The 54,965-nt window shown below is 56.2% G+C and carries 54 protein-coding genes, 3 tRNA genes and 2 pseudogenes; 29 read left to right on the top strand and 30 right to left on the bottom strand.

Features of this window, described 5'->3' with window-relative positions; genetic code table 11:
• Window positions 1–145 precede the first annotated feature (145 nt).
• From WC370_06830 to WC370_06820, 3 genes are read right to left on the bottom strand one after another with little or no spacing between them, the layout of a single operon-like run.
• Window positions 146–826, bottom strand: coding sequence for a CoA-transferase (locus WC370_06830; GenBank protein ID MFA5309182.1), 681 nt, complete (start codon window positions 824–826; stop codon window positions 146–148).
• A gap of 22 nt (window positions 827–848) precedes the next feature.
• The gene (locus tag WC370_06825; protein ID MFA5309181.1) at window positions 849–1,586 is read right to left on the bottom strand and encodes a CoA transferase subunit A; all 738 of its coding nucleotides are present in this window, start codon (window positions 1,584–1,586) and stop codon (window positions 849–851) included.
• Complete coding sequence (locus WC370_06820) at window positions 1,550–2,071, bottom strand: PAS domain-containing protein (GenBank protein MFA5309180.1); 522 nt, start codon at window positions 2,069–2,071, stop codon at window positions 1,550–1,552. Before WC370_06820 ends, WC370_06825 begins: the two co-directional genes overlap by 37 nt.
• 200 nt (window positions 2,072–2,271) lie before the next feature.
• Here WC370_06820 and WC370_06815 point away from each other — a divergent pair, with 200 nt between their 5' ends.
• Both WC370_06815 and WC370_06810 read left to right on the top strand, forming a co-directional pair.
• Window positions 2,272–3,090: an MBL fold metallo-hydrolase gene (locus WC370_06815; protein ID MFA5309179.1), complete on the top strand. Its 819-nt coding sequence runs from the start codon at window positions 2,272–2,274 to the stop codon at window positions 3,088–3,090.
• A complete protein-coding gene (locus WC370_06810) occupies window positions 3,071–3,439 on the top strand; it encodes a metallopeptidase family protein (protein MFA5309178.1) in 369 nt (122 codons plus the stop codon). Before WC370_06815 ends, WC370_06810 begins: the two co-directional genes overlap by 20 nt.
• Here WC370_06810 and WC370_06805 read toward each other — a convergent pair.
• Window positions 3,436–4,800 carry a tRNA uridine(34) 5-carboxymethylaminomethyl modification radical SAM/GNAT enzyme Elp3 gene (locus WC370_06805; GenBank protein MFA5309177.1) on the bottom strand — a complete coding sequence of 455 codons (1,365 nt, stop codon included), beginning with the start codon at window positions 4,798–4,800 and terminating at the stop codon, window positions 3,436–3,438. The two genes, WC370_06810 and WC370_06805, sit on opposite strands and share 4 nt — an antisense overlap.
• A 199-nt stretch (window positions 4,801–4,999) precedes the next feature.
• Here WC370_06805 and WC370_06800 point away from each other — a divergent pair, with 199 nt between their 5' ends.
• A complete protein-coding gene (locus tag WC370_06800) occupies window positions 5,000–5,644 on the top strand; it encodes a class I SAM-dependent methyltransferase (GenBank protein ID MFA5309176.1) in 645 nt (214 codons plus the stop codon).
• 98 nt (window positions 5,645–5,742) lie between these two features.
• On the opposite strand, the gene WC370_06795 is transcribed toward WC370_06800, so the two are convergent.
• The 6 genes from WC370_06795 to WC370_06770 all read right to left on the bottom strand — a co-directional run bounded on the left by WC370_06795 (window position 5,743) and on the right by WC370_06770 (window position 11,891).
• Window positions 5,743–8,160 carry a DNA internalization-related competence protein ComEC/Rec2 gene (locus tag WC370_06795; protein ID MFA5309175.1) on the bottom strand — a complete coding sequence of 806 codons (2,418 nt, stop codon included), beginning with the start codon at window positions 8,158–8,160 and terminating at the stop codon, window positions 5,743–5,745.
• A 24-nt stretch (window positions 8,161–8,184) separates the two neighbouring features.
• Window positions 8,185–8,691, bottom strand: a complete 507-nt coding sequence (locus tag WC370_06790; GenBank protein ID MFA5309174.1) for a ComEA family DNA-binding protein — start codon at window positions 8,689–8,691, stop codon at window positions 8,185–8,187.
• Between the two features lie 164 nt (window positions 8,692–8,855).
• Entirely contained in the window at window positions 8,856–9,518 is a 663-nt protein-coding gene (locus WC370_06785; GenBank protein MFA5309173.1) for a TrkA family potassium uptake protein, read from the bottom strand.
• 4 nt (window positions 9,519–9,522) lie between these two features.
• Window positions 9,523–9,921, bottom strand: coding sequence for a TrkA family potassium uptake protein (locus WC370_06780; GenBank protein ID MFA5309172.1), 399 nt, complete (start codon window positions 9,919–9,921; stop codon window positions 9,523–9,525).
• Window positions 9,922–9,950: 29 nt separating this feature from the next.
• Window positions 9,951–10,364, bottom strand: a complete 414-nt coding sequence (locus WC370_06775) for a universal stress protein (protein MFA5309171.1) — start codon at window positions 10,362–10,364, stop codon at window positions 9,951–9,953.
• Window positions 10,365–10,436: 72 nt separating this feature from the next.
• Window positions 10,437–11,891 carry an APC family permease gene (locus WC370_06770; protein ID MFA5309170.1) on the bottom strand — a complete coding sequence of 485 codons (1,455 nt, stop codon included), beginning with the start codon at window positions 11,889–11,891 and terminating at the stop codon, window positions 10,437–10,439.
• A 208-nt stretch (window positions 11,892–12,099) separates the two neighbouring features.
• On the opposite strand from WC370_06770, the gene WC370_06765 reads away from it, so the two are divergent.
• Window positions 12,100–12,360 carry a hypothetical protein gene (locus WC370_06765; protein MFA5309169.1) on the top strand — a complete coding sequence of 87 codons (261 nt, stop codon included), beginning with the start codon at window positions 12,100–12,102 and terminating at the stop codon, window positions 12,358–12,360.
• Here WC370_06765 and def read toward each other — a convergent pair.
• The 5 genes and pseudogenes from def to mog form a co-directional block, all read right to left on the bottom strand.
• Window positions 12,341–12,868: a peptide deformylase gene (gene def / locus WC370_06760; protein ID MFA5309168.1), complete on the bottom strand. Its 528-nt coding sequence runs from the start codon at window positions 12,866–12,868 to the stop codon at window positions 12,341–12,343. The two genes, WC370_06765 and def, sit on opposite strands and share 20 nt — an antisense overlap.
• A gap of 36 nt (window positions 12,869–12,904) precedes the next feature.
• On the bottom strand, window positions 12,905–15,304 hold the full coding sequence (gene priA / locus WC370_06755; GenBank protein MFA5309167.1) for a primosomal protein N': 2,400 nt from the start codon (window positions 15,302–15,304) through the stop codon (window positions 12,905–12,907).
• A 307-nt stretch (window positions 15,305–15,611) separates the two neighbouring features.
• Window positions 15,612–15,956, bottom strand: a pseudogene (gene rplS / locus WC370_06750) (50S ribosomal protein L19).
• 1 nt (window position 15,957) lies between these two features.
• Window positions 15,958–16,728: a tRNA (guanosine(37)-N1)-methyltransferase TrmD gene (gene trmD, locus WC370_06745; protein ID MFA5309166.1), complete on the bottom strand. Its 771-nt coding sequence runs from the start codon at window positions 16,726–16,728 to the stop codon at window positions 15,958–15,960.
• Between the two features lie 4 nt (window positions 16,729–16,732).
• Complete coding sequence (gene mog, locus WC370_06740; GenBank protein MFA5309165.1) at window positions 16,733–17,239, bottom strand: molybdopterin adenylyltransferase; 507 nt, start codon at window positions 17,237–17,239, stop codon at window positions 16,733–16,735.
• A gap of 129 nt (window positions 17,240–17,368) precedes the next feature.
• On the opposite strand from mog, the gene WC370_06735 reads away from it, so the two are divergent.
• The 8 genes and pseudogenes from WC370_06735 to WC370_06700 all read left to right on the top strand — a co-directional run bounded on the left by WC370_06735 (window position 17,369) and on the right by WC370_06700 (window position 24,454).
• On the top strand, window positions 17,369–18,079 hold the full coding sequence (locus WC370_06735; GenBank protein MFA5309164.1) for a DNA alkylation repair protein: 711 nt from the start codon (window positions 17,369–17,371) through the stop codon (window positions 18,077–18,079).
• A 255-nt stretch (window positions 18,080–18,334) separates the two neighbouring features.
• Window positions 18,335–18,760, top strand: coding sequence for a division/cell wall cluster transcriptional repressor MraZ (mraZ, locus tag WC370_06730; GenBank protein ID MFA5309163.1), 426 nt, complete (start codon window positions 18,335–18,337; stop codon window positions 18,758–18,760).
• Window positions 18,760–19,812 carry a 16S rRNA (cytosine(1402)-N(4))-methyltransferase RsmH gene (gene rsmH, locus WC370_06725; GenBank protein ID MFA5309162.1) on the top strand — a complete coding sequence of 351 codons (1,053 nt, stop codon included), beginning with the start codon at window positions 18,760–18,762 and terminating at the stop codon, window positions 19,810–19,812. Before mraZ ends, rsmH begins: the two co-directional genes overlap by 1 nt.
• Before the next feature lie 82 nt (window positions 19,813–19,894).
• Window positions 19,895–21,109 (top strand): cell division protein FtsA, encoded by a 1,215-nt coding sequence (gene ftsA, locus WC370_06720; GenBank protein MFA5309161.1) that lies wholly within the window; start codon window positions 19,895–19,897, stop codon window positions 21,107–21,109.
• 44 nt (window positions 21,110–21,153) lie between these two features.
• On the top strand, window positions 21,154–22,293 hold the full coding sequence (gene ftsZ / locus WC370_06715) for a cell division protein FtsZ (GenBank protein MFA5309160.1): 1,140 nt from the start codon (window positions 21,154–21,156) through the stop codon (window positions 22,291–22,293).
• An 851-nt stretch (window positions 22,294–23,144) separates the two neighbouring features.
• A pseudogene (gene rsmD, locus WC370_06710) lies at window positions 23,145–23,702 on the top strand (16S rRNA (guanine(966)-N(2))-methyltransferase RsmD).
• Window positions 23,699–24,184, top strand: a complete 486-nt coding sequence (gene coaD / locus WC370_06705; protein ID MFA5309159.1) for a pantetheine-phosphate adenylyltransferase — start codon at window positions 23,699–23,701, stop codon at window positions 24,182–24,184. The pseudogene rsmD and the gene coaD overlap by 4 nt, the downstream one beginning before the upstream one ends.
• A 63-nt stretch (window positions 24,185–24,247) precedes the next feature.
• A complete protein-coding gene (locus tag WC370_06700; protein ID MFA5309158.1) occupies window positions 24,248–24,454 on the top strand; it encodes a YfhL family 4Fe-4S dicluster ferredoxin in 207 nt (68 codons plus the stop codon).
• A gap of 171 nt (window positions 24,455–24,625) precedes the next feature.
• Here WC370_06700 and WC370_06695 read toward each other — a convergent pair whose 3' ends face one another.
• From WC370_06695 to leuS, 4 genes are all read right to left on the bottom strand, one after another.
• Window positions 24,626–25,105 (bottom strand): CvpA family protein, encoded by a 480-nt coding sequence (locus tag WC370_06695; protein MFA5309157.1) that lies wholly within the window; start codon window positions 25,103–25,105, stop codon window positions 24,626–24,628.
• A gap of 70 nt (window positions 25,106–25,175) precedes the next feature.
• On the bottom strand, window positions 25,176–25,850 hold the full coding sequence (locus tag WC370_06690; GenBank protein MFA5309156.1) for an HAD-IA family hydrolase: 675 nt from the start codon (window positions 25,848–25,850) through the stop codon (window positions 25,176–25,178).
• A gap of 36 nt (window positions 25,851–25,886) precedes the next feature.
• Complete coding sequence (proC, locus tag WC370_06685) at window positions 25,887–26,690, bottom strand: pyrroline-5-carboxylate reductase (protein ID MFA5309155.1); 804 nt, start codon at window positions 26,688–26,690, stop codon at window positions 25,887–25,889.
• Window positions 26,691–26,996: 306 nt separating this feature from the next.
• The gene (gene leuS, locus WC370_06680) at window positions 26,997–29,438 is read right to left on the bottom strand and encodes a leucine--tRNA ligase (protein MFA5309154.1); all 2,442 of its coding nucleotides are present in this window, start codon (window positions 29,436–29,438) and stop codon (window positions 26,997–26,999) included.
• A gap of 192 nt (window positions 29,439–29,630) precedes the next feature.
• Between leuS and WC370_06675 the strand changes: the two genes are divergently transcribed.
• The 5 genes from WC370_06675 to WC370_06655 all read left to right on the top strand — a co-directional run bounded on the left by WC370_06675 (window position 29,631) and on the right by WC370_06655 (window position 32,131).
• A tRNA-Leu gene (locus WC370_06675) sits at window positions 29,631–29,718 on the top strand.
• 430 nt (window positions 29,719–30,148) lie between these two features.
• Complete coding sequence (locus tag WC370_06670) at window positions 30,149–31,099, top strand: AEC family transporter (GenBank protein MFA5309153.1); 951 nt, start codon at window positions 30,149–30,151, stop codon at window positions 31,097–31,099.
• A 120-nt stretch (window positions 31,100–31,219) separates the two neighbouring features.
• Entirely contained in the window at window positions 31,220–31,435 is a 216-nt protein-coding gene (locus WC370_06665) for a hypothetical protein (protein ID MFA5309152.1), read from the top strand.
• 372 nt (window positions 31,436–31,807) lie between these two features.
• A tRNA-Gln gene (locus tag WC370_06660) sits at window positions 31,808–31,881 on the top strand.
• Window positions 31,882–32,054: 173 nt separating this feature from the next.
• A tRNA-Glu gene (locus tag WC370_06655) sits at window positions 32,055–32,131 on the top strand.
• A gap of 211 nt (window positions 32,132–32,342) precedes the next feature.
• Here WC370_06655 and WC370_06650 read toward each other — a convergent pair.
• Complete coding sequence (locus WC370_06650; GenBank protein ID MFA5309151.1) at window positions 32,343–33,563, bottom strand: helix-hairpin-helix domain-containing protein; 1,221 nt, start codon at window positions 33,561–33,563, stop codon at window positions 32,343–32,345.
• Between the two features lie 321 nt (window positions 33,564–33,884).
• Window positions 33,885–34,055 carry a hypothetical protein gene (locus WC370_06645; GenBank protein MFA5309150.1) on the bottom strand — a complete coding sequence of 57 codons (171 nt, stop codon included), beginning with the start codon at window positions 34,053–34,055 and terminating at the stop codon, window positions 33,885–33,887.
• A 292-nt stretch (window positions 34,056–34,347) separates the two neighbouring features.
• Here WC370_06645 and larB point away from each other — a divergent pair, with 292 nt between their 5' ends.
• From larB to larC, 3 genes are read left to right on the top strand one after another with little or no spacing between them, the layout of a single operon-like run.
• A complete protein-coding gene (gene larB, locus WC370_06640; GenBank protein ID MFA5309149.1) occupies window positions 34,348–35,145 on the top strand; it encodes a nickel pincer cofactor biosynthesis protein LarB in 798 nt (265 codons plus the stop codon).
• On the top strand, window positions 35,132–35,977 hold the full coding sequence (larE, locus tag WC370_06635; protein MFA5309148.1) for an ATP-dependent sacrificial sulfur transferase LarE: 846 nt from the start codon (window positions 35,132–35,134) through the stop codon (window positions 35,975–35,977). The genes larB and larE overlap by 14 nt, the downstream gene beginning before the upstream one ends.
• Complete coding sequence (gene larC / locus WC370_06630; GenBank protein MFA5309147.1) at window positions 35,974–37,251, top strand: nickel pincer cofactor biosynthesis protein LarC; 1,278 nt, start codon at window positions 35,974–35,976, stop codon at window positions 37,249–37,251. Before larE ends, larC begins: the two co-directional genes overlap by 4 nt.
• Window position 37,252: 1 nt before the next feature.
• On the opposite strand, the gene glp is transcribed toward larC, so the two are convergent.
• Window positions 37,253–38,515: a gephyrin-like molybdotransferase Glp gene (gene glp / locus WC370_06625; protein ID MFA5309146.1), complete on the bottom strand. Its 1,263-nt coding sequence runs from the start codon at window positions 38,513–38,515 to the stop codon at window positions 37,253–37,255.
• A 355-nt stretch (window positions 38,516–38,870) separates the two neighbouring features.
• Here glp and WC370_06620 point away from each other — a divergent pair, with 355 nt between their 5' ends.
• A complete protein-coding gene (locus WC370_06620) occupies window positions 38,871–39,173 on the top strand; it encodes a hypothetical protein (GenBank protein MFA5309145.1) in 303 nt (100 codons plus the stop codon).
• Window positions 39,174–39,200: 27 nt separating this feature from the next.
• Here WC370_06620 and WC370_06615 read toward each other — a convergent pair whose 3' ends face one another.
• Genes WC370_06615 through WC370_06585 form a run of 7 tightly spaced genes read right to left on the bottom strand, consistent with a single transcriptional unit; the run spans window position 39,201 to window position 46,715 of the window.
• Window positions 39,201–40,439 carry an SLC13 family permease gene (locus WC370_06615; protein MFA5309144.1) on the bottom strand — a complete coding sequence of 413 codons (1,239 nt, stop codon included), beginning with the start codon at window positions 40,437–40,439 and terminating at the stop codon, window positions 39,201–39,203.
• A gap of 44 nt (window positions 40,440–40,483) precedes the next feature.
• Complete coding sequence (locus WC370_06610) at window positions 40,484–42,223, bottom strand: histone deacetylase family protein (GenBank protein MFA5309143.1); 1,740 nt, start codon at window positions 42,221–42,223, stop codon at window positions 40,484–40,486.
• Window positions 42,224–42,244: 21 nt separating this feature from the next.
• Window positions 42,245–42,835: a MarC family protein gene (locus WC370_06605; GenBank protein ID MFA5309142.1), complete on the bottom strand. Its 591-nt coding sequence runs from the start codon at window positions 42,833–42,835 to the stop codon at window positions 42,245–42,247.
• A gap of 48 nt (window positions 42,836–42,883) precedes the next feature.
• The gene (locus tag WC370_06600; GenBank protein MFA5309141.1) at window positions 42,884–43,360 is read right to left on the bottom strand and encodes a GNAT family N-acetyltransferase; all 477 of its coding nucleotides are present in this window, start codon (window positions 43,358–43,360) and stop codon (window positions 42,884–42,886) included.
• A complete protein-coding gene (locus tag WC370_06595; protein ID MFA5309140.1) occupies window positions 43,281–44,360 on the bottom strand; it encodes an ATP-grasp domain-containing protein in 1,080 nt (359 codons plus the stop codon). The genes WC370_06600 and WC370_06595 overlap by 80 nt, the downstream gene beginning before the upstream one ends.
• Window positions 44,345–45,355, bottom strand: coding sequence for an ATP-grasp domain-containing protein (locus WC370_06590; GenBank protein MFA5309139.1), 1,011 nt, complete (start codon window positions 45,353–45,355; stop codon window positions 44,345–44,347). The genes WC370_06595 and WC370_06590 overlap by 16 nt, the downstream gene beginning before the upstream one ends.
• Window positions 45,327–46,715, bottom strand: a complete 1,389-nt coding sequence (locus WC370_06585) for a KamA family radical SAM protein (protein ID MFA5309138.1) — start codon at window positions 46,713–46,715, stop codon at window positions 45,327–45,329. The genes WC370_06590 and WC370_06585 overlap by 29 nt, the downstream gene beginning before the upstream one ends.
• 228 nt (window positions 46,716–46,943) lie before the next feature.
• On the opposite strand from WC370_06585, the gene WC370_06580 reads away from it, so the two are divergent.
• Complete coding sequence (locus tag WC370_06580; protein MFA5309137.1) at window positions 46,944–47,255, top strand: winged helix-turn-helix domain-containing protein; 312 nt, start codon at window positions 46,944–46,946, stop codon at window positions 47,253–47,255.
• Window positions 47,256–47,684: 429 nt separating this feature from the next.
• Here the strand turns inward: WC370_06580 and WC370_06575 are convergent, their stop codons facing one another.
• The gene (locus WC370_06575) at window positions 47,685–47,870 is read right to left on the bottom strand and encodes a hypothetical protein (protein MFA5309136.1); all 186 of its coding nucleotides are present in this window, start codon (window positions 47,868–47,870) and stop codon (window positions 47,685–47,687) included.
• Here WC370_06575 and WC370_06570 point away from each other — a divergent pair.
• The 7 genes from WC370_06570 to WC370_06540 all read left to right on the top strand — a co-directional run bounded on the left by WC370_06570 (window position 47,863) and on the right by WC370_06540 (window position 54,202).
• Window positions 47,863–49,047, top strand: a complete 1,185-nt coding sequence (locus WC370_06570; GenBank protein MFA5309135.1) for an amino acid ABC transporter substrate-binding protein — start codon at window positions 47,863–47,865, stop codon at window positions 49,045–49,047. The two genes, WC370_06575 and WC370_06570, sit on opposite strands and share 8 nt — an antisense overlap.
• A gap of 167 nt (window positions 49,048–49,214) precedes the next feature.
• Window positions 49,215–50,078: a branched-chain amino acid ABC transporter permease gene (locus tag WC370_06565; protein ID MFA5309134.1), complete on the top strand. Its 864-nt coding sequence runs from the start codon at window positions 49,215–49,217 to the stop codon at window positions 50,076–50,078.
• A 4-nt stretch (window positions 50,079–50,082) separates the two neighbouring features.
• Window positions 50,083–51,045, top strand: coding sequence for a branched-chain amino acid ABC transporter permease (locus WC370_06560; GenBank protein MFA5309133.1), 963 nt, complete (start codon window positions 50,083–50,085; stop codon window positions 51,043–51,045).
• Window positions 51,026–51,766 (top strand): ABC transporter ATP-binding protein, encoded by a 741-nt coding sequence (locus tag WC370_06555; GenBank protein MFA5309132.1) that lies wholly within the window; start codon window positions 51,026–51,028, stop codon window positions 51,764–51,766. Before WC370_06560 ends, WC370_06555 begins: the two co-directional genes overlap by 20 nt.
• On the top strand, window positions 51,750–52,454 hold the full coding sequence (locus tag WC370_06550) for an ABC transporter ATP-binding protein (protein MFA5309131.1): 705 nt from the start codon (window positions 51,750–51,752) through the stop codon (window positions 52,452–52,454). Before WC370_06555 ends, WC370_06550 begins: the two co-directional genes overlap by 17 nt.
• A 148-nt stretch (window positions 52,455–52,602) precedes the next feature.
• Complete coding sequence (locus WC370_06545; GenBank protein MFA5309130.1) at window positions 52,603–53,367, top strand: SDR family oxidoreductase; 765 nt, start codon at window positions 52,603–52,605, stop codon at window positions 53,365–53,367.
• A 37-nt stretch (window positions 53,368–53,404) separates the two neighbouring features.
• Complete coding sequence (locus tag WC370_06540; protein ID MFA5309129.1) at window positions 53,405–54,202, top strand: SDR family oxidoreductase; 798 nt, start codon at window positions 53,405–53,407, stop codon at window positions 54,200–54,202.
• The last annotated feature ends 763 nt before the right edge of the window (window positions 54,203–54,965 follow it).

Raw genomic sequence — 54,965 nt, 5'->3', positions numbered from 1 at the left:
GTTTGTTTAAACTTCCCGGTATACGGTTTCCCTTTTGGCATAAAAATACACCCCTAAAGTTATTTCCAGCATATCATACTGTCCAACTTTAGGGGTGCAGTTCATTTCAGGCTTCCCTTAATTTACGACGCTATGTCTCGAAAGTTTAAAGCTCTATTTCCTTGAGGTCCGGGCTGATAATCAGCTCCGGCTCGGTGACCTGCTGAATGTCTTTAGCGGTCAGGCCGGACAGCACCTCTTTCAGCACCATTCCTTTAGGGGTTATCTCGATAACCGCGAGGTCGGTGAAGAGCATGCTTACGCGGCCCATGGCGGTGGCGGGATAGGAAAGCTCTTTAACGATTTTATAATCGCCTTCCCGGGTCACGTGCTCCATGGCGATAAACAGCTTCCTGGCGCCGGCGCAGAGGTCCATCGAGCCGCCGACATTACCGACGAACAGGCCGCGGGACGGGTTGGACCAGCCGGCATAATCGCCGCGGGCGTTGATCTGTAAAGCGCCCATGACGGCGATATCGATGTGGCCGCCGCGTATCATCCCGAACGATTCGGCGATGTCAAAATAGGAAGTACCCGGCAGGGCGGTAACCGCCTGGCAGCTGGCGTTAATGAGGTCCTGGTCTACCTGGTCACCATCCGCCAGCGCACCGGTCTTAAGCATCCCGACCTCAGCCTGGAGATAAACATCTTTACCTTCAATCCAGTTGCTGATGAGGGTGGGAATACCGATGCCCAGGTTAACATACATGCCATCCTGTACCTCACGGCTGACACGCAGGGCAATCATTTCACGGGGAAGACCTTCAAATTTTACTTTTGGAGACATTCTGAATCAAACTCCCTTGTAATTAATCTATAGTAATGGCGAACTTGGGGCGCGGTACTCTGACAATCCGTTTTACATACACACCGGGGGTATGCACATCATCGCCATCTAATTCACCGGGCTCGAGCAGGTTTTCCACTTCCGCGATGGTCACCTTGGCGGCGGTAGCCATGACATGGTTGAAATTGCGGGCAGTCTTGGCATAGCGCAGATTACCTTCGCGGTCGCCGAACTTGGCGTGAATGAACGCGAAATCCGGCTGGAGGGCATATTCCAAAATGTATTTTTTGCCGTTGATAATCTTGGTCTCTTTGGGGACTCTCTTGGCTTCAATCTCATTGACCACGTTTTCCATTACCGAGCCTACGCCGGTGGGGGTATAGAAAGCCGGGATACCGGCGCCAGCGGCACGGTACTTTTCCGCCATCGTGCCCATAGGATAGATTTCCAGCTCAATTTTGCCGGCCCTGACCGCCTGTTCGAACGGGTCCTGCATTCCCTTGCTGGCGGAGCGGAACAGGCCATAAGAATCGATAACTTTTTTCAACTGACCGTTGAGCGTCAGCTCTTTTAATTCCTGGGCGGCGCCGAGCATGGGGCCGCAGCCGCAGGTAAGAGTGAGGTCTTTAACGCCTTTTTTGATAATGGCCTGAAGCAAAGCCCGGGGCACACCGCAGGCGAAAAAGCCCGGGATGGCGATCACGGCGCCATCTTTAATATCAGCTATCGCTTCTTCAAGGCCGGGTAAGACTTTATCCATGAACTGATTGCCTCCTTGCTGATTTTGCCGAAGTTAACCGCCAGATTTTTCCAGTTTTCCAGCCTGGATTCCAGCTGCTCGATGCGGGCTTTCATCTGGTCGTCCGCCGCGCCCGAGGGCTGGTACCTGGCGAAATAGCCTACCCCACCGATGTACTTACCGCCGCTATCATAAAGGTGTGAGGCGGAAACACGCACCGGGATAACCTGGCCGGACTTAGTCTTGGTCCTGGTGGCCATATCATGTATCGTGCCGCCGGCCTGGTAAATTTTGCGGTTGGCCTCGCGCGCCGCCTCGATGTTCTCGTAAACATCCACGATGCTCACGCCGATGAGCTCGTTCAGGGTCAGCCCGGTCAGCTCGCAGGCTTCTTTGTTAGCGAATTGGATAATTCCCTCGGCGTTGGTGGCCAGAATAGCATCCGCGCTGTGACCGAGCAGCACATCCATGTGGCCGACACTGCGGGGCTGCTTTTCTTTTTCCATTTTCGCTTCCTTTAATTATACCAAATTTCCGTCTTTCACACGTGTATCATACGATATAGCAAATATACCGGCCTAAAGGCCTATATCCATACGCTAACCAGTATAAACGTGAGTGAATACCGTTGTCAAAGCACACTCCCCGTTTTGGCACGATTGTAAAAATACACGGTATCTTTTATCATTAAGACGGAAACCCACCCATGATAAAAGAAAACCCCGCCCCGCCCAATACCATTACCTTCCTGGGGACAGCCGGCGCACGCTTCATGGTGAGCAAGCAGCTGGCGGCCTCCGGCGGGCTGTGGCTTAACCTTAACGGCACGGAGGCCATCATCGACCCCGGGCCGGGCAGCATCGTCCAGTGCGCCAAGAGAAAGCTGAACCCGGAAAAGCTGGACGCCGTGATTTTGTCCCACCGCCACCTGGACCACTCGGCGGACACCAACGTGATAATAGAAGCCATGACCAACGGCGGCTTCCGGCGGCGCGGGCGGCTGTTCGCCCCGGCGGACGCTTTAGGCGAGGAGCCGGTCATTTTTTCCTATCTTAAAAAGTTTATCGACGGCATTACCGTCCTGGAAGAGGGCAAGACCTATACCGTGGGCAATTTTTCCTTCACCACGCCGGTGCGGCACATACATTCGGTGGAGACCTACGGCATGGTATTCCGGACGGACGAATGCAATTTCGCCTACATCGCCGATACAGGCTACTTCCAGGGGCTGACAGAACACTATAAAGCAGATCTGCTGATTATCAACATGGTGTTTACCGAGCCGTACCCGCCAATCGCCCACCTGGCTATACCGGAGGTAGCCCGGCTACTAACCGAAATAAAGCCGAAGGCGGCCATATTGAGCCACTACGGGCTGCAAGTCTGGCAGGCCAACCCCCGGAAGATAGCCGCCGACCTCACGGAAAAGACCGGAGTAAAGGTCACAGCCGCGCGGGACGGCATGATATTCGACCTGAAACGACTGGAAGCGGTGAAGAAGGAAAATGGAAGCCGAAAGATTTGAACAACTGGTGGCGGCGGCCATAGAAAAACTGCCCGAAGAGTTCCAGGACAGGCTGGAGAACATCGACATAGTGGTGGCGGACGAGCCGACGCGCACCCAGCTGAGCAAAACGGACAGACGGAGGGGCAACACGCTGCTGGGCCTGTACGAAGGGGTGCCGCTGACCGGCCGGACTTCCGGCTACAGCTTCACCATGCCGGACAAAATCACCATTTTCCAGAAATCCATCGAGGCGATGTGCCGCAATGACGCCCAGATAGTGAAAGAAATAGAACGGGTGGTCCGGCACGAAATCGCGCATCACTTCGGCATAGACGACGAGCGGCTGGAAGAGCTGGGGCGGTATTAAGGGGTCGGGGACAAGTCCTTGACCATATAGTCGCCCCGCGAGCTATAGCCGGACTCCCGGTAGTACTCTTTAGCGCCGGTGCCGCTCAATACCGCGATTTGCCGGGCGGCAAACTCATCAAGAGCGATACGTTCCGCCTCCCGCAAAAGCGCCCTGCCCAACCCTTTGTGCTGCGCCGCGCCGTCGGATTTTTCATTTAAAGGCACCTCCGGCCCGAAGACGTGCAGCTCCCTTATTATGGCCTGATTGCCATGCTGAATTCTCAACCGCAGCAAACCGAAGAGCGTCTCATTATCGTCCTCAAAAGAGAGGGATATCTCTTTACCGCCGGCGGCGTCATAGTCCAGCCGGGCAAGATGCGGCTCCCCTATCGTCCAGCCCGCCTGCGCCCGGTGGCCGTACTCCCGGCAGCGGATACAGCGGCAGGCAATACCGTCATGCTTCATCCGCTCTTTGACGATGTCCCGCAGCGAGTCCTTGAGACCGGCGACGATGAATTTAGACGGGATATCCCGGAGAACGCGGGAAATGCGGACATACGGCGGCACCACTTTCTTTATGTCAATAATCAGGTTGACCATAGTCTCGCCATCATAAGGCGTATAGCGGCCGTCCCGGTACCACTGCTCCAGCTCCGTGCCCTGCACCACCATGGTGGGGTAAAGTTTGAGGCCGTCCGGGCGGAACCCGGCGTCGGCAAAAAGTCGGCGGGACATCTCTAAATCCTTTTCCGGCGAAGCGCCGGGCAAACCGGGCATCCAGTGATAATAGACTTTAAAGCCGCTCTCGCGGAGTCGCTTGGTGGCGTCGATTACCGCGTCTACGCCGTGTCCCCGCCGCACCAGCTTAAAGATAGCGTCGTCCAGGGTCTGCACGCCCAGCTCCACGCGGGTGGCGCCGAACTCCAGCATACGCTTTATCTCAGCATCGCCGCACCAGTCCGGCCGCGTTTCGATGCACAGGCCGGTACAGCGGTGGCGGGCGGTCTCGTTAAGGCGCTTGGCGTCCTCCAGGGAAACGGCCTCCACACCGTTCATGGCGTCATAGCAGTCTTTAACAAAGCGGTACTGGTAGTCCACCGGCTGCGCCAGGAAAGTGCCACCCATGATAATAAGCTCGATTTTGTCCGTGGGATGCCCCATGTCCGCGAACATGTTAAGGCGCACCCTGACCTGCCGCCCGGCATCAAAGTCCGAGGCTTTGGCCCGCAGCACGGCGGGGGAGGCGGGGGTATAGCTCTGGGGGGCGTCCGGATAGGTGGGACAATAAAGGCAGCGGCCGGGACAGCCCGCCGGGGCGGTCATTACCGCCAGGGGGGTGACGCCGGAGATAGTCCTTGTAAATTTCCTCGTTTTAGCCATACTATTATAATACCTCTCTAAGTTTAGCAGATGGGGTGGGGGGCAACAAACACATTGACGTATCAAGAAAGCACAAGGAAAGAGGAATATGGAGCATGTGCTAAATCCTCCTCTGCTCCCCCTTTTAGAAAGGGGGACGATGTATCAGAAGACGAAAGGCTAACACCCCACGCGAGGAAAGGAAAACGGAAGCTAAACAGTGGCCCAAAATGTGTTCGACGAGATAGCGCCGGGGTGGTATAACTTCCGGCACCGCACCATTTTCCCCGCCGAGCTGAAGGAACTGGCGGGGCGGTGGGGGGGCGGCAGACTGCTTAACGTGGGCTGCGCGCACGGGCCGGACTTCCCGCCCTTTGCCGGGAGCTTCGAGCTTTACGGGGTGGATATTGCCGCTAAAATGCTGGAGCTGGCCCGTAAATACGCGGAAAAGTACAAATTCACCGTGAACCTGACGCAGGCGGACGCCCGCAGCCTGCCTTTTAGCGACGGATTCTTCGACTACGCCATCGCGGTAGCGTCCCTGCACCACATAGAAGATAAAACGGGAAGGATGCAGGCCATGCAGGAACTGCGGCGGGTGCTTAAGCCGGGGGGGGAGGCTTTTATCACCGTCTGGAACAAGGGGCAGCCGCGCTTCCGGCTCAAGGGCAAGGACATTACCGTGCCCTGGAAAAGCGGGGATAAAGTGCTTAACCGCTACTATCACCTGTTCACCTATGGCGAGTTGGAGAGGCTGGCGCGGGGGGCGGAGTTTACATTGGTAAAGTCGTTCCCGGAAAGCAGGTACAAATTCCCGGTAAAGTGGTTTTCCCGGAATATTTGCATGGTGGTGAGGAAAGATTAGTCTTTGCTTTTGTGTTAGAGTCCCGAGTTGGATGCGAAACTAAGAATTCCCCCTCACTCCAGCTCTCTCCCACCAGGGGAGAGAGGACTAACCGATTGTCAGTCCCCCACCTCCACCCAAAGCCTCTTCCCGTCCGTGGTGAAAGTAATGGTGCCGTCTTCATCCGTGCGGTAAACGTTATCCGCCCCCACCTTTTCCCCCAACAGAGCGATTACGGAGTCGTCCGGGAGGCCGTAGGTATTGTCCGCCCCGACCGATATTACCGCCGCCCGCGGGTCCACCACCGCCAGGAATTGCGGGGTGGTCGATGAATCTGAGCCGTGGTGGGCCACCTTCAAGACCGTCCCGGAAAGGCCGGCGCGCTCATAGATTAACTCCAACTCGGTGTCACTCAAAATGTCGGCGGTGAACAGGAAAGTAATATCGCCGTCCCGGAGCAGGAGCACTGCCGCGTTGTTATCGACATCGGAGGCGGTGCCGGTGATAAACTCCCCGCCGGGGCTCAGGACTTCAATAACGACGCCATCGCCCAATTCAATTTGCAGTCCGGCGCGGGCGACGGTGCAGGCCACCTCTTTTTCCCCGGCCAGCGCCAGCATGGCGTCAAGCTGGGGGGAGGGGTAATCGAAATCCGGATAGATAAGCTGCCTGACGCCATAGCGCCGCATCACTTCCACCAGCCCGGCGAGGTGGTCCTGGTGGGCATGCGTCAGCACCACCACGTCAATAGTCCTGTCCCAGAAAGGCAGGCAGCGGCTCAGCTCCAAAGTAATAGCCTGCGGGCTGGGGCCGCCATCGATAAGAATCTGGCGGTTGCCCTGCCGGATAAGAATAGCATCCCCCTGGCCCACGTCCAGAAAGCTGACGCGCAGGTCTTTACCGGGCAGGGTGGCGGCCGTGTAAGATACCAGCGCCGCCAGCAACAGCAGCGCAACCATCAGCCACCTGATGCCCCGCGAAAGCCCTGGGGAGAGACCAACGCTCCCTTGCATAAAGCCGGCCGTCCCGGCTACCAGACTGCGGAGTCGTTTTCTTTTAGCGTGCAGCAGGACCGCCGCCGCCAGAGCGAGGTAATAGCCGGTGATAAAAGCAGGATTTATCCAGTCCACCTGAACCGAGGCCAGCGAAGGCGAGCCCAGTCCTCCGGCCACCAGTATCATCAACGAAAGAAACGGCCAGGCCAGCCAGCCGATGATTTGGGCCACCGGCAGCGATACCAGCCCCGACAGCGCCGCCAGTGAACCTATGGCGATAATAACGGTCAGCAGCGGCGTGGCAAGGAAGGTGGCTAAAGGGCCGGTCAGGGAAAACAGCCCGAAGTAATAGGCGATAAGCGGCCAGACGGCGATGATGGCGGCCAGCGCGGCGCTCATGGTATCAACCATCATGTCAGCTAAAGAGACAAAAAAACCATCGTCGCCAAGTCTGGAGGTCACGATACCCCGCCCGAAGTCCCGGAGCACCGGGTAGATAAAAATAAGACCGGCCATGGCCATGAAGCTAAGCTGGAAAGAAGCATCGCCTAATATATAGGGGTTGATACCAACCATCACGGCCGCCGCCAGCGTTAAAGCCGCCGCCGCGCTGCGCTGCCGTCCCAGGGCCTCGGCGATAAGGAACAGACTGGCCATGACGGCGGCGCGCACGACCGGGGGATTAAAGCCGGTGATGACGGTATAAAACCAGACCGCCACCAACGCCAACCAGATATAGAGATAGCGTTTCCGACCGAAGAGCCATAAACCCACCCCCAGCATTATCCCCGCCATGATACTGACGTTGAAACCGGAGATAGCCAGGAGGTGGGACATGCCGCTGCGGACGAAGTCCTGGTTCAAATCAGCGGGAATGTTGCCGCGCAGGCCCAGCAGAATACCCTGCGCCAGTGCCGCCTGAGGCTCCGGCAGCACCTCCGCCAGCGTGTCCGCCAGACGACCGCGCAAAGCATAAATCCAGGCCAGCGGCGTAAACCCCTGGTCCTCCCCCAATACGTCAACATGGGGGTAATACAGGGTGGTGTAAATGCCCTGGTGTGCCAGATAGCCCCGGTAATCAAAGTCGCCGATGGGGGAAGGAGTTTCCAGTTCTCCGGCCAGATGTAAAACGTCACCGTAGGCATATTCCGGGTAGCGCGGGACCACCACCAAAGCTTTGCCATCCACCTCCCGCCAGGCGCCATCGACAAATATTGCGTCGACGGAAAGCGTCAGCCGCGTGCTGCGGTCACGTACATCGGGGTCGGCGGCCACCGTTCCTTTTATTTCCGCCGGGCCGAGGTCATTATAGAAACGGAGCTTGCTTTCATCCACGCTGTAGAGGCTGCCATAGGCATAGACCGCCGCCATGACAAAAAGAAAAATACCCAGGCTGACGAGGATTAGCTGCTTGCGGTATGGCCGGGCCACAAAAAGCCAGGGGAGGGGCAACAGCGCGAGGAGACAGAACCAAGGCGGCAGGTCAATCTTATAGCCGACGAAGATGCCGACTACCCAAACGCAGCTAAGATATATGAGCAACAAAAGCCCCGCCCCCTGAAATATCTAATTCACGGTAATCAGGTCTTTGATGTCGTTAAAAATACCTTCGCCGAAGCCGGGCACCCGTTTCAGCTCGGCGATATCATGGAAAAGTCCGTTTTGCTCGCGGTAGGCAACGATAGCCTGCGCCTTGACCTCGCCCACGCCCGGCAGAGCCTGCAACAGCCAGGCTTCCGCCCGGTTGATATCGATTTTCTGAGGAGTATTTTCTGCCGCCGCGCCGCCCACCGTCAGCTCCACCCGGCTAATGTCCGCCCCTTCTTTAACGCCGCCGGCCGCTTGGATAACGCCGTTAATGCCATCGCCGCTGAACAGAGGATACCAGCCGGGGTTGTTGACCTCACCGCCCACGTAGATATTACCGACCGTTGCCGGCGCCGGAGCCAGCGTGAGGGCAACGCCGCGGCTGTCATGGGTCTGCGACCAGATGACCGCGCCGCCGGCAATTATCACGATAACCAGCAGCAAAGCCGCCACAGCCCAGCCGTTAAAGAGGCCGACCGACTTCACGGGTGTTTTCCCGCTTCTTGACCGATAACCCATAACATAGCTAATCCTTTGCCAATTGGCGAATCAAGCTATACCTTGACTTACAGGACTATTTTTCCGGGAAACGGGTGAAAAGCAGGCCAGGGAGATACCGGGGACGGTATCCCGGGGGAAGAGCGGGAGGATTACTTGCCGCTTAAAGCGGCCTTTAAAGCTTCCTTGGTTTCCGGCGGGGTCACGGCGATAATCTGGTCGCCGGGATGAAGGACGGTATGGGAGGCGGGGACATGGGCGCTGCCTTCGTTGGGGATAATGAGGGCCAGCTTGCTCTCCCGGGGTAATTTCAAGTCTTTGACGGTCTTGCCTACGGTGGAGGACTCCGGGGTGATTTTCACGTCAACGATAACCAGCCCCTTTTCTTCCAGGGTCAAGAGCTGGGTCACGGGGTGCGTCGGCACTTCCCGCTCGATAGCCTCTATAATAAGGTCGGTGGAGCTTACGGTCACGTCCACCCCCAGTTTCTTAAAAAGAATGGCGTTGCGGGGATTGCGGAGGCGGGCGATGGTGCGGGGAACATTGTGCTTATGCTTGGCCACCTGGCAGGCCACCAGGTTATCCTCGTCATCGCCGGTAACGGCGATAAACATATCCGCCCGGCCGGTGCCAACCTCGGCGAGGGTGGCCGCTTCACAGCCATCGCCGCGGAAGCAGACGCTGCCCAACTCATCGGTAATGGTCTTGCAGACGCGGGAATCCTTTTCCAGGACGAGCACCTCATGCCCTTCCTTGAGCAATTCCTTAAGGAGGTAGTACCCCAAACGTCCGCCGCCGATAACGATTATATACATACCCTTAGCCTTCTATCTTCTCTCTCAAGAGCTGGGCGAAAATCTTGGTGGGGCTGATGGTCTCCAGCCCGAGCGCGCTGTACATCTCCTCGCGGAGGGGGTCGTAAATGCGGCAGACCACGCGGGGCACTTTGAAGATGTGCTTGGCAATCTGGCAGGCCATGACATTGCGGTTATCGCCCTGGGTCAAAGCCACGAAAAGGTCCGCATCCTCAATGCCGGCTTTCTTGAGAGCCTCTTCGTCCGTGCCGTTGCCGAAGAGAGCGGTGCCGCTGAAAGAAGGCGGCAGCCGGCGGAAACTGTAGGTATCATTATCCAGGATAGTCACTTTATGGCCGTCCCCGTCCAGCAAAGACGCCAGCCTGGCCCCTACCCGCCCGCAGCCCATAATCAATATATTCATAAAAATCCTGACTTTACTCTGAAGAAACCTTACTGTTGATAGAGTATAACGGGGCAGGGAGAATTTTTCAATATATAGGGGATGACGCTGCCCAGGCTGAACTGCCCGAAGCGCTGTTTGTAAGCGACCCCCATCAGTATCAGGCTGGCGCCCCACTCCACGGCCTCGTCCACGATAGCCGGGCCCACATCCCTGGCCTGGAGGACGTCCGTTTCCGCCTCGTAGTCCTCTTCCCCGGCTATGTTTTCCACGTTATTGAGTATTACCTCGGCTTTTTTTATCTCGGAATCTATTTCCGCGTCCAGGGGCAAAGCGCGCTTTATCGTCACCACCGATACCACCAGAACCTGGCCCTTGTCCTTTTTAGCCAACCGGCAGGCCAGCCTGATGGCTTCCGCGTCCGCGTTACCGCCGTTCACCGGCACCAGTATCTTCTTAAACACAAATACCTGCTAAAATATTAATGATTTAACCGTCGCTATTATAATCCTACTAGGGAAAATCTACAATACCCCTTACTTTTTTTTAGGCTTAACTTCCCATTCATTTTTTTCTTTATGGCGCGCCAGTTTCAGGAACAGGTAGATAATCAGCCCCAATATCATCCAGATACTGCCGACCCAGCGACTGTACTCCTGGGTTATCATCAGAATGACCCAGATAAATGCCGTAGTGAAGAAACCTATCAGGGCAGTGACGGGAATGTCACGGCCTTTTATGTTAATGTTGCCCCTGAGCCTGAAAGGACGCGTTAAGTCCGGCTTCCTGATGCGGAGCCCGACGATGGAGGCGTGGGCGAGCATGAACGCCAGCAGCGAGCCGATGGCATACAGGGAACCCATATTGGCGAATACGTCCGTCCCGAAAAACCCGGGCAGCAAGAGGACGATGGCTATAAGACTGAAAAAGATGATAGAGATGTAGGGAGTCTTAAACCGGTTGTGAATGCGGCTCAGTATGGGGGGGACGAGGCCGTGGGTGCTCTGGGAAAAGGCCAGCCGGGATATGCCGATAAGGCCGGCGTTGGTGGCGATAAACAATATCGTGCCGGCCAGCACCGCAATCAGGGGCTTAAGGATGACCCGGATGATTTCTATGGGGATATAGTAGGCTATGCCGGCTACCGGGTCCCTGGCCCAATCCGTGGCCAGCTCTTCCACCGGCATGGCGGAGAGCGAAATCAAAGAAATACCGGCGAAAATCACCAGCACCGCTACAATCATCATTACCAGCGCCCGGGGGACGCTTTTTTCCGGTTTCTTGGTCTCTTCCGCCATCTGAGACATAGTTTCAATGCCGGTATAGGCTATGGTAGCCAGCGCAATACCCAGCACCAGATTACTGGAAGTAGGCCAGTTATCAATGATACGGTGCCAGATCACGGTGGGATTGAACAGGGTAATAAAACCGATAACCACCAGGGAGAGCTGGGTCAGGATGTCCAGAAAAGTGGCGCCTATATTGATAATGGATGTTTCTTTAATGCCGACCACATTCAGCAGCATGAGGAAAAATACGATGCCCATGGAGGCGAAGGTGCCGACCACCGGGGATGATTTTAAAGGCTCCCAGAAATACCCCAGGTACGGCGGGATAGTGTAAGCGGAGATGGAAATGGTAACGATATAGCTCAGCATCAGCGCCCAGCCGGCGATAAACCCGGCCATATCCCCGAAGGCATGCCGGGCAAAGCTGGCCGAACCGCCGGCTTCCGGAATGGCCGCGGTGCCCTCAGCGTAGGTCAGGGCGGTGAAGATAAAGAGAATACCGGCGATGCCCAGCGCCACGGGAGTGGCGCCCCCGGCCACCAAAGCCACAATACCCAACGCGTAATAGATGGAAGAGCCGACATTACCGTAACCGGCGCTGAATACCGCGGGAATCCCCAGTACTCTTTTCAGATGGAACTTCTTGATGCGCCGGGGGCGGAAGATTTTATCGCCGGGTTTATGGGTCCAATTTTCAGACATATCTTTTGCGCGGGATATAGTATATCACACAAAAAAACGAATAAATACCGATAGGGCTATTCTAGGCGGTTACCACGCATCCTGTCAAATATGCCGAACCTTTCTTTTCCGGCAAACTTGACATTTGTGCATATATTTCTTATAATATCGCCAATTGGCACATATACCGGATTTATCAGCTATGATAATTAAGACAAGAGTCTTTGAATTGGCAACCGGCAAATACCGGAACCTTTCCCACCTGGCCCGGGCGATGGGGCTATCGGTCAGCCAGGTTTACCGTGTCCGCGAGGGCAAACGGGGCATCAATGAAAAATTCATGGTGGGAGCCAAGAGGGCTTTCCCGGAATGCCGGCTCGACGAGCTGTTCTATTTTCACCCGGGACAACCACCGGGAGACCTGATGGAGGCAACAGCCACCAGCCGCTACAACCACATCGTCCGGAACATCACAGTGCCGCAGTCTTAGAGTCCTCCCCCGCTTCCGGCTCACTCCCCGGCTCTTCCGGCTCCACCTTCTGGATAGCCCCCGGGTCTTCCATGCGGTCGATATATAGCACGCCGTCGAGATGGTCTATTTCATGCTCCAGTGCCTGGGCTAAAAGCCCTTCCCCCTTGATGCGGATTTCCTTGCCCCTGAGGTCAAGCCCCTTGGCGGTCACGGACTCCGCCCGGTACACCTGTCCCATGTAGCCCGGGATACTCAAGCACCCCTCGTATATCAGCCGCCTTCCCTTGCGCCGCACGATATCCCCGTTGATGAGGATGATGTCTTCTTCTTCCGGCAGACCGATGACCGTTATCCGCAGGGAAACGCCCACCTGCGGCGCCGCCAGCCCGGCCCGCCCGGCATCCGCGTGCAGCGTCTCCTGCATATCTTCGATCAGCTTTTTGATGGACTTATCTATGGTAGTGACCCTCTTAGTCTTTCGCCTTAAAATGGGGTCGGGCACCGTCCTGATAGGTAAAACCGCCATGGCATCTCCTCAATAACCGGGTACGCTTCTATAAGTTTACTGAATCAGGCCCACCGGGTCAATATCCACCGTCCAGCCGCGGGGCAAATCCAGGGGCGAGAGGAAAGCGGAAAGGTCCCGGCCGCGCAAAATCAGCTGCCAGCGGAACCGGCCGCGCAGGCGGTGAATGAAAGCCGGCGCCGGCCCGATAATGCCGATGCCCCCTATCCCCCTGGCCCGCCCCTCCTCAATAAGCGTTTGCTGCATTTTTTCCGCCTCGCGGCGGCAGACGGCATCGTTGGTATGGGTAAAGACCAGCCGGGACAGCTGAGTGAACGGGGGATTGTTAAGCTGCCGCCGGTAGGCAATCTCTTTACCGTAAAAAGCGGGGTAATCATGGGCAGAGGCGGCCTGCACGGCGTAGTTTTCCGGGGAAAAGGTCTGGATAATGACCCGACCGGCGGTAAGGCCCCGCCCGGCCCGGCCCGCCACCTGGCTTAAAAGCTGGAAAGTCCTTTCACCGGCGCGGAAGTCCGGCAGGTTGAGGCTGGTATCCGCGCTGATCACGCCCACCAAAGTCACGGACGGTATGTCCAGACCCTTGGCCACCATCTGCGTGCCGATAAGGATATCCACCTCTTTGCCGCGGAACTTCTTTAAAATATCTTCATTGGCGGTGCGGCCGGCGGCGGTATCGCTATCCCAGCGCAGGTGCCGGGCGCGCGGAAAGGTGTATTTGACTTCCTGCTCCAGTTTCTGCGTACCGGCGCCTAAAAACTTGAGCTGTTTATTGCCGCATTCAGGGCAGACCGACGGCACGGGCATACGGTAGTTGCACTGGTGGCAGGTAAGAATATCTTCCTTGATGTGGTGAGAAAGGGGGATATCACAGCGGCGGCAGTGCAGCACGTAGCCGCAGCGCCGGCACTGGATATAGTATTCCCCGCCGCGCCGGTTGAGAAACAGTATGACCTGCTCCCGGGCATTGACCGCCAGGTTGATAGACCGCGCCAGCGCCCGGCTGAACAGGCTGCGATTGCCCGCTTTAAGCTCCTCCCGCATGTCCACCACCTCTACCTGCGGCATGGCCGCCACCGGTACCACGCGCTCTTTAAGCTCCAGCAGGTGATATTGTCCCGTCTGCGCCTTGTAATACGTCTCCACGTCCGGCGTGGCGCTGCCCAGGACCACCACCGCCCCGGTCAGCTCCGCCAGCTTTACCGCCGCGTCCCGGGCGTGGTAATGGGGCGAGGCGTCCTGTTTGTAAGTCCATTCGTGTTCTTCATCGATGACAATGAGACCGAGGTCCGACTGCGGGGCGAAGATGGCGCTGCGCGACCCGATAACGACATCGTACTCGCCGTTTTTAATGCGGCGCCATTCATCATACTGCTCCCCCAGCGTAAGGCGGCTGTGCAGCACCCCCACCCGACCCGGAAAACGCGAGGCAAAGCGCTCGATGGTCTGCGGGGTGAGGGCAATCTCCGGCACCAGCACGATGCCCCTTTTCCCCTGCCCTATGGCTTCCGCCAACAGGCGCAGATAGATTTCCGTCTTGCCGCTGGCGGTCACACCGCGCAACAGAAAGACTTTAGGGGAAGAGGTCTCTTTGCCCAACTCCTGTTTTACCGCGTCAAAGGCCGCTTGCTGGTCCGGGGTAAGGGTGAGGGGGTAGGAAAGATTGATACCATCGTAAGAAATAGGCTCCCGCCGCACTTCCACCGTCTCCAAGGCAACCAGCCCGCGTTTGGCCAGCGCGTCAGCGACAGCTTTATTTACACCGGTCTTTTGCCGGGCTTCTGCCCAGGACACCGGGCGCGATTGTTCTTTTAAATAGGCCAAAAGCACGGATTGTCGGGGGGTTAGCTTGAGTCCTGTAATATCCTGTTGGAGCAGCTTTATGTAAGGTTCGCTTTTAGGTCTGACCCTTACCGGCGCCAGCTCATAGCTCCGCGTTAAAAGTCCCTGCCGGACCAAACGGGTAACGGCCGCCCCGGCTTTTTTCTTGCCCAGGGACTGCTCGATTTTTTTTAAGGCCACCCTGCCCTGCACCGGAACGAGAGCGAAAAGCTTTTTCTGCTCTTCCTCAAGAGTATCGATATCAATATCAGATAGTGCGCGGCTGAGAAAAGCGACGGCGTTACGCTCGAAGCCGGGCGGCAGCATCAGCGCGACGGCATCGAATAGAGGTGAGAGATAATATTCGCTTATCCAGCGGGCCAGGGAAATACGGGCGGGGGATAAAACGGGGGAAGGGTCGATGACACCAAGGATTTCCCGGGTGTCCTCCACCGCCGGCACGGGGGTGATTTCCAGGACGATGCCCTGGAGCACCTTTTCCCCGAAAGGCACCAGCACTGCCTGTCCGGCGCGCACCTCCAGCGCCCCGGGGATAGCGTAGCTGAAAGTCCGGCGCCGGGCCACCGGCGAGTTGACACTAACTTCAGCATATTTCATCCCGGACTCCAGAGGAGGTTCGGTCTACACCCAGCGGTCAGTCTATATAAGATTAAGCCTGATTTCAGGCGTTTTCCTGCGGTTTTTCCTCAGCGGGGGCCGCCGGCGCCGCCTCTTCCGCTTTCTCCGCTACCGGCTGTTCAACCGGGGCTGCCGCCTTTACTTCCACTACCGCTTCCGGGGCTTTGGCTACCGCCTGATCCGCTTCCTTGGCGGCCGCCGCGGCAACCGCGGCCTCATCCATGATAGGCTCGATTTCTTCCTCCGGCGGCTGCTGGAGAAGCTCCTCGCCCACCTGTTTGGCTTTCCGCTCCACCCGTTTAATCTTGCGGCGGGCTTCCTTGCCGCTAAGGCCACGCAGGTAATAAAGACGGGCGCGGCGCACTTTGCCTTCACGGACGATTTCCACTTTTTCCACCATCGGAGAACTCATGGGGAAGGTCCGTTCCACGCCGATGCCGAAGGCGACATGCCTGACCGTATAGCTGGCGCCGTGACCGCCGCGGCATATTTTGATAACGACACCCTGGAAAACCTGGATGCGTTCCTTGTCACCTTCCACGATTTTAGTGCTGACCCGCACCGTATCACCTGGGGTGATGTCCGGTATATTAGCATTCTTCTTGATGTCCACCAATGATGAAACGTCCATGTTAAGACTCCCTACCTTTATTTATCTTGAATCCGGTATGCGTCATACGCTCTACCAATCGTTTATCTTCCTGGCCGAGGTCGGCTTTATCCAGTAATTCCGGGCGGTGTTCCAGCGTCCGCTTGATGATTTGCTCGCGACGCCATTTGGCAATCCGGGCATGGTTGCCGGAAAGCAGCACCTCCGGCACTTCCCAACCCCGGAAATCCGGGGGGCGGGTGTATTGGGGGTATTCCAGCAGGCCGCCGGCATGAGAATCATCCAGGGGCGATTCCTCCGAGCCGAGTACGCCCGGCACCAGCCGCAGCACGGCGTCCGCAATAACCAGAGCGGGTATTTCCCCACCGGTTAAAACATAGTCGCCGATGGAGATGACGTCGGTGGACAGGTGCTCCGCCACGCGCTCGTCCACGCCTTCATAATGGCCGCAGATTAATATCATGTGTGAATGCTGAGACAACTCCTGCGCTATTTTATGGGAAAAAAGCCGTCCCTGCGGCGAAAGCAATATAACCGGCGGACTATTCGATTCATGATCCAGTCCGTTTTTGACGGACGCCACGGCTTCAAAGATGGGCTCCGGCTTCATGACCATGCCGGCTCCCCCGCCGTAAGGGTAATCGTCCGCGGTATGGTGCTTGTCATGGGTAAAGTCACGCACGTTGACCAGGTTGATGTTCACCAGCCCGTTATCAATAGCCCGCTTGAAAATGCCGAAGCCGAAAGGCGCCTCGAACAGCGGGGGGAATAACGTGAGAATATCGATACGCATCCTGCTACTTCAACGCGGCATCCAGTGTGGAATGCTCCGTTACCTCTCCCTTAATGATTTCCACCGCGTGCGGCAGGGCCGGCATGATGGCCTCCAGGCACTCCCGCACCGCATTAACGCTGCCCGGCAGGTTTATGATAAGGCATTGTCCCCGCTGCCCGGCTACCGCCCTGCTCAACATGGCGGTGGGCGTTTTTTCCAGCGACTTAAGCCGCATGGCCTCCGCGATACCGGGCACACTACGGTCGATTATAGAGAGCGTCGCCTCCGGCGTAACGTCCCTTTTACTCAAGCCCGTGCCCCCGGTAGTTAAAATCAGGTCCATCTTCCCGCTGTCCGCCCAGGCCGACAGCCTGGCGGCGATAATGTCCTTTTCATCCGGCACTATCTCATAGCGTACTACCGCGCCATGCATGCGGGACACGGCGTCCCGTATGGTCTCGCCGCTTTTGTCCTCCCGCTGACCCTGCGAGCCTTTATCGCTGATGGTGAGAATACCAGTGCTAATCATATCTTTTTCACAAAACAGACTATATTCTACCATATACCGGGTAAACGGTGAAAGGGGGAGAGCTTTTAACGCTAAATCCTGTACGACGGGATAAGATACCGGCAGGTCGTTATGCTATAATGGAGCAACATGCCCGCAGATATCATCACCGCCATCCGCCGGGAACTTACCCTCCAGGCGGATGAAAAAACCAAAGCCAGCTATCACCATTACTTCAAGGAAGATGTCACTTTCTACGGCGCAGGCAACACGGCGGTGGGCCGTATAGCCGCCCGGTATTTCCAGGATGCCAAGCTGCTGGGGAAAAAAGAGGTCTTCCGGCTGTGCGAAGAGATGCTGAAAGCGGACTTCTGCGAGGAGGCATTTATCGCGTGCGAGTGGGCCTACCGCTTCCGCCAGCAGTACGAGCCGGATGACTTTTACACCTTCGAGAGCTGGGTGAGAAACCACATCAACAACTGGGCCAAGTGCGATACGCTCTGTAACCATACCATCGGCGCAATAGTGGAGCTGTACCCGCAGTACATTAACGACCTCAAACAGTGGGCGAAGTCACCCAACCGCTGGTTCAGAAGGGCCGCCGCCGTGACGCTGATTATCCCGGCCAAGCGCGGAATGTTCCTGAACGATATCCTGGAGATAGCCGACATATTACTGACGGACACCGACGACCTGGTGCAAAAAGGCTACGGCTGGCTGCTCAAGGATGCCTCCATCCAGCACCGCGACGCTATCTTCGACTACGTGATGGAGCACAAAAAAGTCATGCCCCGCACCGCCCTGCGCTACGCCATCGAAAGGATGCCCGCCGACCTCAAGAAGCAGGCGATGGCAAAATAGCGCCGGTTATTCACTTTTACAGCGTCTCCCCTTTTTTACCACCCCCGTCTTGTTGCCCCGTTTTCACCCCCTGATTTCCTAATTAATATATACAGCCGGTTTACACCCGCCGCCGCATCAAGCGCTCTCAGGCGTCACAATCCCGTCACAATATCTAAAAAATTCTTCAAAATAACTTGACAAAGGCATATTGTTGTGTTATAAAATGGGGAATCGTGGTGGAATGTGGTGTAAAAGGGAGCGAAGTAGGGACACGTGTTTTACGGCGAATTCGACTATAAGCTGGACGACAAAGGCAGGGTCCCCATCCCGCCCAAATTCCGCGGCGCCCTGAAAGACAACATCGTCCTTACTCCCGGCATCGAGAAGTGCATCACCGTTTACACCGAGAGCGAATGGAAAAAGCTTTCCGCTTCCCTTACCAGCAATCCCCTGGTGCGCAGCAAGATGAGAAAGCTCAGCCGCGCCCTCTTCGCCACCGCTTTCAGCACCAGGGTTGACGCCCAGGGCCGCATAGCCATACCCGCGCCGCTGCGCGAACACGCGCAGATTACCGATGATGTCATCGTGGCGGGCGCCAATACATATTTTGAAATCTGGGACAAGGCACTCTGGGAGGAAGAAAAAGCATCGAGCCAGGAGCAGGCCTGGCAGATAATAGAAAGCCTAGAGAACAGCTAATGATTAAAAACAGGTCGGCTTCCAGCCATACCCCTGTCCTACTTGAAGAAGTGCTCAGGGGTCTAGCCGTTCAGCCGGGCGGTCGGTATATCGATTGCACCCTCGGCGGGGGCAGTCATGCCGCGGCGATACTGGACCATAGCTCGCCGGGCGGCCAGCTGCTGGGCATAGACGCCGACCCTTTTGCGCTGGAAACGGCTAGAGAGAGGCTTCAGCCGTTCAAAGAGTCCACCCTGCTGGTTAATGACAACTTCGCGAATTTGCAGTCCATCTGCATCAAATATGACTTTTTCCCGGTACACGGCATATTGCTGGACCTGGGGCTTTCCTCAATGCAGTTGAACGGCGGCGACCGCGGTTTCAGTTTTCAGAACGATGCCCCGCTGGACATGCGGTTCAACCCCAACCAGAAGGTCAGCGCCGCGGATATAGTCAACTCCACGCCGGAGACCCGGCTGGCCCAGATTATCCGCACCTACGGGGAGGAAGGGCACAGCAGCCGCATAGCCAGGGAGATTATTAAAGAGCGGCCCATCCGCACCACGCGCCAGCTGGCGGAGCTGATAGAGAAGTCCGTGGGACGCCACGGTCGGATTCACCCGGCCACCAAGACTTTCCAGGCGCTACGCATCGCGGTTAACCACGAACTGGAGAATCTGGAGTCGGTGCTTAGGCAAGCCGTGGACCTGCTCGGCTTCGAGGGCAGGCTGGTGGTAATCAGTTATCACTCGCTGGAGGACAGGATTGTGAAGCAGTTCATGCAGAGGGAAGCCGCGGGCTGTATCTGCCCGCCCGGCACGCCCACCTGCATTTGCGGCCATACCCCGCGCATAAAGCTAATCAACAAGAAGGTAATAATTCCGACGGATACAGAAGTACGCGCCAATCCGCGCAGCCGCAGCGCCAAATTGAGGGCGGCCGAACGGCTGAGCACCAAGGACGACTGCTTTGTAGCCGATGATGAACAGGTCTTATTAGCCGTGGCTAAATCCAGGGGCTGGCGCCGGCCCGCCCTTTTAGAAAAAATCCGGACAGTATTTCTGGCGGCATAATAAACGATTACTAAAGGAGGAATGAGTATGTAATGACCGGTAACACAAGGCCGATTCATAATCCAGTTTCTAAGGAGGGCAGATGAAAAAACGGAATGTTATAGCTTCTATAGATGTTGGGACTACCAAAATATGCACCATCCTGGCGGATGTCACGGATAACTCGCCGCGTGTAGTCGGCGTGGGTATCGCGCCGTCCAAGGGTCTGCATAAAGGACTGGTAGTAAACATTAATGAAGCCAGGGAGTCCATTCGTGACTCGGTGAGAAAAGCAGAACAGACCAGCAACTACAAAGTGGAATCAGCCTATATCGGCGTTACCGGTCGGCATGTCACCTCAAATAATAACCACGGTGTAGTAGCAATCACCCGCAATGACCGCGTGGTGCGCCCGGACGATCTTAAGCGCGTGCTCACGTCAGCCCAGAGCGTTAAGACCGCCGCGGACAGGAAGCTGCTTCACGTTATCCCCCGCAGTTATGCGGTGGACGGACAGGCAGGCGTCATGAATCCCGTGGGGATGCATGGCTTCCGTCTCGATGTCGAAACACACGTTATTACCGCCGCCGTGACTTCAATCCAGAACCTGGTGAAAACCATCCGCAGTCTCGGGATTGATATCGAGGACCTCGTCCTGGAGCCGCTGGCCAGCAGTGAAGCGGTACTATCCGAGGATGAGAGGCAGGTAGGCGTGGTTATGGCCGACATCGGCGGAGGGACCACGGATATTGCCATCTTCAAGGAGGGCAGCATTTATCACACCTCCATCCTGCCGGTAGCCGGTTACCAGCTTACCCGGGATGTAGCCATCGGTCTGGGATTGCCTTTTGAAATCGCCGAGGAAATGAAGAAAAAGTACGGCAGCGTTCTGCCCGTCTATGAGGGTCAGGAGGATACCGCCCCGGCCATCTCCAAAGACGGACACGGCGTCTCTTACCAGGATTTGTGCGATATTATCCGGGCCAGGATTGAAGAAATCCTGAAGCTAATCGTGCTGGAAATGCCCAGCGCCAACTATGAAGAACTGGTGCCGTCCGGACTGGTACTTACCGGCGGCAGCTCCAACCTGGCCGGACTGGCTACGCTGGGTCATGAAACCCTGAATATGCCGGTAAGGATAGGTGTTCCCGGCAACATGTACGGCATCGGGGATATGCTGCAAGACCCGGCTTACGCCACGAGCGTCGGCCTGCTGCTGTGGGGCAATAAATACCAGGGCAAGAAGCAATGGAAATCCGGCGGCTTCGGAAACGCATTGCGCAGTCTCGCGGGTCAGCTGAAAAAGCTATTCGGGTAAAAATAATAAAGAAGATAAATCTCTACCTATAAAAGGAGGAGGAGATGGCAAGAACAAGTTTTGTTGCCAATCCGGCAAGAATAAAGGTTATCGGTCTGGGGGGCGGGGGCAGCAATGCCGTTACCCGCATGGTAAGGGAAAACATCCAGGGCGTTGAATTCATCGCCATGAACACGGATGCTCAGGCGCTGGCCGTCTGCGAAGCACCGGTCTGCGTACAGCTCGGCCCGAAGCTGACCAGGGGTCTGGGCGCGGGCGGCGACCATCATGTGGGCGCCAAAGCCGCCGAGGAAAACCGCGACGAGCTCCGGGAGATAGTGGGCGGGTCGGATATGGTGTTCCTGACCGCCGGTATGGGCGGCGGCACCGGCACCGGCTCCATCCCCGTGATTGCGGAAGTGTCCAAAGCCAGCGGCGCGCTGACCATCGCGGTGGTCACCAAGCCCTTCGCTTTTGAGGGCGCGCACCGGCAGCAGACGGCGGAGGAAGGCATCCAGAACCTTATCGATAAAGTGGATACCCTCATCATCATCCCGAACGACCGGCTACTCACTCTTTGCGACCACAAGACGGGCGTGGACAGCGCCTTTAAACTGGCGGATGATGTTTTGAGACACGGCGTGCAGGCAATCGCCGAGGTGATTACGACCCCCGGCATGATTAACCTGGACTTCGCCGATGTGAAAGCGATAATGAAGGATGCCGGGCCGGCCTGGATGTCCATAGGCAAGGGCACCGGCCAGAACCGCGCCATCGATGCCGCTAAAGAAGCCCTGGCCAGCCCGCTGCTCGAGGTTTCCATCCAGGGCTCCAAGGGCGTGCTTTTCAACGTGGTGGGCGGCAGCACGCTGACCCTGTTCGAGGTCAACCAGGCCGCGGACGTCATCAAGGGCGCCGTCGACCCGGATGCGAACATCATCTTCGGCGTGGCGAACGACCCGTCCATGGAACAGGAAGTACGGATTACGCTTATCGCGACCGGGTTCCAGTCCAAGATGGGGATGGGCAAGTCCAACGCCGAGGACGAAGAACTGACCAAGATTCTCAAGAACATGAAGACGGAAGAAGAGCTGGATATGCCTTCCTTCCTGCGCCGGCCGCTTTTCAGCCACCGGAAACCGCAGGAATCCCCTACCAACCAGTATAACGAGCCGGCAAGGCAACAACAGCGCCACTTCATGTAATCATCCGGATGATTTAGGAGAAAAGGTAACGTAAAATAGTTGCCGGGCGGACTTACGCCCCTAAACATAAAGGCTAAGGGGAGCGATCCTCTTTCCTGAAAGGCTGCGGCTGTTTCTCACCCGCAGCCTTCCTTTTTGTCCGCTAATGGGGGGAGGGGTAATAAAGACCCCCTGTGTCCCCTTCCGATTTCATCGGAATCTTCGACTTTACCAAAGGGGGAGGGACGTTATTTGTTTTTTTAATTTTTTTGTTAAGGTACACGTACGATTTGTAGCTAAGTATTTGTTTTTTGTTTATGGTAAGTCAGCTTCAAAAACCGGGCATTTGTTTTTTTGTTTATGGTAATTGGGGTAAGGGATAGTTTAGAGTTAACAGTAAACAGTTGACAGTTGAAAGTATAGAGGGTTAAAGGGAGAAAAGGAAGGGGATGGTGACGCGGGGGAGGGGATATAAACCGACCTTTCCCCCTTTAGTTCCCCCTCTCCGCTAGCAGAGAGGGGGAGGGAGGAAGGGTAGTTTGTAATTTGTAGTTAGTAATTGGGGGAAAGGGTGTAGTGGATTCCAGCCCCGATTAACATACGGGGTATGCTACCTGCGCTGGCCCCTTCGACTAGCTCAGGGTGAGCGGGAAGAGGAAAACACCAAGGTACAAGGTACAAGATACAAACACCAAATCAAATCTTAAGAATCCAAAATCAAAGATACTGATAAAAGAAGGTGAGTAGTTTGTAGTTGGTAGTTAGGGGAGAGTTGAGGGATGGGGGATGGGGGGAACCAAGTTGACAAATAATTGAGTCCTTGGTTATGCTATACTTGGAATTCCGCGGGCTAAAAGGAAAAACCCTTCCAAAGTATGCGAGTAATCACGGGCACCGCTAAAGGACACCACCTGAAGTTTCCCGCCGGCACGCAGACCCGCCCGGTGACCGACATGATGCGCGGGGCAATCTTTGCCGTGCTGGAAAACCTGACAACAGACTGGGGACAGGTGCTGGACCTGTTCTCCGGCAGCGGGGCGCTGGGCATCGAGGCGCTGAGCCGAGGGGCCGGCTGGGCGGACTTTGTTGAAAGCGAACCCAGGTGCTGTGATATAATTAGGGAAAACCTGGAAAAGACCAAGCTGGCAAATCAGGCCCGGGTTTACTGCCGCAGCGCGTTCAAAGTATTTTCTTTTCTCAATAAGGAGTACAACATCATATTGATGGACCCACCCTACTCCAATACATCTACCGGTGACCTCATCACGGAAATAGCGTCATCCGGGCTCGCCGGCGCCAAGACTACGGTTGTAGTTTCGCATTCCTCGCGCCTGCCGCTAAACCAGACCTATGGCGCGCTTAACCTTATCAAAGAACGCCGTCATGGTGATAGCTGCATCTCATTTTTTCAGAAGGAGGCTAAATCATGATAACCGCACTATATCCCGGCAGCTTCGACCCGATAACCCACGGCCACCTGGACATCGCCACCAGGGCTTCAAGATTGTTCAACAAGACCGTCATGGGGATATTCGCCACCCCGGAGAAAAATCTTACCTTCACCCTGGATGAGAGGGTAGACCTGGCCAAAAAAGCCGTCGCCCACCTGCCGAACGTGGAGGTAAAACCCTACAGCAGCATTACGGTGGACTTCGCCAAGGAGATAAATGCGACCGTGCTGGTACGCGGTCTGAGGATGATAGGCGACTTCGAGTGGGAGTTCGAGATGGCGATGATGAACCAGATGCTCTCCCCCGGCCTGGAGACCGTCTGCTTCATGGCCAGCCAGGAATACCAGTTCCTTTCCGCCAGCCTGATAAAAGAAGTAGCCAACCTGGGGGGCGATATCCACAAGCTCGTGCCCGTCCACGTGGCCGAGGCTTTGAAAAACAAGGGTCTCGGCAAGAAGTAGTATTTACGGGATGCTTTCCCGTTAACCGGTTATTTTCAAGGAAATATTGAGGAGGAATATTTCATGGCTTACATGATTACCGACGAGTGCATCAGTTGCGGAGCCTGCGAACCGGAATGCCCGGTACAGGCCATCAGCGAGGGAGAAACTACTTATGTTATCGACCCCGCTAAATGCGTCGAGTGCAAGGGACATTTCGATTCACCCAAGTGCGCGGAAATCTGCCCGGTGGATGCCCCCAAACCCGACCCCGACCATCCCGCCAAATAGCAGAAAAAAGTCCGGTTTTCAGACACGATAGCGGGTCCCGGCGCCGGCAACCGGAACCGCCGTTCCCGCTATCCACCGGTTTCACACGAGCCTTATCCGGCATCAGATACGGGTGAGGGGGCGGGGCATTTTTCTTTTGAACAGGTCTTACGGAGTCTCCCCGCGGCCTTTTTACTTGAAGAAATCCCGGACGTTATCAAAGCTTGAAGGCAGCAGCCCCAGCACCAGCGGGAATTTGTCCACCAGGAACTGCGAGATAGCGGAGTCCGTGACCGCGCTGCTGCTCCCCCGGAAACTAATCCACATCGTCACGATAGCCCCGCAGAATATAGCGCCGAGGACCAGGCCGAAAACCGCGCCGCCCAGCCGGTCCACCCAGCCGAGCAGGACCACCGAGGCTATTTTCTTAATCACGAAAGCCAGTAAAAGCGCCAGCGCCATCACGATTATCAGAATGACGATAAAGGCTACTATCTTGGCGACGCTGCTATCCGAAAATCTGCTGCCCAGCGATGCCGCAAAGCGCCCGGCCAGCACCACGCCGATAATCCCGCCGGCCAGCGTAAAGAGCACCTTGATAATGCCCGCCCGAAGGCCCATGAAAACGGAAATCACGAATATAACCAGAAGCACATAATCCAGCCAGTTCATACGAGCCTCCCTACCCTATTTTCCGTAATTGTACTATGGGTGACACGGAGCGTCAATATTACTTAAGGGGCTAAAGAATTTCCGCCAGGATACGGACAACATCACCGGGCGCGGCGGCGGTAAAGTCCGGCGGCGGGCAAGCATCATCCTCCGCGTCCGGCGCGATGCCCCAGAGGGCGCGGCAACTCCGGCATCCCGCCGACTTGGCTGCCATTATGTCAACCGGGCTGTCCCCAACAACTAAAGCATCCGGCGGGGCGGCGTGAAGATTACGCAAGGCCAGATTAATGCCCAGGGGGTGGGGTTTCTGGTCGGTGACATCTTCAAAACCTATGATTGTGTCAAACAGGCGGGCGATGCCTACCTCTTCCAGCTCATCCAGACAGCCGACGCACCGCCCTTCAAAGTCGAAATGGCGGCCTTTATTGGTGACGATACCCAGGCGGCAGCCCGCGGACTTAAGGTTATCCAGCATTTCACGGACGCCGGGGTAGAGGCTAACGTGTCCGGGCCCGGCCAGCCAATAGGCGCGCCGGTAGCTGATAAAAAGGTCGGCCTCCAGCCCCCGGGACTGTCTCAATTCTTCCAGGGACCGGTTGAACGGCGCGCCCCGCAACCCGCGCAGGAAGGCGTCCGCGGTCAAACCGGTGACACCCGCCTTTGTGAAAACCGCGGCCAGCGACCGCACGCGGGCACCATAGGAATCCAGGAGGGTATCATCCAGGTCAAATATTACGGTGTTCACGCGATTTATTTAACGGCGGGGGGCGGGGAAAAGCGACTAGCCCCGGCCAAGCTCCTTAGCCCGGGCGCAGGCGGCGCTTACCGCCCGGCCGACGATGGCGGCGAGATGGCTTTCTTCAAAGACCTGGAGAGCGCGCTCCGTGGTGCCGCCTTTAGAGGTAACGTCTTTACGCAGCTCGGCGGGGGCTTTATCCGACTTTACCATCAGGCTGGCAGCGCCAAGTATAGTTTGCAGGACCAGCGACCGCGCGTCTTCACGGCTCAAGCCCAGGTCAACCGCGGCATCAATAAGCGACTCCGCGAAAAGATAGAGATAGGCCGGGCCGCTGCCGCTGACGGCGGTGACCATGTCCAGGTATTTTTCATCATCAAAATAGATTTCCGTACCCATAGCCGAAAGGAGCAGGCGCGCCGCATCTTTTTGCGCCGCGGTGACTTCCGGGGCGGCCGTCCAGCCGCTGATACCCAGCCCTATCTGGGCGGGGGTGTTGGGCATAGCGCGCACCACGCGGCGGTGGGCCAGACCCCGGGTGATAACATCCAGGCTGATGCCGGCGGCGATGGAAACCACCAACTGCTCCGGCGACAAAGCGCCTTTGAGGTGGGTGAAGACATCATTTATCTGCTGAGGCTTGACCGCCAGGACGATAATTTCTTTATCCCGTATCGCCTCTTTATTATCGGCGGTGACGAAGACGCCGTAACGTTCTGATAAAAATTCCCGGCGGGGGGCGCTAACGTCACTAACGGCGACGGCGGCGGGGAGGCAAAGCTTTTTTTCCAGCATGGCGCGGAGGATAGCCTCGCCCATGTTGCCGCCGCCGATGAACGCTATTTTCATGTTAGTTCAGTCCTTATATTAATACTTTAGTTCCACCCTCACTTGGCCTCTCCCATCGAGGGAGAGGAAGGGACGAGGCTGCCGCTTACCCTTCGACAGGTCCCGATTCCTGCGTCATGTCCCGATTCCCTATGGTCATACGGGACACCGGATGAGGTACGAATCGGTGCGGGATGGCGACAAGGTCGCTCACTCAGGGTGAGCGGGTGCGTGGTTCTTACCAGGGTGGTCATTATTACCCATTTTAATAATCAGGTCTTGTTTCACCCTCACCCCGTATCAAGTACGGGGATGCCGAGAGAGTCCTTATTTTACGACGATATTGACCAGTTTGCCCGGGACGTAGATGGCTTTGACCACCTCTTTCCCTTTCAGGAAGGGTTTGACTTTCTCCATGCCTTTAGCCAGCTCTATGGCTTCTGTTTCCGTAACAGAGACCAGCGTCTTGAGCCGCTCGCGGACTTTGCCGTTCACCTGCACCACCAGGGTGAAATCATCAGTGGCGACCAGGGCTTCTTCCCATTTAGGCCAGCTGTAGTTGTGAATGCTGTACTTGCTGCCATTTACCTGCCAGAGCTCCTCGGCCAGGTGGGGGGCTGTCGGCGCCAGGAGCAGCAGCAGGGACCTCAGGGCGAAGCTCCAGGCTTCCCTGGTAACGTTGGCGGCCTCTTTGACCTTGCCCAGGTAATTAGTGAACTCCATCAGTGCCGCCACCATAGTGTTCAGGCGTATCTTCTCGATATCCTCGGTCACTTTTTTAATGGTCTGGTGGGCCATGCGCAGGAGGTCGGCGTCACCCTGGCGGCTGTTGCCGAAAGGCAGATAGGGATCCGCGGCCAGGTTCCAAACCCGGTTCAGCCAGCGGCTGACGCCGCTGATACCGCTATCGTCCCACTCACCGCCCTGCTCCCAGGGAGCGATGAACATCATGTAGGCGCGCACCGTGTCCACCCCCAGCGCCGCCACGTAATCATCCGGGTTGACCACGTTGCCGCGGGACTTGCTCATGCGCTGGTGGTCGTGGATGATAATGCCCTGGTTAAACAGCTTTAAAAACGGCTCGCCGAAATCAATAATACCCATGTCCCGGATGGCCTTGGTGAAGAAGCGAGTGTAAAGCAGGTGCATCACGGCGTGCTCAGCGCCGCCGGTATAGAAGTCCACCGGCAGCCAGTACTTGACCTTATCCCGGTCAAAAGCGGCGCCCTGCTCACCCGGGCTGGTGTAACGCAGCATGTACCAGCAGGAACAGAGAAAGCCGTCGATAGTGTCCGTCTCGCGGGTGGCGGCGGACTTGCAGCGGGGACAGGTGGTATTCACGAAGCTTTCGTTGTACTTCAGCGGCGATTCGCCGGTGGGACGGAATTCAGCGTCCTCCGGCAGCAGCACCGGCAGGTCTTTTTCCGGCACGGGGACGATGCCGCATTTCTTGCAGTGAATCATGGGAATGGGCGCGCCCCAATAGCGCTGCCGCGATATTAGCCAGTCGCGCAGCTTGTAGCTGGTGGTACGCTGGCCCCACTCCTTTTCCTCCAGGAAAGAGGAGACCGCCTCCATGCCCTGCCCGCTGGGCAGACCGTTGAATTTGCCGGAGTTCACCATGATACCCGGCTCAGTATAGGCGGCCTCAAGGGCGGCGCCATCCCAGTCCGGCGGGGCGATAACGACATTGACGGGGATATCATATTTTTTAGCGAAAGCGAAGTCGCGCTCATCATGGGCGGGAACGGCCATCACCGCGCCGGTGCCGTAGCTGGCCAGAACATAGTCCGCAATCCAGATGGGCACCTTGGCGCCGTTAAGGCGGTTGACGCAATAGGCCCCGGTGAAAACGCCGTCCTTCTCTTTTTCCGTGGACTGGCGCTCGATTTCCGTCTGGCGACGGGCTTTTTTAATGTATTCCTCCACCTCCGCTTTTTTGGCCGGGGCAGTCAACTTTTCCACCAGGTGGTGTTCCGGCGCCAGCACCATGAAGGTAACGCCGAAGGCGGTATCCGGGCGGGTGGTGAAGACACGTATCTCCTTTTCCTTAACGCCCGGGTGGTCCAGGCCGAAGGAAATCTCCGTGCCCTGGCTTTTACCAATCCAGTTGCGCTGCATGATTTTAATGCGCTCCGGCCAGTCGATACCATCGAACTCCAACAGCTCATCGGCGTAGGAAGTGATGCGCAAAAGCCACTGCTCAAGGTCGCGCTTGATGACCTCGGCATCGCAGCGCCAGCACTTGCCGTCCACCACCTGCTCGTTGGCGAGCACCACCTGGCACTGGGGGCACCAGTTCACCGGCGCGGCGGCGCGGTAGGCCAGCCCTTTTTCAAACAGCTTGATAAAGAACCACTGGGTCCACTTATAGTATTCCGGCTGGCAGGTAATCACCTCCCGTGACCAGTCATAGATAGCGCCGATGCTCTTGAGCTGGCGGCGCATATTATCGATATTCTGCATCGTCCATTTGTAAGGGTGGATGCCCCGCCGGATAGCGGCGTTTTCCGCCGGCAGGCCGAAGGCGTCAAAGCCCATGGGGTGGAGCACATTGAAGCCCCGCATACGCCGGTAGCGCGCCAGCACATCCGAAGGCGCCATGGCGTACCAGTGGCCGATGTGGAGGTCACCGGAAGTATAAGGAAACATGGTAAGGGCATACCACTTGGGGCGCTGGTCATTGTCCTTGACCTCATAAAGACGGTCATCAGCCCATTTCTGCTGCCACTTCTTTTCAATTTCCTGCGGGTTATACTTCTCTGCCATGCACTTTCTCCGTTCAATGAATCATTACCGGATAATCCGGGAATCCGGGGAAATAAAAATGCCTACACGTCATTTTAGCAATAATGGCTATTTATGTAAATGGGAGGGGGGAAGCGCTAAATCCCAAGCTCTAAATCAAGGGGAGCGGACGCTTGCGCTGGGGGCGGTTTTAACCTAGAATAAAATAGCTGCGCCGAAGTGGCGGAATGGCAGACGCGGCGGTCTCAAAAACCGTTGGGGGGTAACTCTCGTGCCGGTTCGAGTCCGGCCTTCGGCACCAGTCCCCGTATTTTCTAATTTGGTAAGGGCATGCGCCCGGAGACAGTTTTCCATCCGTTTGTTTATGTAAACTGTATATGGATTCCAGCCCCCGATGGTCATACGGGGCACGGCTGCGCCGGACCCTTCGACAGGCTCAGGGTGAGCGGGAGGACAGGCAGGGAGCAGTTTAAGGAGAACTAACCCCTTTCCCTCTTATCCCCACCTGCGCTAAAGCTCCGGCGGACAAGCCTCTCCCCACCGGCAGGGAGAGGGACGATAGATGGCAGTCCACGAGTGGACCGGAACTAAAGCCCGCGCTGAGATGAAATCAAGCAATAACAAAGGTTGAGATTGCCGCGCCTGCGTGCCGCAGCGCACTTCGGCGTGCAGGCACGTCGCTTCGCCTCTTGCAATGACATGCCGCTGAAAATGGATGGTATAATACAGCAGTGCATATATTCGTCGTGGTACTGCAGTCGGTGCTGGTGCTGCTGGGCATCGGGTTAATCGGGTTCTGGATATCGCGCCGGGGCATCGTGCCGGAAAACGTCTTAAGCTTCCTGTCCCGCCTGGCCATAGACATAGCCCTGCCCTGCCTGGTGTTTTCCAGCATCATATCCACCTTCACGCCGGATACGCTGCCGGACTGGTGGCAACTGCCGCTGTGGTGGGCGGGATTCGCGGCGATATCGCTGGCGCTTTCCCTGGTAACGATGTTCTTTTCCGCCAAAGAGACCCGCGGCGAGTTCGCCATGAGCCTGTTTTACCAGAACGGGCTGTTTTTCCCGCTAATCATCATCAGCGGGGTGTTCGGGAACAGCTCCGAATACCTGCCGCAGCTATATATCTTCATCATGCTGCACCCGGTGATGTTTTTCAGCACCTATCACCTGTTTTTCCGGAGCAAAATGCGGGAGAACAAGATAGCCTGGAACCGGGTTTTCAATCCCATCCTGATAGCCACGGCGCTGGCGGTAATCGTACAGCTATTCCGTACCGGCAATTATCTGCCGGACTTCGCGCGGGACATCCTGAGCATCCTGGGCGGGATGGCCATGCCGCTCATAATGATTATCCTGGGAGGGAGCCTATACCTGGACTTCAAACAGCGGGGCAAGTTCTACCTGAAAGAGATAATAAAGTTCCTAGCCATCAAGAACATCGTTTTTCCGCTGGCCTTCCTGGGACTGCTGGTAATCATCAAGCCGGTTTACGGCATCGCGCTTATCCTGTTCCTGCAAAGCGCCGTGCCGCCGGTGACCACCGTCCCCATCCTGGCGGAGCGCGGCCAGGGCAACAAGACGATAGCCAACCAGTTCGTCTTTTCCAGCTTCATCTTTTCCATCGCGTCCATTCCGGCGCTTTTCTGGCTGTTCAACCGCTACTTCCCCATGCCGTGAAACACCAGGCCGCAGCATACGGCGCCGACTGTTGCCAGGCAGGAATAAGTGGTACAATTTGAAGCAATAACCGCGGAAAAGGGACGGCGTCCGGCGAGGGACGGAAAGGAATAATCACCGATGTTCAGTATGAAATGCCCCAAATGCGGGGCGGAAAGCAAGTTTTCTTTCGTGGGAGACAGTTACGAAGGGCCGCGCCGGTGCTGGGGCTGTCACGAATTGTTTAAAATGAAGATACAGGATAATGTGCTGATATACTGCGAACCGCTGAGCCAGGAAGAATTCGACCAGATGCAGGCGGCCAACGCGCTAAAATCCAAGTTCAGGAAAGACTGATTTCAGCCGGCCGCCGCCGGCCTATTTCTTACCCTTCGCCTCCAGTTTCCTGCGTTTGTCTGCTGCTTCCTGTTTGGCTTTAAGCTCGATAAGACGAAAGACCGTTTTAGCTTTTCCCGTGAGTACGAAGTTCTGCATTTTACTCCATTTCTTTCAGCTGCCCCACCCGGGGAATCGCCGTTGGCTTGACTTAACTTATCCTCACTAATCCTACCGCCCTGATATAAAAAGCAGCATAAAGAGCATTAAGGGCTGATAAACATTACGTAAATAAAGCATAAAGAAACATAGGGGAAATATAATGGGGGGATATGGGGGGCAGGTTTGATAATTGCCAGCGGTACAGCTAAATGCTATAATTCTGAAGGTCTTTGGCGAGTTGTGTAGTGGTAGCACAGAGGACTTTGGATCCTTTAGCCCAGGTTCGAATCCTGGCTCGCCAGCCAGTCCCCTATTCCTACAATGACTGCTTCAACGGCATCAAGCCGCCGCGACCCCGGAAAGTACGGCGGCAACTTGACTCTCTCTACGGAAAAAAGCAATAATAATAGGCGGCGCCTGCTCCAAAGGAGCGTTTAAAGACAAACCGGTTCAGGGGCGGGCGGCGGTGAGACCACAGGGCGCATTCGTCTAGCGGCCTAGGACGCGTCCCTCTCAAGGACGAGATCACGGGTTCGAATCCCGTATGCGCTACCAATTCTGGTAATAGTATTACCACACATTAGGTATCTCGCATAGATTCGGAAATATCATTACCCTTTAGTTGGTTTTTTCTCCATTCTCATGTTCAAATGAGACTTCAAATATATAGGCTTTGAAGGTAAATAGTCAATGTAATCCACCAAAGAGCACGATACCTGGAATTCCCCGATATTACAAGCCAGACCGGCCGGGTGGAGTCTTTTCATTAACCTTCCCTTGGCCTTCCTAAAAGTATACCCAGAGTTGAGTTAGATATCTGAGCTTTGGGTAAAGGCGATGGCGCCTGACTTTCTTTATCAACCTGGGATATAAACGATAGCTGTTTCTCATAGTCAAGTATGCCTTTGAACCAGATAAACGGAAGCGCCCGGTTGGTGGCAACCCCCATTTTTTTGAGTTGTTGTATTGAAGAGATGCTGCTTCCGAGGCGAGTTTCGACGATTCTTTTGGCTGATGCCGGGCCAATACCTGGTACGCGGATAAGTTCCTCATAAGCGGCTTTATTCAGGTCAAAAGGAAAAAGCCAAGGTTGTTTCCGTGCAATAGTCAGTTTGGGGTCTTTACCGAGAGAAAGACTACCGTTACTATCCAGAGCCAGCCCCACCTCGTCTGGGGAGAAACCATAAATACGGAGCAGCCAGTCCATCTGGTATAGCCGATGTTCCCGTAATGGCGACGCGGGTTTAACCCCCTCCAGCAGCGAGTTACTTACAGGGCGGAAAGCACTAAAATAAATCCTCCTTAAACCATTCTTTTTATAAAGCTCCCAGGTAGCGTGTAAAATATCTAAGTCTGTTTCACCGGCTGCCCCCACGACAAACTGGGTCGTCTGCCCCGAAGGTACCAGTGTCTCATTTTTGGAAATAATCTCTTTGACCCAGCTCATACGTTCCAGAATGCCATGCTGCAAGTCTTTCTTGTGGCTTAATCTGGCAAGATGGCGGACAGTCGGTGCTTCTATATTAATGGAAACACGGCTGGCTAACCTGCAAGCGGCTTCGACGCAGTCAAAACGGGCCCCGGGTAAAATCTTGAGATGAATGTATCCCCGAAATCCGTAACGGTGACGCAGGATTTCCACGACCTTTATCATGGCTTCCATAGTGCGGGAAGCGTCAGTGCCGATACCGGAGCTAAGAAATAACCCCTGTACCAGATTTTTGCCCTGCATCTCCATAAACAGCCTGGACAGCTCTTCGGATTGGAAAGAGCAACGGGGAATGTCGCGACCGATCTGATTTACGCAGTAAGCGCAATCGTTGACACAGAAATTTGTCAGGAGCACCTTGAGCAGCGGTATACAGCCGCCGCCGGGCAGCGCAGCATGATAGATCAAACCAAGAGGAGACTTTGCAGCGGAAGTATCGCGGCCGCAACCACAAATATCAAACCGCGCCGCCGCCACCAGAGTATTCAATCTGTCCACAGCCGTCCTCCTATAAGAATGGCAGAACTAATGTTCTACTTATTTTAGCAATCAGGAGGGCGGTTGTCAACCCGGGACTTCCTGGACCCCAAACGAGTATTATTTTTTATATCATTGAGGCAAAGGCAGTAACCGCTGCAAGCTTGGGATAAGTTCCTTCTTTTCGAAGAAAAGTTCGGAATGCTTCCACTGCGGGCTACCAAAATAAAAATAACCCCCTGTTTTGAGGCTGAATCAGCCGGACAGGGGGTTTCTTTTCAGGGTTTTGCTAACGGATTGTTAACCGTTCATTTACGGTAATGTGTGACGTGATAACGGGGATCAGGAGACAGCTTCCAGGTCTTTTTCTTCCGCACGGGTCTGCCCCTTACCCTCTATCGCGATGTTCCAGATAGCGGCCTTACCGGCTCCCGGCGCCTTAGCTACCACGACGCCTATCTTGCCGACATGCTCGCCACCGATTATTTTTACCCTGGACCCTTGTTTTATCATTCCTCTCCTTTCATTAAAATGATATAGGTAGTACTAAACCTTGTACCATAAATATTATGCCTCACTCTCAAGGCTTCGTCAATCTTTCCGGACACAGCGGACATTCCGCGCGGGGGCCGGCATATCCGGCTTTTTCCCGGGCCGTTTCCACCCGGGCGAATAATCCGCCGTATGCTGAATCCGGTAATGAAACATGCTTGTTTATGAACAGATATTCAGATAGAATAACTTTAAAGGCCCCGATTAACGGAAAACTCCCAAATTCCGCGCATATGCTTTAAGGTCCAAAAAAATGAACGAGAACAAAAATCAAAAAGAAACGCCGGCCATCCGCGAATGGCTGGTACGCACGCTGGACAAGGTCAAAGCCGGTGAAATATCCACCGAGGAAGCCTTACGCGAGCTGAGTGTTTTACCCTACGAGGAGATGGGTTACGCCAAAATAGACCATCACCGCCACATGCGCACGGGATTCCCGGAAGTAGTCATGGGGCGGGGCAAGACGGCGGAACAGATAACCGCCATCACCGAGCGGCTGGCGGCGCATTCGGACAAGGTGCTGGTAACGCACGCCACCACGGCGGCTTATGAATCGGTAAAGCAAAAAATACCGGAGGCCGTCTATAACCCGGCGGCACGGACCATAGTGCTCAACCGCCGCAACGCGCCCGGGAAACCGGGAGTGACCGTGGTTACCGGCGGCACCTCCGATATCCCGGTGGCCGAGGAGGCGGCGGTCACGGCGGAACTGATGGGCAACGAGGTGGAAAGAATTTACGACGTGGGCGTGGCCGGCCTGCACCGGCTGCTGGACAAGCTGCCCGGAATAACGCGGGCCAAAGTGCTGGTGGTAGCGGCGGGGATGGAAGGGGCGCTGCCCAGCGTCATAGGGGGACTGGTAGCCGTGCCGGTCATCGCCGTGCCTACCAGCGTCGGCTACGGGGCCAGCTTCAACGGCCTGGCCGCCTTGCTGGCAATGCTCAACAGCTGCGCCCCCGGCGTGGCCGTGGTCAATATAGACAACGGCTTCGGCGCCGGCTACCTGGCCGGGCTGATAAATCTTAAAGAGAACGGCGATGCCCAAGGCTGAAACCGCCACGGATACAAAACTCGAGCGCCTGAAAAAGAGCCTGCGCGAAATGGGGTCGGCGCTCACCGCCTACTCGGGCGGCGTGGACAGCACCTTCCTGGCGGTCACGGCGCACGAGGTGCTGGGGGCAAAATCGCTGGCGGTCTTCGTAGACTCCCCGGTAATCACCACCGAGGAAAAAGAGGAAGCGGCGGCGCTGGCACGGAATTCGGGCCTGCGCTTCAAGATTATCCAGGGTAAAGAGATGGAAAACCCGGACTTCACCGCCAACCCGCCGGAACGCTGCTATTACTGTAAAAAGGAAATATTCAAGGCACTGAAAAACACCGCCGCGGGGGAGGGACTCGACTATGTCATCGACGGGACCAACGCCGACGACACCACCGATTACCGACCGGGAAGGAAGGCGCTGGCGGAGGCCGGGGTACGCAGCCCGCTGCTGGAAGCCGGGCTAACCAAGGCAGAGATACGCCAGCTTTCCCGCGACCGGGGACTGCCCACCTGGGATAAACCGGCCGCGCCCTGCCTGGCCACCCGCATCCCCTACGGCACCCCCGTCACCACGGAAACCATCGGCAGAATAGCCCGGGGAGAAAAATATCTGCGCGGCCTGGGACTGGGCGAACTGCGCCTCCGCCACCACGGCGATACCGCCCGGATAGAGGTGACGCCACCGGACATGGCCCGGCTCCTCCGGGAGGACACCCGGCGGGAAATAGTCACCCGCATCAAGGGGCTGGGCTATAAATACGTCACCCTGGACCTGGCGGGCTACCGCACGGGCAGCATGAACGAGGTCTTGAAGACGGACGGAAATAAAGGGGAAAAATGAGCAGAGCAGCATATTTCGATTGTTTTTCCGGGTGCAGCGGCGATATGCTTATCGGGTCGCTGCTGGACGCGGGACTGGACTTCGAGGCACTGAAAAAGGGGCTGGCCGGCCTGAACTTACCGGGTTTCCGGCTGACCGCGGAAAAAGTCATGCGGTCTTCCATCACCGCCACCAAGTTCGACGTAATTATCGAGGAAGAACACGGGCATGAGCACGAACACGGACATGAACACGGGCACGGGCATGAGCACAGTCACGAAACCGGGCACGCGCCGTCAGCCTCTCACCGCGGCCTGAGTGAAATCCTGCGCATCATCGACAACAGCGATATTTCCGAAAACGTAAAAAAGAAAAGCGGCGAGATTTTCCGCAAGCTCGGCACGGTGGAAGCCGGCATTCACAACATCCCCCTGGAAGAGGTACATTTCCATGAGCTCGGCGCCATAGATACCATCGTCGATATCGTCGGCACCTTATTAGCCCTGGAAGCCCTGGGGATAGACCGGGTCTATGCTTCACCCCTGGCGACCGGCAGCGGCACGGTCAAGACCGCGCATGGTATTTTGCCGGTCCCGGCACCAGCCACGCTGCAAATACTCGCCGACGCCAAAGCGCCCCTGGCCGATGCGCCTGCCTCCGATACATCACCCGGAGAGCTGCTGACGCCCACGGGGGCGGTACTAATCACATCACTGGCCGCGGCCTACCGCCGGCCGAGCATGAAACCGGAGAAGATAGGCTACGGCGCCGGCAACAAGCAGTTTGCCGGCTGGCCCAACGTGGTGCGGGTGTGGCTGGGGGAAGAGACGGAAAACGCCGGGGACGGCCAGGAAATGGTGCAGCTGGAGACCAATATCGACGATATGAACCCGCAAATATACGGGTACCTGATGGAGGTGCTCTTTGAAGCCAAAGCGGCCGATGTCTGGTTCATGCCGATACAGATGAAGAAAAACCGGCCGGCGACCATGCTTTGCGTCCTTTGCGCCGCGGCAATAGAAGACGACATCACCGGAATAATCATGCGCGAGACCACCACGCTGGGCGTACGCAGCCGGCGCATCGGGCGGCACACCGCCCAGAGAACGATAGCGGAGATAGACACCAGCTTAGGCCGCGCGGCGGTAAAGGTAAAGCGCTTCAAGGACTGGCTGGCGGTCACGCCGGAGTACGAAGACTGCCGCCGCATCGCCGGGGAGAGGCACCTGCCGCTCCAGCAGGTTATCAAGACGGTAGAAAGCGAAGCGCGGCGCCAGCTTGCCGAACTGCCTTAATTCAGTCCCGGGACCAGTCCAGCGGCCATACCTCGATGCTGTCACCGGGATGCACCTCAGCGCCGGCGGGAACAATCGTCAGAGAGTTGGCGGCGGCCATCTGGGCCAACATGCCGGCCTTATCCGGGCCGTTCAGCAGCACGCGATATTCACCATCCACACGGGCCAGGCGCGACCATTTTACGAAGTCTAGCGGCTTGACGCCGGCAGCATCACCGGCTACGGCGGCCACGGCGGGGTGGACTAAAGCGGTAAAGCCCATCATTTTCAGCAGGGCGGGGCGGACCAGCGTTTCAAAGTTGTTCAGGCAGCCGGCGGGGGGGCCGGAAAGACCGAATACCGGCAGCGGCGTGCTTTGGCCGCCGCCCGGGGGGCGGTCGATAAGGCCAAAGGTAAAAGACCGGCCGGGGCCCATATTGAGTCGGGAAAAAACGACGTTACCCAGTTTAGCTATCACCAGCCGCACGAGGTCGTAGTCGCCCATAGAGACGCCGCCGGAGGTGATAACGGCGTCCGCGGTCACGGCCCGCCGGATTTTAGCCAGCAGCGACGCCTCGTTATCGCGGGCGATGCCCAGCACCAGCGGCAGGCCGCCGTAGTGGGTAACCAGGGCAGAGATAGCGGCGGCATTGCTGTTATAGGTCTTGCCCGGGGATATCGCCTTTTGCAGGCTTATCAGCTCATCGCCGGTGGCGATAATGGCAACGCGGGGCCGGCGGACGACCCTGACTCTAGCTTTACCGATAGCGGCCAGGGCGGAAATTTGGGCGGGGCCGATGCTTTTGCCTTGGGGCAACACCAGAGCGCCCCGTTTTACCATGCTGCCGGCGGGGCTGATATTGGCGCCCGATTCAGCCGAAACGAAAATTTTTACCTGTGAAGGACTGCCGGCATTGGGGCCGTTTTTATCGCCGGGCTCGTCCGTGTCTTCAAAGCGCACCACGCCGTCCGCCCCCGGCGGCAAGACGGAGCCGGTCATAATGCGCATGGCCGTCCCCGGCTTAACGTGCTGCTTCGGGCGCACGCCGGCCCGGGCCGTACCGATGATACGCAAAGTAACCGGGCTTTCCTGCCCGGCACCGGCGATATCTTCCGTCCTGACAGCGTAGCCGTCCAGGCGGGCGGCGGGGAGCATCGGCAGATTGTATTCAGAGCGGATATTCTCCGCGCTTACCCGGCCGGCGCACCGTAAAAGCGCTTTTTCCTCTACATCCAGCACACCAATATGACTCAATACAGCTTCCAGGGCTTCCGTGAGATTCAACAACTAATGGTTACCAGCTTTCAACCGATTCCCGGTTTTAAACACAACAGCCCGCGTACGGCTTTTACCGCCGAACGCACATAATGGGGAACCCGGGTATACCCACACCGGAGAGACTTTTTTATTTTATTATGGAAGCTATATTGCCGTCAATACACCGTCGGCTGCGAACGCGGCAGGCATCGACTAAAAGGCTATTGACACCACCCGCGTATTGTATATAAAATCATTATTGCGCCTGCCACCACGCGGCAGTATCCGGGCACTTGCAAATAGCACAAATGGTGCTAAAATACTACTTAAGTACACTCCGCTGACTTCCAGCGCGGAAATACCGGCTCAGGAGGTGACAATTATGGCCAGGATGACAGTTCAGGTTAAGGCAGCGATACTCGGAGATGTGCCGGTAGAAAAACGTTTCTGGTGCCACGACGGCAGATACCTGAAAAACCTCGAAGAGCTCCAAGAAGCCCTCAAGCAGATGACGGACGACGTTTTCCAGTACCACGCCAACGCGGAGAAGACCGACTTCTCCAACTGGGTAAACGACGTCATCGGCGACGAAAAGCTTTCCCGCGACCTGCTGAAATGCACCTGCCGGACCGAGGCCACCAGCGCCGTCGCCGCCAGGGTAAAATACCTGAAGCGTATAAAATAGCCCGAGATAAACGGGCCGGCCGCACGGCTAAAACAACTTCAGGAACAGCCAGTAAACCGCCGCGTTCAGCAGGGTCAGGGGCGCCCCTATTTTCACGAACTCCAGGAAACCGATGGTAGCGCCGCCCTTCTTTTCCGCGTTCTGGATGATAATCACGTTGCTGGCCGCTCCCAGTATGGTGAGGTTGCCGGCGATAGTGCTGCCCGCCGCCAGGGCCATCATGCCGGACGTGGTCGCTCCCGCCTGCGTCAGCACCGGCAGGTATAAAGCCACCAGCGGCACGTTGGAGAGAAACTGGCTGAGGACGATGCTCACTCCCATTATCATGCCGGTGGAGGCAAGGTCCACGTTGGCGGCGGCGATAGCCCGCTGGAAATAGCCGGAGTCCCAGACGCTCTGCATCAGCACGAACATGGCGGCGAAAAAAACCAGGGTCGACCAGTCAATGCGCAACAGCAGGCGGGGCTTTCGGGGGAGATAAAAGATAACCGGCAGCGCCGCCACCAAAGCGATATAGGTCAGCCGGAAGTCAATATCCCACCCCACCAGCACCACGACAATCCTGGCGACAATCAGCATGACCAGCAATACCAGGGAAACCCTGGCTACATTCGCCAGCCGGGGGTCTTTAATCGCCGCGGCGGAGCGCTCCGGGAGAATGCCGTTAAACTCTTTACGGTAGTAAAGCCGCAGCAGCAGGTAGGCGATAAAGAGATTCACCAGGGTGGGCGCCAGCAGATATTCCAGGAAAGTCACGAAGGGGTTGGGCACGCCGCCGTGGAGGGCGATGAGCAGGTTCTGCGGGTTGCCGATGGGGCTCATGACGCTGCCGATGGTCACGGCGAAAGCCAGGGAAAGCAGCAGGACTTTGGGCCGTATATTGCTCCTGGCCGCCAGCGAAAGCACCACCGGCGTGCCGATAACCGCCAGGGTGTCGTTCAGCAGCAGCGCCGAGAGCAGTCCCATGGCCAGCAGAATAAAAAGCACCAGCGTTTTCAGGGAATGCGCCCGCCGGAACAGCCGGTCCGCCAGGTGGCCCAGGTAGCCGCTTTCCTCCAGCGCCTGCCCGATGATGAAAACGCCGAAGAGAAAGAGCATAACATCGACGTTGACGGCCTTTAAAGCGTCGAGCGGGGCTATCTGCCGGGCAGCCAGCACCACCACCGCGCCGGCCAGCATGATCTGCCAGATACGCAGCTTAAAGCGGCCGACCTGCCGCACCGCGATGAGCACGAAGACAACGCCGAGAGTAATGAGGGCTATCATCTAAGACGAAATTCCAACGGAACAACGCCTTTCAACGTCAACCGTTACTTCTGGTAAGCACCGGCCCACAATCCGGTAAAAAAGGCGCGGGCATTGGCGCCCAGCACCCGCGTATCGTAGCCGCCCTCCTGGACGACCAAAGTAGGCAGCCGCATCTCCCCTATCATTTTACCCATCTTCTCAAAGTCGGCCACATCCAATGACCAACTGCCGGTGGGGTCTTCCCGGGCGGTATCCAACCCCAGGGGGACGACGAGGTAGCGGGGACGGAACCGGGATATCCTTTTCAGGACTTCTTCCAGGGACTTACGGTGCGCCTCGCCGTCGGTGTCTTCCGGCAAAGGCACATTTATGTTAAATCCCCTGCCCTCTCCTCTGCCCTTCTCCCCGATAAAGCCGCTGAAATAAGGGTAAGCAAAGTGGGGGTGGCCGTGAATGGATATCGTGAGGACATCAGAGCGCTCATAGAATATCTCCTGGGTGCCGTTGCCGTGGTGATAGTCCACATCCAGCACCGCCACTTTGCCGTACTGGCTCAGCAGGTTGGCGGCGACGGCCGCCGAATTAAAATAGCAGAAACCGCCGTAGGCGGAGGACTCCGCATGATGGCCGGGCGGGCGCACCAGGGCGTAAGCCAGGCGATAGCCTTCCAGAAGCTGCTTGGCGGCCGTGACGGCGCAGTCCACCGCTCTTTTGGCCGCCAGGTAGGCATTGCCGGTCAGCGGGGTAAAGGTGTCAATACAGTAGTAGCCAGCGCGCAACGGCAGGTCCCGCGGCGGGCGGGTGCGGTTGCGGATGGGGAATACATAGGGGTAGATGGCGGTCTCCTCATCCAACTTGGTGCAGACTTTATACAGATATTCCACGAAGCCGGAACGGTGCACTTCCCGGATGTGTTTCTCAGAAAAGTGGCGGGGAGGCAATTTCTGGAAGAGGGTAGTCTTATCCAGCTCCTCCAGGATAGCGTTAATCCTGACCGGCGCTTCCACATAGCCCAGCTCCTCGACGTGATGGATGTGGTGGCGGTCGTTGATGACAAGACGAATGCGGCGGTCCGCCCGGGTGGCGCGGCTGACGGGCACCGGCGGCGTTTTTACGTATTTGGGGGGACGCAAAAGGGCGAGGTCGTCTTTAAAAGACTCCACCACCATCGTCACATATTCCGGCGGACAGACGCCCTGGTATTTCCTTTCCAGGATAGCGCGGACAATCTCCCGCACGGTATCGCGGGGCAGCTGGATATCCAGTCCGAGACTGTCATAGACCAGTAAAGGGGGGTTATCACCGCCGGGGCGGAGGGGGGTCTCGTAAGCGGTATTGATAAAAGGCCGGGCGCCGTACCTTTCGTAAAAGCGCAGCCGGGCGGCGTTCTGCTTCCTGATAACGGGGTCGGGGCTTAAACGGGGGTCGTCCGGGAGGCATTCAAAGAAAATGCCGATGGCGTTCAGGTCCAGGGCTTCTTCACGGAGTCGCTCGTAAAGCGCCCCGCCGATGCCGCCGCCGGTCTTGTACTGCGCCGCCGAGAGATAGTCCAGGTAGCAGAAATGCAGGGTGGGCTCGTGGAAAAGCAAGGCGAAGCCATCGATATGCCCCTTGCTGCCCTCGGCGACGAACAATATGGAGCGAAAGCGGTATTTTACGGGGTCGCGGAGCTGCTCCGGCAGCTTTTCGATGTCCTTTTCCGGCAGCAGGGGGAACTGCGCGTGAAGTATGGACTGCACCTGCGCGATGGCGCGCTGGTTGGCGGGGGTGACATCATCATAAACTCTTCTGATACGAAACATAGCAGCGCCGCCTTATAGTCTTTAGCCGGATGTTTTAATTATCCCCAGCGAATCCAGCCCGGTGATAACCATGGTCACGGCGATGGCGGCCAGCAGCAGGCTGAACACCCGGGAAACCGCTGTTAGGCCACCCTGCCCCATGAACCGCGCAATCTTCTGGCTGAGAAAGAAGATTACCCAGGTAACCATCATATTAAGAGCGAAGGATATCAGCACCATGTAGAGCGGGTACTGGAGCGCCAGCAGCAGCAGGGTGGTAATGGTAGCGGGGCCGACGGTCAACGGCGTACCGATGGGCACGACGGCGGTCATCTCTTCTTTGCTGGCGTTTACCATGTGGCCGGTGGACATATACCGGATGGAAAGCACCAGCAGGATAACCCCGCCGGCGATGGCGAAGGAACCCAGCGAGATATTAAGCACGTCCAGGATGAACCGCCCGAAGAAAAGAAAGACCAGCCCCACCACGGTGGCGGTCAGCACGGCATAATTGACCATTTTATGCTGCTCGCGGGGGGACATGCCTTCTCCCATGGTGGCCACGAAAGGCACGTTGCCGAAGGCATCGATAACGATGAACAGCGGCACGAAGGTCATGACGAAGTTATGCAAACATCCCTCCCCGTCGATACCTTACCGGGATATTCCCTATACTACCTATTATAACCTTTTTTGCAGGATGAGCTTATCATCCCCGGGCAGGTAGAAATCAGGAATGCGGGCGACCTGCCCGTAGCCGCGGGCGATATAGAACCGCCGCGTGTTTTCATACAGCGGCGTGGAGGAAGTTTCAATAAATGCCAACCTACCTTTGGACTGTTTCATAATATCTTCCGCCGTTGCGGAAAGCATCTTGCCGATGCCCCTGCCTCTTTTTACCTGCGAAACGGCAATCCAGTAAATGTCCCAAGTGCCCACGGTGCAGGGTGTCTCCCCGTAGCAGATATAGCCCGCCACCTGCCCGTCATCCTCGGCGATTAAAATATTGTACCCGGATTTTACGCCGTCGGCCAGAAAGTAGTCGATTAGCTCCTCGGCCACGACCACCTCGAACGGTTTAAATTCGGGCGTATTTTTCAGTATCTGCATCAGCGCCGGCTTGTCTCCGGCGGACATGGGGCGGATTATCACAGCCATTTTTACCCTTCTCCAGCGCCATATTCACGATTTTATTAATAAATTCCGCATAGGTCATGCCGGCGGCCGCGGACTGCCGGGCGGCGCCCGTATCCGGGGAAATATCCGGGTTGGGGTTTATTTCTATAATATTGAGCGTACCGGTCTCGTCCATGCGCATGTCCACGCGGGCATAGCCGGTACCCACCACCAGCTTGAAAGCCCTGAGGGCCGTGCCGGCGATGTAGCGGCGCTCCGACTCGCTGACTTCCGCCGGGCAGACAACTTTGGTGCCCTGGAAATAGACGCTGTCCGGCTCCCACTTGGCGGCGAAGGTGAGGATGCGCGGCACACCGGGCGCCAGCGAATAAACGATTTCCGAGACCGGCAGGACGGTCCCCCGGTTATTGCCCATTACCGTGGCATTGAACTCCCGCCCCGTAACGAACTCCTCAACCAATGAGCCGCCGTGAAAGGTGGCGGTTATTTCTTTGACCTGCCTTACCAGCGAGGTGAAATCCGTGACCAGGCTGTCCGCGGTAATGCCGTGGGAAGCGTCCTCCGCCCGCGGCTTAACAATGCAGGGGAAACGCAGCCGGAAGGTATGCAGGGAGGAGGGGCCGATCACCTGAAAATCCGGGGTGGGGATACCGTTTTCCCGGAGAATGGCCTTGACCCCGGCCTTGTCCAGGGCCAGCCTTAAAACCTCGGCACGGCAGCCGGTAAAAGGGATACCGAGCTGCGTAAGCGTTTCCGGCACCAGTATTTCCGTCTCCGGCTGGCCGCAAAAGCCCTCAAAGAGGTTAAAGACCACGTCCACATCCAGAGCGGCCAGCTTTTTGCGGGCTTCCTCGAAAGGGGGCAGCAGGGGGAGGAGAGCCGCCTCATAGCCGAGGACGCGCAGGGCTTCTTGCACCGCGCTGACGGCATCCAGAACGCCCAGCACGGCTTTTTCCTCGTGCCGCGCGTCATAGCCGGACGGCTGCGGCTCATTATAGACTACGGCTACGCGTCCCGGCATTGCGGATACCTCTTTAGCGCGGCGTCCAGCACCGCGGTAATCACGCCATCGTGAGTCCAGCCCATTTTCAGCGCCATGATAATGAGGTCGCTGTACGTTCCCATGCCCGGCAGGGGGTTAATCTCGATAAAGTAAGGCACGCCGTCCCGCCCCACCCGGAAGTCCACCCGGGAGACATCGCGGCAGCCCAGGCCCTTGAAAGCTTTAAGACTGTACTCTTCCAGCTTGTCCAGGACCGGCCGGGGCAAAAGCACCGGGGACTCATAGTCCACCCGGTTAACGTAGTCCCGCTTGACCTCAATGGAATAAACAAAGTGCTTTTCTTTATTACGGGGCAGCACGCGCATCATGCCCACCAGTTTAGCGGGCGTGTTGCCGATTACGCCCACGGTGACCTCGTCCCCGTCAATGAACTCCTCGGCCATGACCGGCTGGCGGTACTCCCGGAGAATCCTGCCCATCTCCTTAACCGCCTCCGCCCGGTTTTCCGCGAGCGAGGTAAGGCGGATGCCTTTGCTGGAGCCTTCACAGGCCGGCTTGATTATAGCCGGGAAAGGGAAGACCGTCCAGTCCAGCTTATCAAGCTCATTTTCAGCTTCGGCGAGCAGCCACCGGGGGGTGGGAATGCCTTCCAGCGCCGCCATTTTCTTGGTAACGATTTTATCCAGGCAGACGGCCAAAGTCAGGGGGTCCGAGCCGGTGTAGGGGATGCCGAGCATCTCCAGGACGGAAGGCACCTGGGCCTCCCGACTGCGATAGCTGCCGCGGCCTTCCGAGATGTTGAAGACCAGGTCCACCTTTTCCCGGCGGACGGCGTCCAAAAAAGAGACACCGCCGCCCAGATGGACGATACGGTGTCCCTGTTTTGCTATGGCACCCGAAATGATGTCTACGGTTTCAGGCGAATCATATTCTTCAAAAGCATCATCCGCGACATGATGCTGTATCCCTTCTTGAGGAAGGGCTTTAAGATCGTATGATAACCCGATCCGCATTAGCCTCTCCTTTAGCTTTCGCCGGCAGGTCGGCAGCCGCCAGCAGACTTTCGACGACGCCGCTCACGGGCGGGGGGGCATCGGTTTCTGACCGGCTCTTCTGCGAATTGGGATTGCGGTAACGGAACACTTTTCCTTCATAGTTTTTCAGCAGCAGCTCGTCCTCATTCATGGCGAGAACATAGTTGGGCTGCAAGGGCACTTTGCCGCCGCCCTGGACCAGGTCGACGACGAAGTTGGGTATGGCTAAACCGGAGGTGTGCCCGCGCATACCTTCAATAATTTTAATGCCCACATCCACCGAGGTGCGCAGGTGCTCCGTGCCCTGCACCTCATCACACTGGAAGAGGTAGTAAGGGCGCACCTTGGCTTTCAGCAGTTTGTGGCAGAGCCGGGTCTGTATTTCCACGCTATCGTTGATGCCGCGGAGCAGCACCGTCTGGTTGTTCACCGGCACGCCGGCGCGCAAAAGGCGGTCGCAGGCGGCGGCGGCTTCCGGGGTCACCTCGTTGGGGTGGTTAAAGTGGGAATTAAACCATATGGGGCCCTGGCGGGAAAGCATATCACACAGCTCGGCGTCAATGCGCTGCGGCAGCACTACCGGGAAGCGCGAGCCGATGCGGATAATATCGATATGCTCTATCGCCCTGATGCGGGAGATAATGGACTCCAGGTGGCTGGTAGAAAGCGTAAGGGGGTCGCCACCGGAGAGGATAACGTCTCTGACCTCGGTGTGGCGGCGCAGGTAGTCCAGCATCGCCTCTATCTCACTATCCGGGCGCACCCAGCCGCCGTGCCGCCACTCCCTTTTGCGGGTGCAATGGCGGCAGAGCATGGGGCAGATATCCGTCAGCACCATCAAGGCCCTATCCGGGTAGCGGTGCACCATGCCGGGCACGACGGAGTCTTCTTTTTCCGAGAGGGGGTCTTCCATACCCATGGCGCTCTGGGTGATTTCCTCAATACAGGGCACCGACTGCATACGCACGGGGTCGCGGGGATTGGCGGGGTCGATAAGCGACAGATAGTACGGGGTAATGGAGAGGGGATAACGGCGGGTAACCGTCCTGATTTGGGCTTCTTCCTCGCTGGAGAGGGGCAACAGCTGTTTCAACTGGTCAACGGAGACAATTCTATTGCGGAATTGCCATTTCCAGTCTTTCCAGGAACTTTCAGGCACGTTCCGGAAAAGCCGGTCTTTACCGGTGGCTGGTCTACCGGGAGGCTCGTCCTCCAGGCCGGTTAAAATAACGGATTTACTGGGGGGCTCTTCAGCTTCAGCGGCGACATAGCTGAGGGTGACGATTTTTTCAGGTCCGTGGCTGAGTTGGTTTTTGGCGGCCACCGATGATGTTTTCACTTTTTATTTTTTTCAACGCTCCTTCGATATTTTTTGTGTTCTATACGTTTTAAACGTTTGATTCGCTAATTGCTTGTGCTAACTTGACATTCCTGTTATAATATACCGGAATAATATTTCCTAAATTAATTATACAACCCCGGTACAAATTGTCAATAGTTTTTCAGGATAATTGTCAGAGGTCAAAACAATAAATCCACACGGCAGCTGAAGCAAGGAGGTAATCACATGCCGGGATGGAAATTCCTCACCAATCATGCCCTGGTATTATGTTTGATTGCCCAGCAGCCCCGGATTACCGCGCGGGATATATCCGCCGCCATAGGCATCACCGAAAAAGCCACCCGCAACATCATTAACGACCTCGAAGCGGACGGTTACGTCACCAAAAAGAGAGAGGGCCGCCGCATCAAGTACGGAGTAGACCCCGACCTGCCGCTGAGAAGCGAAACCAACCAGGACAAAGCAATCGGCGATTTGCTGGGGACACTCGGCTGGAAGCGGCGCGGCAGCCAGACCAAGAAGCCGGTAGCCGCCTGACGCGCCACCGCGCCGCCGCAACTTAAAGCCACCCCCATTGGCAACGCCGCCCTACCCTGCGGCGCTTTTCACGCGTTATTCTTTTTATCCCCACTAACCTGGCATGTCTTTTTATCTCCTGGTTTACCGTAAAGGCCATTAATTCTTTTTTTACCCCATACCTAGTTCAATACAAAATCACTTGACAACCGTTACTCAATTATTATACAGTTTTGCAAATCGTCTGAGAGCGATTTCAATACACACGATTTTAGCACGATGGAAATAGCCCTGTTGACTATGTATAATGCTAAAAAACGCGTCCAAGAACCGTCACCAAGCCGAATTTTATTGGTGAATTTATCTATAAATTCATAGAAATTACAAATAAGGAAATAACGAGACCGAAGCAGGAGGTGATGTGCACTAAAAATACGGAAAAGGTCTGGCTTATTGCGATGCGAAAACAGGAGGTTCACTAATGTTCAAAAAAATAGGTAAATTCGCTTTACCGATTGTTATTTGTATAATGCTTATATTACCTGTCCTGCCCGGCTGCGATAATGGAACGACCACAACAACACCAGCAGCCACAACAGTAGCAACGACACCAGCGGCAACAACGCCAGTGGTCACCACCCCTCCGCTCGACCCGAATAAAACCGAAATCCTCATCGGAGCCTCCCGGGATATCACCGGGCCGCAGGCCGGTTTCCAGGAATACGGTGCCGCGCCCATGTATAAGATGTGGATAGATGAAGTCAACGCCGCCGGCGGCTTGAGTGTAGGCGGCAAGAAACTACCCATCAGATTAATCGAGTACGATGATGCCAGCGACACAGCCGCCTGCGTGCGGAACATAGAAAAGCTGTGCACGCAAGAGCATGTAGATTTCCTTTTCGGGCCTACCGGTACCGCCATGCTCTTCGCGGCGGCACCCATCGCCAATAAATACAAGACGATTATGATCTGCGGCGAAGGCGGCGCCACGACGCTGGAGCCAAAGCTGGCTTCTATGCCTTACGTATTCTCAGCGTTGAATTACTCCAACCATTTCCAGATACCGATGTTCGTCGATCTCTGCGTGGAAAAGGGCGCCAAGACGGCTTATATCTGCTACATGAACGATCTGCACGGCGCCGAATATAACGTTGCCGCCCAGGGCCAGTTTGCGCTGAACGGCATCACCGTCGTGGAAGCCAAGAGTATCCCGACGACAATCGCAGACCTCGACCCGATAGTCAAAGAAGCCAAGGCGGCTAACGTGGATATCTTCTGCATGTTCGCCTATCCGAACCAGAATATACTCCTGATGCAAACCGCCATCGCGCTTGACTTCAATCCGAAGGTACTGCTGATCGGTCCGGGCTGTAACTTCGAGTTCTTCAATCTGACGTTCGGCGCTGCCCTGGAAGGCGTAGTGGGCGAGGGCGCCTGGAACAGTAAGAGTTCTCCCGCAGCCGCAGCTTTTGCGGAAAAAGCAATGGCCAAAGTAGGTCTGCCGAATATGGACTGGTGGGGCGGCATCGTGTACTACAGCGTTGCCGAGTTCCTGGGGAAGGCAATCGAAAAAGCCGGGACCCTTGACAGCGACACAGTCAGGAATGTGATGGCCACAGAGAAGTTCGAGACTACGCTGGGGCTGATATGGTGGGAGTGCGCTGACGGCGGCAAGGGCGGCGGCCTATTACCGCAGGAATGCTACGACGGCCAAATTGGTCAGTGGCAGAGCGGTATCTTTGAAGTCATCGATAACGATTCACACAACACCGCGCCATTCATCTACCCCAAGCCGTTATGGCCGGAATCCTAGCTATAGAAAAATAAGAGCAGTTAGAAACGAAACATAAAATTGGCAGGCTGTCTGGAGGTCTTACAGCGGGTTTGACCCGACGGTATCCTGTAAAGAGATATCTTGTGTGACTTACAGGCAGCCTGCCGGTATACCGTATAATAAGCGAGTGTTATTGAGATAATATAATGGAACAGTTCCTTGATATCCTCATCGGCGGTCTATTAATCGGCGCTATTTATTCGCTGGTATCCATGGGGCTTAGCCTGCAATACGGCGTGGCGAAGGTATTGAACATAGCCCACGGCGAATTTTTAATGTTCGGGGCTTTTTTAACGTTCTGGCTGCAGCAGCACAGCATTAATCCGCTGCTAACCGTGGTAATTGTCGGCCCTATTATGTTCATCGTGGGTTTTATCCTTTACCGGACCGTTTTCACAGGCATACGGATGAAAGCCGCTCACCAGGGCATTTTTGAAAGCAATGCCATGCTGGCAGCCTTCGGTTTATATTTCATCGTTCAAAACATAGCGGTGCTTATCTGGGGTTCAACACCCTACAGCTATTCATATCTGAGTAAGAGCTTCAGTGTCTTCGGGGCAGATTTCTTTCAGAACCGGCTGGCCGCCGCCATATTTGCAATCGGCATCGGCATCATATTTTATTTGTTCCTGACCAGCACCCGCACCGGTAAGGCTATCCGGGCGGCGGCCCAGGACTCCGCTACCGCAGGTCTGATGGGCGTTAACATTAACTATGTGCTGGCGCTGTGTTTCGGATTCGGCGCGGCGATGGCCGGCATAGCCGGATCGCTTATCAGCATATGTTATCCCATACAGACGAGCATGGGGTTGGGATATACCGTCATCGCCATCGTCGTCGTGACGCTGGGAGGGCTGGGCAGCATCCCCGGCAGCTTTATAGGGGGTTTTATCCTGGGCGTTATCGGCAGCATCGTATCATCCTGGCAGCCCGGTTTGACCACCGCTTCCTATTATGTAATATTTATTATTCTGTTATTGGTGCGGCCAAAAGGTCTCATGGGGAAGTAGAAAGATGGACTTTAGCAAGATTAACTGGAAACAATTTGCAGTTTCAGCAGTAATACCGCTGGCAGTCCTGGTGTTTCTGGGAATATGGCCAACCGTCGGCCCGACATACCAGGTTACGCTGTTCACCTACTTTTTACTGTACATGGTTATCGCGGTCTCCTGGACAATATTCTCCGGCACCACCGGCTATATATCCCTGGCATCAGCGGCTTTTTACGGGGTAGGCATTTACGCGGCAGCGCTATTCGGGGAGAAAATGCCGCTTATCTTCGTTATTTTTATAGGCGGAGCAGCCAGTTTTATTCTTGCTTTCATCGTGGGGGCAATAACTTTAAGACTGAAGGGCATCTTCTTTGCGATGTTTACCTTCGGTCTCGTATTGCTGATGAAGGAAGTAATCCATTATCTTGAGATTACCGTTTGGAATACCCGCGGCATGTTCGTGATTCTCCAGAGCAACGAGGCCATTTACTACTACATGATGGGCATCTTCGTGGTTACCATGATTGCCGCTCTCCTCATAAAAAGGTCCAAGTACGGGCTGGCGCTGCAAAGCATCGGCGAGAACGAAGAGGCGGCGGCGCACACCGGCATCAACGTAACCATGGTAAAGATACTCACCTTTGCCGTGAGCGCGATTTTCATGGGCGCCGCCGGCGTGGTCATGGCCACGAAAATGACGTACATAGACCCGGGGATAGCTTTCAACCCCATGATGTCTTTCAGTCCGGCGCTGATGGCTATCTTCGGCGGGATGGGGAGCATATACGGGCCGGTAATCGGGGCGGTGCTGTTTACGTACATCCAGGAAGAATTAACAACGGGCAGCTTAAAAAGCTATTATATGCTTATATTCGGCTCTATCCTGGTGGCCACCATCCTGTTCCTGCCCAACGGGCTGATGGGGCTTGTCCAGAGTATATGGAAACGCATTAAGGGAGAGAAACGTGCACCTACTAGAGGGTGAAAAAGTCACCATCAATTTCGGCGGGCTAACCGCCGTAAATAACGTGGATTTTTACGTCGACCAGAGGGAAATCCTCGGGCTTATCGGCCCTAACGGGGCGGGCAAGACCACTTTGTTCAATCTGATATCCGCGTCACTAAAGCCGAAATCCGGCGTAATTACCTTTAAAGGCCAGGATATCACCGGTATGAAGCCGCATCAAATCTGCCGGCTGGGCATCTCCCGGACTTTCCAGACGGTTAAGACCTTCGGGAATATGTCCGTGCTGGATAACGTGCGCATCGCGGCGCTGTTCGGCTCCCAGGAAAGGCTGTCCGGCGCCCAGGCCACCAAAGAAGCCATGGAACTGCTGGAATTCGTGGGGCTGAAGGCCATAAACTCGCCGGCGAAGGACCTGACACTGGGCAATCAGAAGCGGCTGGAGATGGCCCGAGCGCTGGCCACCAAACCGGAGCTGCTGCTGCTCGACGAGCTGATGGCCGGCCTGAACCAGACGGAAGTGGGCGATGCGATGGACGACATCAGGCAGATAAGACAAGAAAAAGGCATAACCATCATCATGATAGAGCACGTGATGAAAGCTATCATGAACGTTTGTGATAGAATTATCGTATTGAACTACGGTAAAAAGATAGCGGAGGGGACACCGCAGGAAATCGTCAACAGCCCGATGGTCATAGAAGTTTACCTGGGAGAGCAGTCCAATGCTGGAAGTAAATAACGTAAGCGCTTTTTACGGCAGAATCCAGGCTTTATGGGATGTCTGCCTCAAATGCAACGAGGGAGAAATACTGGCACTGGTGGGCGCTAACGGCGCCGGAAAAACCACCCTGATGCATACGATATCCGGCATTATGAGGCCTTCTTCCGGCACCATCACCTTCCGCGGCAAGCGGCTGGACGGCATGGCACCTAACGACATCGTAGAGCTGGGCATTTCCCACATCCCGGAGGGCAGAAAGCTCTTCGTGGAGATGTCCATCCAAGAAAACCTGGAGATGGGCGCATATTCCCGCCGCGCCTGGAAACACAAAAAAGAGACGCTCAAGGAAGTTTACGGACTGTTCCCGCGGCTCAAAGAACGGGCCAAGCAGCTATCCAGCACCCTGAGCGGCGGCGAGCAGCAGATGCTGGCGATGGGGCGCGGGCTGATGTCCCGTCCCGAGCTCTGTATCATCGACGAGCCTTCCAACGGGCTGGCGCCGAAGCTGGTGGCCGAAGTCTTCCAGATTATAAAGTCGCTCCGTGACCAGGGCAAGACCATCATGCTGGTGGAGCAGAACGTGCGTCAGACCCTGGAAATAGCCGACCGCGCCTGCGTGCTGGAAAACGGGCGCCTGGCCCTGGAAGGGTGCTGCGAGGACCTGCTGAAAAGCGACCACGTGCGCAAGGCCTACCTGGGGCTTTAAAGTCCCGTCTAAAAACCACACTAAAGCCGCGGGGACCCTAACGCCGACCGACACGGGCCGTTTTCCCACCGGAAATATTTTGCCCCTTAGTGATTCATAGTATATAATGATACCTGCGAATAATATAAATGGTATATAGGAGGTTATTATGGACTTAGGTTTTACAGGCAAAGTAGCGCTGGTAACCGGCGCCGGGAGCCAGATAGGATTCGGGAAGCAGATTGCCCTGCTGCTGGCCAAGGAAGGCTGCGCCGCCGTAGCCGTTACGGACATCATCGATGATGTGAAACTTACGGCGGAAGATATAAAGAAGACCGGCAAAAAGTCCATGGCCGTTAAAGGGGATGTCACCAATCCCGCGGACGTGGCCGCGCTGATAAAAAAGGTGGTGGACGAATACGGGAAAATAGACATCCTGTGCAACGTGGCCGGCGGTATCGCCAGCCGCGTACCCTATGACCAGGCCAAGCCGGAAGAATGGGACAAGGATATCCGCCTCAACCTGTACAGCATCATGCTGACGTCCCAGGCCGCGCTGCCCTACATGAGGGAAAAGAAAAGCGGCGTTATCGTCAACATAGGCTCCGGCAGCACGCGGATGTACGCCCACGGCACGGGCAACACCTACGCCATTTCCAAAGCCGGCGTGGATACCTTCACCAAACAGCTGGCGTTTAACGAGGCCAGGAACGGCGTCCGCTGCAACTGCGTCGCCCCCGGCCCCGCCCCCACCAATTTCATACCGGGCGCGGACAAGAAAGCGATTATCGACATGCTGGCCAAGACGATTCCCATGGGCCGGGGCGCCACCCAGAGTGATATCGCCAACGCCACGATATTCTTCGCGTCCGAAATGTCCAGCTATATCACCGGCGCCATCCTGCATGTTTCCGGCGGCTCGGTGCTGGACTAAGGGGATTTCCGCCGTTACTGACTAGAGGAGGATAAATATGGACCTTGGTTTTAAAGATAAAGTGGCGCTGGTGACCGGCGCCGGCAGCCAGGTGGGTTTCGGGCATGAGATAGCACTACTGCTGGCCAAGGAAGGCTGCGCCGCGGTGGTGGTGACCGACGTTAAACTGGAAGATGTCAAGAAAACAGCCGAGGCGGTAAAGAAACTCGGCGTTAAATCCACCGGCATCGGGGCGGACATCACCAAAAAAGCGGAAGTGGAAGCCATGGTGAAGAAAGCCCTGGACGAGTACGGGAAAATAGATATACTCTGTAACGTGGCCGGGGCTATCCTGCAAAAAGACTATATCCCTATAGACGAGCAGAAACCCGAACTTTGGGCCAAACAGATGGACCTCAATCTATTCGGGACGATGAACGTCACCAATGCAGTTATTCCCTCGATGAGAAAGCATAAGCAGGGCGCTATCGTGAACATAGGTTCCGGCAGCACGCAGCAGTACGCCATGGGCGTGCAGGTGTACGCCATTTCCAAATACGCCATAGACCTGTTTACCAAGCAGCTGGCTTACGTGGAAGGCAAGTACGGCATACGCGTGAACTGCGTGGCTCCCGGGCCCGCGCCGACCAACTTCGGGGCGGTTTTGCGGGAAGGTATGCCCGCACCGTCACCGGAACAGGCCGCCAAAATGCGGGAGGGGATGCTCGCCGCTTTCCCCCTGGGCAGGATGGGCGCGGCGGCGGATATCGCCGCTGTCACCATAATGATGGTATCAAACGCGACGAGCTATGTCACCGGGCAGGTGCTCCAGGTTTCCGGCGGCAACGTGATGTAAGGGAGTAGTACTTTATTCTAACAAAGTCTTACGCGCCCGTATATTGACTTTTGTCACCCCCGGTGCTAGCATTTTGATAGAAGACCATGACACTACCTGAATTAAGCTTCGGGAGGTGCGGTATGAAACTTTACGAGGTACTCGGAGTCCTGCAGGTGGATGGTTAAGGCCCTGCTAAAAGGTGGGGCGACCAACAAACGGACGCAACTCGTAAGAGTAAACTGGCGGCAGATCCCGGTTATCAACTATCGGGACGCCCAGTACGGTAGTGATTACCGCAATTGAGTTGAGTCCGGAATCTTGATAGACTTGTCAGTGGAGGTTGTTAGCAATAGCAGCCTCCACTTTGTTTTAGGGGAAAGAGATTAGAGATTAGGGGGAAGAGGGAAGGGCGGTTATTCCGCGGCGGCGGGTTGTGCCGTCCTGACGCCGAAGATAATCAGACATCAAACGACAACCCCGCAGATGAAGCTGATAGCCATCTTCATGTTAGTTGCTCCCCAGCAAATGTAATCCCGTAACGGCGGACTACGATTATATCATGACATATGGCCGTAAACACCGGCGTAAAGACCATAAATAATACATAAAGGCAGGGTAGGTTTTGTGTAAAGAATTTGGGGGGAGCGGGGAAAACCTGTGCAAACTGGGACATAGGTTACACTTTAGACCGGGGACATAGGTAACACTTTTCCTTTGGTTTCATCTAGTAAACCAAGCTTTAAGAAACTGAACCAGACTTCCCAGACTGTGTCTGTAATTT

It is taken from the genome of Dehalococcoidales bacterium, from assembly GCA_041652735.1.
GTDB lineage: Bacteria > Chloroflexota > Dehalococcoidia > Dehalococcoidales > RBG-16-60-22 > RBG-13-51-18.
This window is presented reverse-complemented; position numbering and strand designations above follow the sequence as displayed.

Excerpts from the sequence above, each read along its gene's own strand:
- WC370_06830 (MFA5309182.1), bottom strand. The coding sequence starts at position 826 with ATGTCTCCAAAAGTAAAATTTGAAGGTCTTCCCCGTGAAATGATTGCC.
- WC370_06825 (MFA5309181.1), bottom strand. The coding sequence starts at position 1,586 with ATGGATAAAGTCTTACCCGGCCTTGAAGAAGCGATAGCTGATATTAAA.
- WC370_06820 (MFA5309180.1), bottom strand. The coding sequence starts at position 2,071 with ATGGAAAAAGAAAAGCAGCCCCGCAGTGTCGGCCACATGGATGTGCTG.
- WC370_06815 (MFA5309179.1), top strand. The coding sequence starts at position 2,272 with ATGATAAAAGAAAACCCCGCCCCGCCCAATACCATTACCTTCCTGGGG.
- WC370_06810 (MFA5309178.1), top strand. The coding sequence starts at position 3,071 with ATGGAAGCCGAAAGATTTGAACAACTGGTGGCGGCGGCCATAGAAAAA.
- WC370_06805 (MFA5309177.1), bottom strand. The coding sequence starts at position 4,800 with ATGGCTAAAACGAGGAAATTTACAAGGACTATCTCCGGCGTCACCCCC.
- WC370_06785 (MFA5309173.1), bottom strand. The coding sequence starts at position 9,518 with ATGTATATAATCGTTATCGGCGGCGGACGTTTGGGGTACTACCTCCTT.
- WC370_06780 (MFA5309172.1), bottom strand. The coding sequence starts at position 9,921 with ATGAATATATTGATTATGGGCTGCGGGCGGGTAGGGGCCAGGCTGGCG.
- WC370_06770 (MFA5309170.1), bottom strand. The coding sequence starts at position 11,891 with ATGTCTGAAAATTGGACCCATAAACCCGGCGATAAAATCTTCCGCCCC.
- def (MFA5309168.1), bottom strand. The coding sequence starts at position 12,868 with ATGGCGGTTTTACCTATCAGGACGGTGCCCGACCCCATTTTAAGGCGA.
- priA (MFA5309167.1), bottom strand. The coding sequence starts at position 15,304 with ATGAAATATGCTGAAGTTAGTGTCAACTCGCCGGTGGCCCGGCGCCGG.
- trmD (MFA5309166.1), bottom strand. The coding sequence starts at position 16,728 with ATGCGTATCGATATTCTCACGTTATTCCCCCCGCTGTTCGAGGCGCCT.
- mog (MFA5309165.1), bottom strand. The coding sequence starts at position 17,239 with ATGATTAGCACTGGTATTCTCACCATCAGCGATAAAGGCTCGCAGGGT.
- WC370_06735 (MFA5309164.1), top strand. The coding sequence starts at position 17,369 with ATGCCCGCAGATATCATCACCGCCATCCGCCGGGAACTTACCCTCCAG.
- rsmH (MFA5309162.1), top strand. The coding sequence starts at position 18,760 with ATGATTAAAAACAGGTCGGCTTCCAGCCATACCCCTGTCCTACTTGAA.
- ftsA (MFA5309161.1), top strand. The coding sequence starts at position 19,895 with ATGAAAAAACGGAATGTTATAGCTTCTATAGATGTTGGGACTACCAAA.
- ftsZ (MFA5309160.1), top strand. The coding sequence starts at position 21,154 with ATGGCAAGAACAAGTTTTGTTGCCAATCCGGCAAGAATAAAGGTTATC.
- coaD (MFA5309159.1), top strand. The coding sequence starts at position 23,699 with ATGATAACCGCACTATATCCCGGCAGCTTCGACCCGATAACCCACGGC.
- WC370_06700 (MFA5309158.1), top strand. The coding sequence starts at position 24,248 with ATGGCTTACATGATTACCGACGAGTGCATCAGTTGCGGAGCCTGCGAA.
- WC370_06695 (MFA5309157.1), bottom strand. The coding sequence starts at position 25,105 with ATGAACTGGCTGGATTATGTGCTTCTGGTTATATTCGTGATTTCCGTT.
- proC (MFA5309155.1), bottom strand. The coding sequence starts at position 26,690 with ATGAAAATAGCGTTCATCGGCGGCGGCAACATGGGCGAGGCTATCCTC.
- leuS (MFA5309154.1), bottom strand. The coding sequence starts at position 29,438 with ATGGCAGAGAAGTATAACCCGCAGGAAATTGAAAAGAAGTGGCAGCAG.
- WC370_06665 (MFA5309152.1), top strand. The coding sequence starts at position 31,220 with ATGTTCAGTATGAAATGCCCCAAATGCGGGGCGGAAAGCAAGTTTTCT.
- WC370_06645 (MFA5309150.1), bottom strand. The coding sequence starts at position 34,055 with ATGATAAAACAAGGGTCCAGGGTAAAAATAATCGGTGGCGAGCATGTC.
- larB (MFA5309149.1), top strand. The coding sequence starts at position 34,348 with ATGAACGAGAACAAAAATCAAAAAGAAACGCCGGCCATCCGCGAATGG.
- larE (MFA5309148.1), top strand. The coding sequence starts at position 35,132 with ATGCCCAAGGCTGAAACCGCCACGGATACAAAACTCGAGCGCCTGAAA.
- larC (MFA5309147.1), top strand. The coding sequence starts at position 35,974 with ATGAGCAGAGCAGCATATTTCGATTGTTTTTCCGGGTGCAGCGGCGAT.
- WC370_06620 (MFA5309145.1), top strand. The coding sequence starts at position 38,871 with ATGGCCAGGATGACAGTTCAGGTTAAGGCAGCGATACTCGGAGATGTG.
- WC370_06615 (MFA5309144.1), bottom strand. The coding sequence starts at position 40,439 with ATGATAGCCCTCATTACTCTCGGCGTTGTCTTCGTGCTCATCGCGGTG.
- WC370_06610 (MFA5309143.1), bottom strand. The coding sequence starts at position 42,223 with ATGTTTCGTATCAGAAGAGTTTATGATGATGTCACCCCCGCCAACCAG.
- WC370_06600 (MFA5309141.1), bottom strand. The coding sequence starts at position 43,360 with ATGGCTGTGATAATCCGCCCCATGTCCGCCGGAGACAAGCCGGCGCTG.
- WC370_06595 (MFA5309140.1), bottom strand. The coding sequence starts at position 44,360 with ATGCCGGGACGCGTAGCCGTAGTCTATAATGAGCCGCAGCCGTCCGGC.
- WC370_06590 (MFA5309139.1), bottom strand. The coding sequence starts at position 45,355 with ATGCGGATCGGGTTATCATACGATCTTAAAGCCCTTCCTCAAGAAGGG.
- WC370_06580 (MFA5309137.1), top strand. The coding sequence starts at position 46,944 with ATGCCGGGATGGAAATTCCTCACCAATCATGCCCTGGTATTATGTTTG.
- WC370_06565 (MFA5309134.1), top strand. The coding sequence starts at position 49,215 with ATGGAACAGTTCCTTGATATCCTCATCGGCGGTCTATTAATCGGCGCT.
- WC370_06560 (MFA5309133.1), top strand. The coding sequence starts at position 50,083 with ATGGACTTTAGCAAGATTAACTGGAAACAATTTGCAGTTTCAGCAGTA.
- WC370_06550 (MFA5309131.1), top strand. The coding sequence starts at position 51,750 with ATGCTGGAAGTAAATAACGTAAGCGCTTTTTACGGCAGAATCCAGGCT.
- WC370_06545 (MFA5309130.1), top strand. The coding sequence starts at position 52,603 with ATGGACTTAGGTTTTACAGGCAAAGTAGCGCTGGTAACCGGCGCCGGG.
- WC370_06540 (MFA5309129.1), top strand. The coding sequence starts at position 53,405 with ATGGACCTTGGTTTTAAAGATAAAGTGGCGCTGGTGACCGGCGCCGGC.